This window comes from Stutzerimonas stutzeri, from assembly GCF_000590475.1.
In the GTDB taxonomy this organism is placed as follows: Bacteria; Pseudomonadota; Gammaproteobacteria; order Pseudomonadales; family Pseudomonadaceae; genus Stutzerimonas; species Stutzerimonas stutzeri_D.
In genome coordinates this window covers 2,525,193-2,582,369 of record NZ_CP007441.1, presented here as the reverse complement: position 1 = coordinate 2,582,369, position 57,177 = coordinate 2,525,193, and the positions used below count along the sequence as shown (strand labels likewise).

Below are 57,177 nucleotides of genomic sequence, written 5' to 3'. Positions count from 1 at the left end.
TCGCCTGCTCGACCGGGCCGCCTGGCGAGGCCTGGATGATGATGAAGTTGATCAGCAGGATGCCGAATAGGGTAGGTATGATCAGCAGCACCCGCCGGAAAACGTATGCGAGCATACCTATCGCTCCGCCGCACGGGTGGCGTTAGCGCCATCTGTGTTGGCGACTGGCTCCTCGTCAACCGCTTTCGGGACGGGGGTTTCCACGTTGGGCGTGTTCCACCAGGTCATCAGGCCGATATCGTAGCTGGGCGTGATTTCGGGGTGGGCCAGATGGTTCCAGTAGGCGACGCGCCAGGTCTTGATGTGCCAGTTCGGAATGACGTAATGCCCCCAAAGCAGTACGCGATCCAGCGCACGGGTACGGGTGATCAGCTCGTCACGCGAATCGGCGGCGATCAGCTTTTCCACCAGCGTATCGATGGCGGGATTCTTCAAGCCGATGAAGTTTCGACTTCCAGGGTTGTCCGCACTCGTCGAGTGCCAGTATTCACGCTGCTCGTTACCTGGAGAGCTGGACTGGCCGAAACCGCTGACGATCATGTCGTAGTCGCGTGAACGCAGCCTGTTAATGTACTGCGAGACATCAACGCGGCGAATTTCCAGATCGATACCCAGGCCGGCCAGGTTACGCTTGTAGGGTAGCAATACTCTCTCAAAGTCTGCTTGTACCAGCAGGAATTCCAGTTTGACCGGCTTGCCGTCGGCATCCATCATGCGGTCGTTTTCGATTTTCCAGCCCGCGGCAGTGAGCAGCTCGTAGGCTCGACGCTGTTGTTCGCGGATCAGGCCATCGGCTTTGGTCTGAGGCAACTTGAAGGGCTTTTCGAACACTTCGTCGGGTACCTGGCCGCGCAGGGGTTCGAGAATGCTCAGTTCTTTTTCGCTCGGCAATCCCGAAGAAGCGAGCTCCGAATTGTCGAAATAGCTGGTGGTGCGGGTATAGGCGCCGTTGAACAGCTGGCGGTTGGTCCATTCGAAGTCGAAGAGCAGTGCGAGGGCTTCCCGAACTCTGACGTCCTGCAAATTTTTCCTGCGGGTATTGAAAATGAAACCTTGCATGCCTTGTGGGTTGCGATTGGCGATCTCCTCCTTGATGATTCGCCCGTTTTTGACCGCATCTATATCGTAAGCGGTGGCCCAATTCTTCGCGCTGGTTTCCAGCCAGTAATCGAAGTGCCCGGCTTTAAAGGCTTGCAGGGCCACCGTGTTATCTCGGTAGTAGTCGAAGTGCACGTGGTCGAAGTTATAGAAGCCCCGGTTGACTGCCAGATTCCTGCCCCAGTAATCCTCGACGCGGGCATAGCGCACCGAGCGACCGGCCTCCACACGTTCTATGCGATAGGGACCACTGCCCAACGGCGGCTCCATGCTGCCGGTGGTGAAGTCTCTTTGCGCCCACCAGTGCTTCGGCAGAACCGGGAGCTGCCCCAGTATCAGCGGCAGCTCACGATTACCGGCGTGCTTGAAATCGAACCGGACGCGACGAGGGCCCTCGACTACGGCTTTTTCGACATCGGCGTAATAGCCTCGATAATGCGGCGCGCCCTTATTGACCAACGTCTCGAAAGTGAACACCACATCCTCCGCCGTAACCGGCTCGCCGTCGTGAAAGCGCGCTTCCGGGCGCAGGTAAAAACGTACCCACTCATTGTTCGGACCCTTCTCGATTTTTTCTGCCAGCAGGCCGTATACCGTGAAAGGCTCATCCAGACTATTGGTTGTCAGGGTGTCATAGATGAGGCCGATGTCGTCAGCGGCTACGCCTTTGTTAATGAAGGGGTTGAGCGAATCGAAACTGCCGAAGCCCGCCTGGCGCAAGGTGCCGCCCTTGGGTGCGTCCGGGTTGGTGTAGTCGAAATGGGAAAAATCCGCAGGGTATTTGGGCTTCTCGTCGTACAGCGTCAGCGCGTGCCGGGGAGCCGCCTCGGCTGTGTTCGCCAGACAAAGGAGAGCCAGGACGCCTGCATGCAGGATCGACAGTCGTGCGTTTTTTGTCATTGAGCCTTCTCCAGGTCCTTCAACCACCACGCACGCAGCCCGAGGGTGTAAGGCGGTGTGGTGACATGCGCGAACCGATTGCGGTATGCCAGGCGGTGGTAACTGATGTACCAGTTGGGGATGGTGTAGTGGTTCCAGAGCAGGACGCGGTCGACAGCGCGCGCTGCGGCAATCTGCTCTTCACGGGTCTTGGCTGCAAGCAGTTTCTCGAGCAGCCTGTCGATGATCGGGTTGGCGACACCGGCGTAGTTGCGGCCGCCCTTGACGTTTATTTGGCTGGAATGGAAATACAACCACTGTTCGAGCCCAGGACTGAGGCTCTGGGCCAGCGTTGTCAGGATCATGTCGTAGTCGTACTGATCCAGGCGCTGTTTGTACTGTGCACCATCAACGGTTCGCAAGCGGGCCTGGATACCGATGCGCGCCAGATTCTCCACGTAGGGCTGGAGAATACGTTCGAGCCCCGGATTGACGAGCAGGATCTCGAATCGAAAAACGCGGCCTGCCTTGTTGCGAAGACCGTCAGGGGTCAGTTTCCAGCCGGCTTGACCAAGCAACGCCAGTGCTTTGCGCAAGGTGTCGCGTGGGATGCCGCGCCCGTCCGTTTTCGGTAGTTCGAACGGTTCGGTGAACAGCTGCGCCGGTAGCTGGTCCCGGAACGGCGATAGCAGCAACCATTCGCCTCCTTCCGGTGTACCGGTCGCCGAGAATTCACTGTTCGGATAGTAGCTTTCGCTGCGTTGATAAGCGCCGTAGAACAGGGCGCGGTTGGTCCATTCGAAATCGAACAGCATGCCCAGAGCCTGACGGATCTTGACGTCGGCAAACGCCGGTCGGCGCCCGTTCATAAACAGGGCCTGGGTCTGGGTAGGGATCTGGTGCGGGATCTCCGCGCGGATCACATCACCGCGCAGAACCGCCGGAAACTGATAGCCGTTGGCCCAGTTTTTCGCTTGATGCTCGATGTAGAAATCGAATTCGCCGACCTTGAAGGCTTCGAATGCGACCGTGGTGTCCCGATAAAACTCCACATCGATCCGATCGAAATTGTATTTTCCGCGGTTGGCTGGAATATCCGCGCCCCACCAGTTCTTCACTCGCTCGAAGCTCAGGCGACGTCCAGGTTGGACCTCGCTGACGCGGTAAGGCCCGCTGCCGAGTGGGGGCTCGAACGTCGTGGCGCGAAAATCTCGGTCTTTCCAATAATGTTGCGGCAGTACCGGCAGCTCGCCGAGACGCATGATCAGTAGCGGCTGACCCGGTTTATCGAATACGAAGCGAATTCGATGACGATTGAGGATATCGACGCGCTTTATCCCCTGCAGATCGGTACGGTATCGGGGGTGGCCATCCTTGACCAGCAAACGATAGGAAAAAGCCACGTCGTAAGCAGTAATAGGGTGGCCATCATGGAAACGGGCCGAGTCGCGCAGATTGAACACTACCCAGCTATGGTTATCGCTGTACTCGATAGTCTCCGCGATAAGCCCATATGCCGAGGCCGGTTCGTCGCCGGACGGATCGTAAACGCCGGTGCCCACCATCAACGGTTCGTTCAGCTCGCTGATGCCGTACTGGAAGAAGCCCGGAGTCGCGCTTGGGCTGGTTCCTTTGAAGGTATAAGGGTTGAGCGTGTCGAATGTACCGGACGCCATCAGCTGCAAGCGTCCACCCTTCGGCGCATCGGGGTTCACCCAGTCGAAATGGGTGAAGCCTTCCGCATACTTGAGGGTCCCGAACTGCGCGTAACCGTGGCTCTCGCTGATGGTCGCGAACGATGGAAAGCTCACTCCCAGGCAGCTCAATAACAATAGGATGGGTCGCATCAAATGGTGAATCCGATCCATGGCGCTTTCGGTCTTTTCGGCGGAGTACAGTAACAGCTTGTATCCGCTGGAAAAAGGGCGACTATCTGGGCAAACTGCCTTTCCCTTCTAGCCGCCCGATCACAGGGTGAGGTCGCAGATTTTGAGTGAAACGAGCTATGGTCTGCAGTCATGGATAGACCGCTTGAACCAATCTGAGCTGCCCGCGTTGGCGGCGGTCGTACAGGATTTGCAGCGCCTTACGGAGCACGAGCATGCGTCTGTGCAACAGCTTGCGGATGTGCTGTTGCGCGACGCCGCGCTGACCTCCAAGGTACTTCGCGTTGGCAATAGCAGTTACTACAACCCGTCGCAGGAAACTATCAAGACCATCTCGCGTGCCATCGTCATGATCGGCTTCGACAATGTTCGCTTGATCAGTCTTTCGGTCAGCCTGATTGATGGTCTGCTTGATCGTGCGCCGCGCCAGCAATTGCAGGAACTGCTTGCACGTTCGTTTCATGCTGCTGTGCAAGCGCGCAACATCGCCGGTTACGTTTTGACGAGGCATGAGGAGGAAGTTTTCATTGCAGCGCTGCTCCATGAGGTCGGTGAACTTGCCTTCTGGGGCTGCGGTGGCGAACAGGCCGACGAGCTCGGTGAGGCTCTCGCGGCTAGCGACGCGGACCATGATCAGGCTGTCGAGCGGGTGCTTGGTACCAGTTTTCGCCAATTGAACCTGGGCCTGATCAAGAGCTGGAATATCGGCGAGCTTGCCAGCTTCGCTCACGGTTCGGCGAATCTACGTGACCCCGCGGTGCACGCGGTCAGTCTGGGCGTTCGCATTGGTTCGGCGGCCTTGAACGGTTGGGGTTGTCCAGAGATGGAAGGCCTGGTCAAGGAGCTTGCCGAGTTCAGTGGTATATCCGAAGCGGACGCGATGCAGCAGGTCCTCGCCAGTGCTGATGAAGCGGTGAACGTGGCGGCGACGTTCGGGGCCAGTCGACTGTGTAAGCTGATTCCTTCAACCGACCCAGAGCAAGTGCAGCGGCAACAGGCGCAGCGCACGGCGAGCCACCTGCAGCCGAATCTGCTGTTGATGCAACAGGCCATGCAGGATCTTGGAATGATGGCCGCAAGTCGAGGTGACGTCGGCCTGATTCTCGATGCGTTGCTTAAGGGACTGCACGAGGGAGCAGGGCTAGAGCGCGTGATGCTGACTGTCCTGGCCGATCACCAAACTGCATTTCGCGCCAGGTGCGTCGCGGGGGAGCAAACTCAATCTTGGCTTGAAGCTTTCGTCTTGCCTGTCGATCCGTCGGGGCAGTCGCATATCTTCAGCTACGTGCTTCGCCAACGACAGCCACTATGGATGGGCGTACCTGCAAGCTATAACCTTGAGGAGCTGGTGACCTTGCCGCTTCGCCAGCAGCTGGGTAAAGGGATGTTTTTCATTGCGCCGCTGATGGCAGGCACGCGCGAAATCGGCGTGCTCTACGCGGATAACCGGTTAACCGGCCGAGCGCTGAAGCACGAACAGTTCGTTGCCTTCCAGCGATTCACCCAGCTGGCTGGACGCTGCCTCGATGCGCTGGGCAGACGCGGCTGACGAGGTGCGGCCTGCCCAGCGACTTAATGTGGGATATACAGTGTGAGGGTCTGGCCTGGTTTGAGCATTACGCTGTCCCTGGGATTCCAAGTCTTCAGATTATTGATCTGAACATTGAAACGCTTGGCGATTTCGTAGAGCGAATCGCCTTTCTTGACCTTGTAATAGGTTGGCGCGGGTTTAGCTCGTTTGTCGTCGCCGGCTGCCTGAAGAAACAGCGCTTGGCCTACCTTGATGTTACTGCCTGACAGGTTGTTCCAGCGCTGCAGATCATGAACCGAGACTTTCTGTGTCTTGGCGATATCCCAGAGGTTGTCGCCCTTGCGGACCCGATAATTGCGCGGTGCTGGTTGGCTTCGCGCTACGGCATGGAGGAGCTCGCGAGACTGCCCCGGCCCGGCCGATTGCGGAATGCTCAGGATTTGGCCGATCTGCAGGCGATCGCCCCGAAGACGATTGATATCACGGATGATATTGACTGATAGGTTATGCCTGTTGGCGATTGCGCCAAGCGTGTCGCCCGGGCGAACCTGGTATTGCTGCCAGTCGACCAGATCCTGCGGTTTCATCAGGGCCAGGTTGGCCGCGAACATCTCTGCCTTGGCGCTTGGAACCAGGAGATGCTGTGGGCCGTCCAGCGTAATGCGACGGGTGAAGGCGGGGTTCAGCTGATAGATTTCGTCTTCCTCGAGGTCTGCCATTTTGGCGACCCTGGCGAGATCCATGCGTTGTTTCAGCGCGACCACTTCGAAATAAGGTTCGTTGGCGATCGGGGTCAGGTTGAGGCCGTATGCTTCAGGACTTTGCACCATCTGCGAAAGCGCTAGCAGCTTGGGCACGTAATCTCGCGTTTCGCGGGGCAGAGGCAAATTCCAGTAATCAGTTGGCAAGCCGAGCTTCTGGTTACGCTCGATTGCACGGCTGACCGTTCCTTCGCCGGCGTTATAGGCTGCCAGCGCCAGTAGCCAGTCATCGTTGAACAAGCCATGCAGGTACGTCAGGTAGCGCAGTGCTGCGGTGGTGGAAGCGGTGATGTCGCGCCGGCCGTCGTACCAGCTGGTTTGTTGCAGATTAAAGTGCCGACCGGTCGAGGGGATAAATTGCCATAGGCCTACCGCCCGGGCTGGCGAATAGGCAAAGGGGTTGTAGGCACTCTCAATTATGGGCAGCAGCGCCAGCTCGAGCGGCATATCGCGCTCTTCCAATTGCTCGACGATGTAGTGAATGTACGGGCTGCCTCGCTCGCTGGCCGTCTCGATAGATTCCGGACGGCTTGAGAAAAGCAGGCGCTGTTGTTCGATGCGAGGGTTGCTGTCCAGATGATCCTGCAACTTGAAGCCGTGCCGCATGCGATCCCAGATGTCCGAATGAGTCGGAGCGGCAGGTTTTACGTCTGTGAGCCACAGGGTGTCCTGGACCTGAGGCCCAGTCTGCGTTTGAACGTCGTGTTCTGGCGACGTACGCGAAACGGTACTTTGGCAGCCGGTGATAGCGAGACAAATAGCCAGCGCCAGTGCCCGGCCGGAGGCTGCCAAGGCGTCCGGATGAGGGCTGTTTGATGAGTCAGACGGCATTGGCTGAAGGTTTCCCTGGCGCAAAATTCGAGGGAGTGTAGGAATGCCGTTCCGGTGGGTCAACCCGGCGCCACGCTTTTTGAAGACTGATCGACTTTTCGTCAGAAGCTGTCTTTCCAGGCGCGCAGTGCCGCGAAAACGCTCTCTGGCGTGGGCAATTGGCGGCCCGCATGCCGACTTGCTGTCGCCGCGACGGTGGTCTCCGCGCTGCGCAGGAACGGGTTGGTCTCCTGCTCGATGCGCAGATCAGAGGGGAGGGTGATACGTTTTGCCTCGCGCAAACGAATAACCTTTTCGAGGCGCCCGGCAATCTCCAGATTGTCCGGCTCGACCGCTTGGGCAAACCGCAGATTGCTTAGCGTGTACTCATGGGCGCAGTACACTTTGGTGGACGCAGGCAAGGTCATCAGCCGTTGCAGAGAGCTGAACATCTGGGCTGCGGTGCCCTCGAAAAGGCGGCCGCAGCCTGCGGCGAACAAGGTGTCTCCACTCAGTAGCCAGGGTTCCCGCGCGTCGGCGTGGAAGTAGGCGATGTGGCCGCTGGTATGCCCGGGCACCTCGATCACCTCTAGTTCGTGATCAAGGATACGGATGCGCTGCCCTTCAACCAGGGCGTTGTCCATGGCAGGAATATTTTCTGCAGCCGGACCATGGACCTTCGCCGCGTGCGTTGTCTTGAGTTGTTGTACGCCGCCAACGTGATCGTGGTGGTGGTGGGTGATCAGAATGTCGGTCAGGCGCCAATCGGGACGGGCGTCCAGCCAGCTTTGCACGGGACCGGCTTCGCCCGGGTCCACCGCCGCGCAGAGGCGGCTTTGGGGATCCTGCAGCATCCATATGTAGTTGTCCGTGAAGGCGGGCAGAGCTTCTATCTTCAACATATGTATGGTCGCCAAGTCATTAGCAAAAGCGCATCCTAACAGCCGTATTGGAAAATTGAACCGGCCGGTAGCTCCGATCGGAACGACCCAGCCGATGAACGGAGGCTAGCCATGAGTGAGTCTTGTACCAAGTCGGATGAACATTGGCTGTCGCTGATGAACGAGGCCAGTGCCTGGTTCGATAGTCCACCGGGTCGACAGCTGCTGGAGCAGGAACAGCGTGTGATCAGTCAGGAGTTGTCACGCTGTTTCGGCAGCTACCTGGTGCACTACGGGCCCTTCGCCAATACTCCGATTGAACCGCAGAAAATCAAGCGCAGCGTCCGGCTGGGTCCGCCGCTCGAAGGCGTCGAGATCGTTTGTGAAGAGCAAAACTGGCCGATCGGTGAGCATGCCGCTGATGTCGTAGTGGTTCAGCACGGCCTTGATTTCAGTTTGTCGCCGCACGCGTTGCTGCGCGAGGCGGCGCGTAGCGTCAGACCGGGCGGGCACTTATTGATCGTCGGCGTCAATCCGTGGAGCGCCTGGGGCGCGACGCGCCTGCTATCGCGAAAGGCCTTTCGCCATGCACGCTGCATTCGGCCCACACGCGTCGGGGACTGGTTGAACCTGCTTGGATTCGCGCTGGAGAAACGTCGGTTCGGGTGCTATTGTCCGCCGCTTTCTTCGGGTCAGTGGCAGACGAGATTATCTGGGCTGGAAGTCGTTGGCCAACGACTGCAGATGCCGACCGGCGGTTTTTACCTATTGGTGGCGCGAAAGTTGATGGTGGGTCTGCGACCTTTGCGACAGAGCCGTCGGGAGCGTATGGGCCAGCTGCTGCCAATGCCGGTGGCGAAAGTCAGCCGCCGCGATGCCGAACAGTAAAGGGCAAATAATCCTTCATGAGTGATGAAACGGTCGAGATATACACGGATGGCGCCTGCAAGGGTAATCCGGGTCCCGGTGGCTGGGGCGCGCTACTTGTATACAAGGGCGTTGAGCGTGAGCTGTGGGGCGGCGAAGCGGAAACCACCAATAACCGAATGGAGCTGATGGCGGCGATCCGTGCACTGGAAGAGCTGAAAAGACCTTGCCAGGTCAAGTTGGTGACCGACTCCCAATATGTCATGCAAGGCATCAATGACTGGATGCCCAACTGGAAGAAGCGTGGCTGGAAGACCGCTGCCAAGCAGCCGGTAAAGAACGCCGATCTGTGGCGTCTGTTGGATGAACAGGTCAGCCGCCACCAGGTGAGCTGGCAATGGGTGCGTGGGCACACTGGCCACCCGGGAAACGAACGCGCCGATGTCCTGGCCAATCGTGGCGTGGTACAGGCCAAACGACAAACCGCTTAAGTGAGTTGAAACATGCGTAGCGTAGTGCTGGACACCGAAACCACTGGCATGCCGGTGACCGATGGGCACCGGATCATCGAGATTGGCTGTGTTGAGGTCATCGGCCGACGCCTTACGGGTCGCCATTATCACGTGTACCTTCAGCCGGACCGTGAAGTGGACGAGGGCGCCATCGCCGTTCACGGCATCACCAATGAGTTTCTCACTGACAAGCCCCGGTTCAAGGATGTAGCCGATGAGTTCTTTGAGTTCATCAAGGGCGCGCAGCTGATCATTCATAACGCCGCGTTCGACGTCGGCTTCATCAACAATGAGTTCGCCCTGCTTGGACAACAGGACCGTGCGGAACTGAGCGATCACTGCGGCATACTCGATACATTGCTGATGGCTCGCGAGCGTCATCCGGGGCAGCGCAACAGCCTCGATGCGCTGTGCAAGCGCTACGGCGTCGACAACTCTGGTCGTGACTTGCACGGCGCACTGCTCGATGCCGAGATCCTTGCCGACGTTTACCTGACCATGACCGGCGGGCAGACCAACCTGTCCCTGGCAGGTGAGGGCGCCGACTCTGAAAACGGCGGTCGGCGACAGGCGACGCCAATCCGCCGGCTGCCGGGCGATCGCCCCAGTACGTTGGTTATCCGCGCCAACTCCGGCGAAGTCGCCGCGCATGCAGCACGCATGCAGGCCATCGAAAAGGCCGCGGGCGCGACGCCGCTCTGGGTGCAACTGGAACAGCCTGCCGAAATCGAGACTGAAGCCCTGCCGGCCTGAGTCTAGATCGTTGGAGACGCGCGCTTCGTCATTGCGACACAGTGTCGTCACATTACACGCTTGGTGCTTGGGGGCGGACCTTCTACGCTGGAGGGAGAACGCCCTTAGGAAGCACCCATGTATAAAGACCTCAAGTTTCCCATCCTCATCGTTCATCGCGACATCAAAGCCGATACCGTCGCCGGCGAGCGGGTCCGCGAGATAGCCGTCGAGCTCGAACGCGACGGCTTTCATATTCTCCCTACCGGAAGTTCCGCCGAAGGCCGCATCGTCGCATCCACACACCACGGTTTGGCTTGTATCCTGGTGGCTGCCGAGGGCGCCGGGGAAAATCAGCGGTTGCTGCAGGATGTAGTGGGCCTGATTCGCGTCGCGCGGCGGCGCGCTCCACAATTGCCGATCTTTGCGCTTGGTGAGCAGATCACCATCGAAAATGCTCCGGCCGAAGCGATGGCGGACCTGAACGAGTTGCGCGGGTTGCTCTACCTGTTCGAAGACACCGTTCCGTTCCTGGCTCGGCAGGTCGCCCGGGCTGCCCGGAGCTATCTGGACGGCCTGCTACCGCCGTTTTTCCGCGCGCTGGTTCAGCATACCGGTGACTCCAACTACTCGTGGCACACACCGGGTCATGGCGGTGGCGTTGCGTTTCGCAAGAGCCCGGTCGGCCAGGCTTTCCATCAATTCTTCGGCGAGAACACCCTGCGTTCCGATCTGTCGGTCTCGGTGCCGGAGCTCGGCTCGCTGCTTGACCACACCGGGCCGCTGGCGGCGGCCGAGGCTCGTGCGGCACGCAACTTCGGTGCGGACCATACGTTCTTCGTGATCAATGGCACTTCGACGGCGAACAAGATCGTCTGGCACTCGATGGTGGCGCGGGATGACCTGGTCCTGGTGGACCGCAACTGCCACAAATCGATACTGCACTCGATCATCATGACCGGGGCGATTCCGCTCTACCTGACACCGTCGCGCAACGAACTCGGTATCATCGGTCCGATTCCTCTCGAAGAATTCTCCCCGGAATCGATTCAGGCCAAGGTCGATGCGAATCCGCTGGCTCGCGGACGACCACCGCGGGTCAAACTGGCTGTGGTCACCAATTCAACCTACGACGGTCTCTGCTACAACGCCAACCTGATCAAGCGCACCTTGGGCAACAGTGTCGATGTCTTGCACTTCGACGAGGCCTGGTATGCCTACGCAGCCTTTCACGAGTTTTACGATGGCCGCTATGGCATGGATACGCGCGAGCAAGGGCCTCTGGTGTTCACCACGCATTCGACGCACAAGGTGTTGGCGGCCTTCAGCCAGGCCTCGATGATCCATGTGCTCGACAGTCAACAGCGGCAGTTGGATCGGGATCGCTTCAACGAAGCCTTCATGATGCATATCTCGACGTCTCCGCAATACGGCATTCTCGCCTCGCTCGATGTAGCCTCGGCGATGATGGAAGGCCCCGCCGGGCGCTCTCTGATACAGGAAACCTTCGACGAGGCGCTGAGTTTCCGCCGGGCGCTGGCCAATCTCCGCCAGCATCTGGCGCCGGACGATTGGTGGTTCAGTATCTGGCAACCCTCCGCGGCGGATGGAGCGGACGAGCTGGTTACAGCTGACTGGCTACTGGAGCCGGAAGCTGACTGGCATGGTTTCGGTGATGTGGCGGATGACTACGTATTGCTTGACCCGATCAAGGTTACGCTGGTCACACCTGGCCTCACCGCTGGCGGTAAGCTGAGTGATCGGGGCATCCCCGCTGCGGTTGTCAGCAAGTTTCTCTGGGAGCGGGGGCTGGTTGTCGAGAAGACCGGTCTTTATTCGATCCTGGTGCTGTTCTCCATGGGGATCACCAAGGGCAAATGGAGCACGTTGCTGACTGAATTGTTGGAGTTCAAAAGGCACTACGACCATAACGTGCCCTTGTGCGATGCCTTGCCGACCGTCGCACAGGTCGGTGGCAGCCATTACGCCGGGATGGGGCTACGCGATCTGTGTGATTCCCTGCACGAGTGCTACCGCGACAACGCCACCGCAAAAGCCATGCGGCGAATGTATACGGCGCTACCGGCGCTGGCGATAAAACCGGCCGATGCCTACGACAAGCTGGTCCGAGGAGAGGTCGAAGCGGTACCCATCGAAGCGCTCGAAGGCCGTATCGCCGCGGTGATGCTGGTGCCGTACCCGCCAGGTATTCCCCTGATCATGCCGGGCGAGCGGTTTACTGCCGAGACGCGCTCAATACTCGACTACCTTGCTTTCGCCCAACGCTTCGCCGCGCGTTTCCCCGGTTTCGACGCCGATGTGCATGGGCTGCAGCATGAAGAGCATCCTGGCGGAACGCGGTATACGGTCGATTGCATCCTCGAGGAATAGGCGAATACTCGGCATTGAGCCGCGATAGCGGGATGTCAAAGCCGATGATGTGCAAGGGCGTGGGCTGCTTCACAACGTCCCTCATCGACTTTCACCCCGCTGTTGTTATAGTTGTTCGGCTGAGAACGGTCCCTGCGTAGGGCCTGTCCAACCTGTTTAAGGCACATAAGTGCCTCGGCTGTCGAGGATGATAGCGTGACCGAGTACCAAGCCTTCCGTGTGGAGTTGAAGGACAAGATCGCTCATGTGGCGATCAATCGACCTGACAAGGTCAATGCCATGAACGCTGCGTTCTGGAGCGAGATCGTCGATATTTTTAACTGGATCGACGATACGGACGATGTCCGGGTGGTGGTGCTGTCAGGCGAGGGTAAACATTTTTCGGCCGGTATCGATCTGCAGCTATTGGCGCAAGCCGCAACCCAGATGGGGGCCGACGTCGGACGCAACGCTGAGCGCCTGCGCCGTCAGATCCTCACGCTGCAAGCGTCGTTCAATGCTGTGGACAGTTGCCGCAAGCCGGTTATCGCGGCCATCCAAGGATATTGCATCGGTGGCGCGATCGATCTGATCACTGCCTGCGACATGCGTTACAGCACGCTCGACGCGCAGTTTTCCATCAAGGAGATCGACATGGGCATGGCGGCTGATGTCGGAACGCTGCAACGGTTACCGCGAATCATCGGTGATGGGATGATGCGCGAGCTTGCCTATACCGGACGCACCGTTGACGGCCAGGAAGCGCAGACCATGGGTTTGGTGAATCGAGCCTATGCCGATCAGCCGGCGCTGATGGCCGCGGTGTTCGCCCTCGCAGGCGATATCGCTGCGAAGTCGCCGGTGGCGATTCGTGGCACCAAGGAGATGATCCGCTATATGCGTGATCACCGTGTAGATGACGGTCTCGAATACATCGCCACGTGGAATGCTGCAATGCTTCAGTCGGCAGACCTCAAGGTGGCAATGGCTGCCCATATGAGCAAACAGAAACCGGATTTCGCTGACTGATGCATCATCTAAACGTTGCGCGGGAGGCGCGCTAGGCATGGTTACCGGAGCTACTTCACTCAGCCTGGTCCGCGATGAGTTATTCGCAACCATGGAGGAAGCCGAGCAGGGCCTCGAGCATTTCATCATCGATCGAAACAACGGCAGTCTGCTGCAGCAGGCCGTCGAGAACCTCAAGCAGGTTCGCGGAACCCTCAAGCTCATCGAGTTGACCGGGGCCGAGCTGCTCGCGCAGGAAATACTCCAGCTCGCCACCGATATTCCGGTTGGCGCAGGCGAGGAGCGGGATACCCAGCTGGCAGCGCTGAGTAATGCCCTGTACGTGCTCGGGCGCTATCTTGAGAGCGTTGATGCCAGCCGTCAGGAAATGCCGGAACTGCTCCTGCCACCGATCAACGCGCTGCGGCTCGTCAGTGCGCAGTCGCCGTTAGCCGAGAGTTTCTTCTTCAGTGCCCGACTCGATCATGCGCGACCACCGGTGGTGGCGGCAGTGCGAGAGCCTGCCGCGCGGATGACCGAAGCGCGCCGCTTAAGACAGATGTACCAGGTCGGTCTGCTGGGTTTCATTCGCGAAGATAACGCTCCCGCGAGCCTCAAGCTCATGGCGCGAGCCCTCAGTCGATTGGATCTGCTGTTCGCCAATACGTCTGCTGGTCGCCTGTGTTGGCTGGGGGGGGCGGCGTTGGAGGCCCAGCTGGATGGCCAGCTGCTACCGCGTCAATCACGCAAGCAACTGTTTTCCAGGCTCGACCGGGAGCTTCGGCAAATCAACAGCACCGCGGCGTACGAGCCTCCGCGTGTCCTGCTCAAGGAATTGCTATATCTGGTTGCGCTGGCGGAGAGCAGCGGGCCCATGGCCACTCAGGTTCGGGAGACATTCTCGCTTGGCCCGCTGCCCTTTACCGATCATCTGCTCGAGGACGAGTCCCAGCGCCTCGCCGGGCCCGGCCAGGCAGTGATGCGCTCGCTGTCATCGGCCATTCGTGAAGAACTGGCGAGTCTCAAGGATCTGCTGGACCTCATCGAAAGGCAGACGGCGCCGAGCGAATCGTACGCAAATCTGCACAGCCTGTTGGGCAAGCTGGCGAAAACCCTGGGCATGGTAGGCCTGTCTTCTGCCTCGAGCACCTTGCACGCACAGCTTGCCACGGTCTCTGGTTGGAGCACCGAACAGGCGCCGGATTCCCAAGCGTTGCTGAAGCTAGCCGACGCAGTGCTCTATGTCGAGAGCATGGTGGCAAGCCTGGAGCGCGGGGAGCGCCGTGAATCGCGGCCTCAGATTGCACAACCGGGCCAGGAAGCTGAAGCCTTTGCCAATCATCAACTCACGGAGGCCTGCATTGTTGTGATCGGCGAAGCGACCGCGGGCCTGGCGTTGGCCAAGCGCGCTATCACAGCCTATCTGGAGTCCAATGGGGAAAAGCTGCATCTGGCCAACGTCCCGTTCAGCTTGATGGCGGTTCGAGGCGGGTTGCGTTTCCTTGAACAGGATCGGGCTGCCGAGCTGATCGGCGCATGCGCCGACTTCATTCAGAAGCAGATGCTCGAAGGCGTGCAGATGCCTCCAGAGCAGATGCTCGAAACCCTTGCCGATGCCTTGACCAGCCTCGAGTACTACCTCGACGGTGGCGCGATACTGCGGCGCGACGACTCTCGCGCCAGTGTCTTGGATATTGCGTCCGAGAGCGTCCGCGCGTTGGGCCTTCCGGTGGCTGCCTGATGGACCTGCGCTGGCAGCCTGCACTGCTCGATCCCTCAAGCGAAGGCGGATGGGCCGTTGTGCATTGCCAGCAGGGTTTCCTTTTTGATGCCAACGGCGTGCTGTTTCCGAGAGGCTGGCTCAAGCGGCTCGAATTACCTGTGCTCAGTGAACAGGGCCTGGGTTACTTCGAGGGCGATTCGGTGTTTCTGTTGGAGTTGGCTCACCCTGCCGAAGTGCCTGGTGCTGCCTGGCAGGGCCTGCGTCAGTTCATGATGCAGGACGATGATGTAGACAGGTTCCGTATGCTCGGCTTCGCTGCGCAGATTGGTACCTGGGCCAGTCATCATCGCTTCTGCGGTAGCTGTGGCAACCCGATGCGTCAACATCCGACAGAGCGGGCGATGCAGTGCGAGAGCTGCGGCATTCATCATTACCCGCGCATATCTCCGAGCATGATCGTTCTGGTGACGCGTGGCGACGAGTTGCTGCTGGCACGTTCACCACGCTTCGCGCCGGGTGTATACAGCACGCTGGCAGGCTTCGTTGAGCCCGGCGAATCGGTCGAGCAGTGCGTCCGGCGCGAAGTGCACGAGGAGGTCGGCGTTTTGATTCAGGAGCCTCGCTACATCTGCAGCCAGGGCTGGCCGTTTCCGCACTCGTTGATGCTTGGCTTCCACGCGGAATATGCATCGGGCGAGATTGTCATGCAGCCTGAAGAGATCGAAGACGCCGGCTGGTTCTCCATCCACGATCTGCCAGCACTGCCGGCAGCAAAATCCATTGCGCGTTACTTGATCGAGCTGTACCTGGCTCGACGTTCAGGCCGCCCCGAACCAGTGCTGCCAAGCTAATCTCAGGCTCAATGCAAGCACGACCGAGATAAAGATCGGTCGAATGAACTTCGATCCACCCTGGATCGCTGTGCGTGCCCCCAGATAGGCACCAACCATCAATGCGAGCCCCATGCCGATCCCCAATGCCCAGGCAACCTGGCCACTAATCACGAACACGGCAAGCGCAACACCATTGCTGACGAAATTCATGCTGCGCGCCACACCGCTGGCCTTGAGCAGGTCGAGCGGGTAGATCAGCATGTTGCTGACGGTCCAGAAGGCCCCCGTACCGGGGCCGGCCACGCCGTCGTAAAAACCCAATGTCAGCCCTTGCGGCCATTGTCGGCGCCTGCCGATCAACGCTGCATCTTCTCGAGGCGTGATCGGCACGCGACCGAACAGCAGGTACAACCCACAGGCGAAGACCACCAAGGGCAGCATCTGATTAAGCCAGCGGGCGGGGATCAGATGCGCCAATCCCGCGCCCAATGCCGCGCCTATGGCAGTAGCCATGAGCGCGAATCGCCATTGTCTGGGGTCGAAGAGCTTGCGGCGGTAAAAGGTGAAGCTTGCCGTGGCCGAGCCGAAGGTCGCACACAATTTGTTGGTACCCAGAACCAGATGTGGCGGCAAGCCGGCTGTGAGCAATGCGGGTAGGGTCAATAGGCCACCACCCCCAGCGATCGCATCGATGAATCCTGCAAAGAAGGCAACGGCCATCAGAGCGGCCAGTACCAGCGGGTCCGTGGCAAATTCAAGCATTGGCATGCAGTGTCACTCGTGAGCAAATCGGTGAAGACAGGCGGGGCATGATGCCGCTTGCGCTGCTGCAAGCCAATCGCGAGCTGGTTAGACGCGGCTTCGGTCGTTTCGGCCATGACGCAACGACAACAGAATGTCGACTCGTAGTCAGCGTTTCTATCTGCTGCTGGCTGCCCTCCGTAGCGCTGTCGATAATGTTCCGTCAAATTTTCCGGGAATGTGGCGATGCAATATCTGGGGCTTGCAGTGGTTGTCGCGTTGCTTGCGCTGATCACTGCGCTGATAGCGGTGCGTATGCTGGTCCGTCGCCACTGGTTGTTGGGTGGCTGCAAGGCACTGTCGGGATGTTGATCCTCGCACTGGGTGGTTTGATTGGCTTGATCGCCTGGGACGTCACCACTTATAAGGCACTGGAGCAGGACGCACCCCTAGTGTCGTTATCGTTTCAGGCCGACGGTCAACAGCGCTATCAGGTGAAGGTGGAAGAGGGCCAGCAGATCCGCTTTGTCACGCTGGAAGGTGATCTTTGGCAACTCGATCTGCGTGCGCTTCACTGGAAAGGTTTGGCAACGTTGATCGGTTTGAAACCCGGCTATCGGCTGGAGAAGCTTTCCGGTCGTTACCTTGCTGTCGAGCAGCAGGACCAGGCTCGCCATCCGCATGTTGAGCTCGGAAAAAGCCGGTTCGGCGTCGACTTCTGGGCGTGGTTGCAACGCTGCCAGTGTGCACCGCTGTTTCTCGAGGCGCAGCCCCGACGGGTGAGCTATCTGCCAATCGCCGACGGCGCTACCTATGCGGTTGAGATGGCACCCACGGGTCTGCTGGCGAAACCGGCGAATGCGGCAGCTGAACAGGCTATGAAGGATTGGTGACAGCAAGACTTCATTGTCTAGTCCTGAAATAGGTTTACACCTGTTTCACCTAAACGTCCGGTGCATCGCATCGGGCGTTTGATATTTCAAAGATTGGTGCGGACGCTCGCGGTTGTATATTGCTACCGACTCGCTCACCATCTTCTTCGCCTGGGTTAAATCCTGTGGTCTCTTGAGCAAAAGCTCGGTCTTCAATATCCCGTTGACCCGCTCTGCCAGGGCGTTTTGATAACAGTCATAGCCGTCCGTCATCGAGCACCTGATGCCGTGTTTAACATGCAGCGCCTGGTACGTTCCCGAGCAATATTGGCTACCTCTATCCGAGTGGTGGATCAGCGGCTGCGCGGTTTGACGTTGACTCACCGCTCGACGCAACGCCTGAGCTACCGACTCGGTGTGCAGGTTTTCATGAACGTGATAGCCCACAATCTTGCGTGAAAAAGCATCCGTCACAAGGCTTAGATAGGCCACGCCTTCTTGGGTGGGCAAATAGGTAATGTCAGCCACCCAGACTTGCTCCGGGCCGCTTGGGACTACCTGCTCAGGACCCGGCTTGAGCAGGTTCGGATGCCGCCGGAAGCGGTGATGGCTGTCAGTCGTTTTGTGATACGCCCGCTTGCGGGACACCAATAAACGTCTCTCACGCAGGATTGAAAACAGACGGTCTCGGCCCACTCGCAGCTGATGCCATGGCTGGCAATGCAGCAAATAATGCAGCTTGCGCGTCCCATGCGGGGTTGCCGCAGACGCTTTTGCATCACGAAATCACTAACTTGCTGATCCAGAGCCAGACGCGCAACCTCGGCGCGATTGCGCTTGTAGTAAGCCTGTCGGCTTATCCCCATGAACCGGCAAGCCCTGCTGATGCTCAGGGTTTGGACGCGCTTTTGCGAGAGGACTTGCCGGGACGCTTTTTTATGACAGATAGACCATAGTCAGTTTGCAAGACATCCACGACAGCTTCGAAAAACTGCGCTTTCTGATTGGACAGCTTGAGTTGCTCTTAAAGTTCTTTGATGCGTTGCTCTGGCGTTAGCGGGCGGTTTTGCTCGGGCATGGTCCCCATCCTCGGCGAGCCGATGTATGCGCCTGGATTCCAGTTTTGCCGACCGTGCTTGCGTAACCACGTCAGAACGGTCGTCTTGCCTTGAATCCCGTAACGCTCCTGAGCCTCTCTATAGGTCAGCTCGTCTTTTTCGACCTGATCGACGACCGATAATTTAAAAGTCATCGTGTAGTCTCGCTGGCTACGCCTTTCTGCTGATTCCATCGCATCCTCCTGGAAAACAGGTCAGAAGGTGTAAACCCTATTCAGGACGGGACACATCCAACAAGAAAGGGAACCTGAAGGTTCCCTTTCTTACTTTCAGGCCTATCAGGCGAGGTAGCCGCCGTCCACGTTGAGCGACAGGCCTGTGGTGTAACTTGATGCGTCGCTGGCCAGATACAGCACGGCGCCGGCCATCTCACTCGGATCGGCGACGCGATGCAGTGGAATATGGCGCAGCGCTTCTTCGCGGATCGAGTCGTTCTTGACTAACGCCGAGGCGAACTTGGTGTCGGTCAGGCCCGGCAGCAGCGCATTACAGCGAATGCCTTGCGGTGCACACTCTTTGGCGAACGCCTTGGTCATATTGATCACCGCAGCTTTGGTGACCGAATAGATGCCCTGGAAGTTGCCTGGCGTTACGCCGTTAATGGAAGCGACATTGATGATGCTGCCGCCGCCATTTGCACGCATCAGTCTGCCAGCCTCGACGGACATGAAGAAGTATCCGCGGATATTCACGTCGACGGTTTTCTGGAAAGCCGAAACATCGGTGTCGAGGATGTGGCAAAACTGTGGATTGGTTGCTGCGTTGTTCACCAGAATGTCCAGACGACCGAATTGCTCGCGAATCTGAGCGAATACGGTCTGGATCTGCTCCAACTCACCGATGTGGCAGGCAACCGGCGTCGCTTTGCCACCCGCTGCGATGATCGCATCCGCGACAGCCTGGCAACCTTCGATTTTGCGGCTGGAGACAATGACGTGGGCGCCTTGCTGGGCTAGCAATTTAGCGATGGCCTCGCCGATGCCACGGCTGGCTCCAGAAACGAAAGCGATCTTGCCATCCAGATCGAAAAGGGTGGTTTTGCTCATGAATGTTCCTCTTGGTGAGCTGTGTTACAGCTTCGATTTATGGATGACTTGCAGGCTTATCTGTTCGAGCAGCATGTTCATCTGCACGAATTTGGCGAACCGCTGGTCCTGCGTCTGGCCATGGAAGTAGCGGTAATAGATTTGCTGCACGATAGCCGCCAGACGGAACAGGCCGTAGGTGTAGTAATAATCGAAATTGTCGATACGGATGCCGGCACGCTCTGCGTAGTAATCGACGAACTGCTGGCGCGTTAGCATGCCCGCGGCGTTGCTGGGTTGTTTGCGGATCACCTGCATGGGCGGCGGGTCCGTCGCCTCGATCCAGTAGGCAAGCGTATTGCCCAGATCCATCAGCGGGTCCCCAATGGTGGTCATTTCCCAATCGAGGACTCCGATGATTTCCATCGGGTTCTCAGGATTGAGAATGACATTGTCGAAGCGGTAGTCGTTGTGCACGATGCCAGGCTTGTGGTGGTCAGCCGGCATCTTGTCTCGCAACCAGGCTTTAACTGGCTCCCAGCCAGGAGCATCCGGTGTGGTGGCGCGCTCGTAGCGGTCGATCCAGCCGGTAATCTGGCGTTGCACGTAACCTTCAGGCTTGCCCAAATCGCCTAGGCCGCAAGCGCTATAGTCCACATTGTGCAGCTCGACGAACTTGTCGATGAAGCTCTTGCACAGCGCGGCTGTCTGTTCTGGCGTAAATCCGAGCTCAGCCGGCATGTCTTCACGCAGGATGATGCCCTTGACGCGCTCCATGACATAAAACTCGGCACCGATAAGCGCCTCGTCAGTGCAATGGACGTACGCTTTCGGGCAGTACGGAAAGCCGACGTTTAGCTGATTGAGGATTCGGTATTCGCGGCCCATGTCGTGCGCGGACTTGGCCCTGTGACCAAAAGGTGGGCGGCGTAGTACGAATTCCTGCTGCGGGTACTCCAGCAGGTAGGTCAGGTTGGACGCACCGCCAGGAAATTGCGAAATATGTGGGGAGCCTTCAAGTCCCGGAATATGGGCTTTGAGATATCGATCGATGACTTCGGCAGGCAGTTCTTCGCCTTCACGGATGCGGCTGGTCTGATCTGTAAGCGCCATGCTTGTCCCTTTTTTATTAGCGATGTCTTGATGAGCAGGTTCGTGGCGACTGTGCTCTGCAATGCCATCTGACCATCCGACCGCCTTAATCTAATGCGCTCCTAAGGCATCACCAAGCAAAGACGGTCGTTATTGGCCGGGGTGTTGCTGCGTAATCAAGGTGCTTTATGCTCGAACGTCATTAAAAAAGCGCACAAAAAAGCCGAAATCGTTCGACTTCGGCTTTTTGTGTCGCATCTCGGCAAAATCAGGCCGGGAACAGCTCACTCAGTTTCAGCGCAAGCATCATGTCGCCCTCAGCGCGCAGCTTGCCTGCCATGAAGGCCTGCATGCCGTCAGTTTCGCCGCTGATGACGCCCTGCATGGTTTCGCTGTCCATGATCAGCGTAACGTTGGCATCGGCGGACTCGCCCTTATGGAAATCACAGGTTCCATCCTTCACGACCAGATAGTAATTTTCCGCGTCGGTGATGTTGAATTGGAAAACCAGATCCAGACCGGCGGCAGCGCTGGGGTTGAACTTGGCCTTCATGCCCTGGATGGTGTCGTCGACGTTGCTCATCGGATTGTCCTTTTATCGTGGAAAAATATGCAGCCTCGGGCTGCCGTCGGGGGCGGAGCTTATCGATAGGTGACGAGCTCCGGATTCTTCAGTAATTCCAGGTGGGCATAGCTATTGAACGAAGCCAGCGCCACGTCGTTATCGCGGAATTTAAGGCGGCTAAAGGAGGTATTGACGATCTGCCAGTTCAATTCGAATGCTTTGATAGGCGGGACGCCGATAATCAATTGAAGCAGTGCGGTGATGGTCCCGCCAGACGTGAAAACGGCGATGTGGTCCTTTTTATTTGCCTGATCGAGCAAGCGGTGCAAACCTTCCTGGACGCGGTCAATAAAGCTTTGCCAAGTTTCCAGACCTTCTTTCTCATGCTCGCCAGAGACCCATCGACGAATCACGTAACTGAACAGGCGCTGGAATTCGGCTCGGTGATTGGTGGCATTGCTGAATATCTGCATCGCGTCAGGCTCAACGGCCAACAGATCGGCCATGTGCGCACGAATTACCTCATCGGCGCGAAACTCATTGAATGCGGGATCAATATCGATGGGGCACTCCTCTGGATGATGAGTGCCCATCCGCGCCAGGGTCGCCCGTGCGGTATCTCGCTGCCGGCTCAACTCTCCGCTCACGCAGCGGTCGAAACGAACACCCTGTTGCTCCAGGTAATCCCCCAAGGCTGCTGACTGTTGAAAGCCAAGCGGCGACAGGACATCGTAGTTTTCTGCGCCGAATGACGCCTGACCATGTCTGATCAGGTAGATACTGCCCATGTTCAGCTCCGGGACCCTGTTTTTCGCGAGGGTAGGGGGATCGACCTAGAGTGTCAACGATAAATCATACGTTTGTTTGAATTGGCTTTCGCTGGCTCAGGTGAGTGTGCAATCGGTATGCTTGGCCGCTTATGCCATGCCGAGTTTCCGCTGGCGAACGTAGATATTCTGAGGAGGATCTGTGGAATTTCTTGCTGACTATGCAAGCTTTCTGATTAAGACCGTAACGCTGGTGGCGGCTGTGCTGGTGATCCTAGTTGCGCTCGCCACTCTGCGGCGCGGAAGGGGCAAGCAGGCGGGGGGGCATCTGGAAGTCCACAAACTCAACGATTTCTACAAATCGATGCGTGAGCGTCTCGAGCAATCGCTGATCGATAAGGATCAACTCAAGCTGCAGCGCAAGCGTGAAGCCAAGGCTGCCAAGCTGGCGAAGAAAAAACCAGAAAGCCGTCCGCGGGTCTTCGTGCTCGATTTCGATGGTGATATCAAGGCGTCTGCGGTCGAAAACCTTCGGCATGAAATCACTGCGCTGCTGACCTTGGCCACGCCACAGGATGAGGTCGTTCTGCGCCTTGAAAGCGGTGGCGGCATGGTTCACGGATACGGACTCGCTGCCTCGCAATTGGTGCGCATTCGTGATGCCGGTGTGCCGTTGACGGTGTGTGTCGACAAGGTCGCTGCGAGCGGCGGATACATGATGGCGTGTATCGGCCAGAAGATCCTCAGCGCACCTTTTGCGATTCTCGGCTCTATCGGGGTCGTTGCGCAGCTGCCCAATGTCCATCGATTGCTGAAGAAGCATGACGTCGATGTCGAGATGCTGACCGCAGGTGAGTACAAGCGTACCCTGACGATCCTTGGTGAAAATACCGACAAGGGGCGGGAGAAGTTCCAGGAAGATCTGGAGACCACCCACGAATTGTTCAAGAACTTCGTCGCTCGCTATCGCCAGCAGCTGCCGATCGATGATGTAGCCACCGGTGAGGTCTGGCTGGGCATCGCGGCACTTGGCAAGCAGCTCGTTGATGAATTGAAGACAAGCGATGAATACCTAGCAGCCCGAGCCGGCGAGGCAGATCTGTTCCAGTTGCATTACGCGGAGAAAAAAAGCCTTCCGGAGCGATTCGGCATGGCAGCGAGTGCCACCGTGGAGCACGGCTTGCTGAAGGGCTGGACACGCCTTAACGAACAGCGATTCTGGCAATAAGGAGCAACTAATGCGTAGCTTCAAGGCGCTGCAAGCCAGCGAATATGCCGATGGCCGTTTCGAAACACGTGTTGTCGAGAGGGGAATCGATGAACTCCCTGCGGGTGAGGTACTGATTCGTGTCAGCTATTCATCGCTGAACTACAAGGATGCCTTGTCGGCCGGCGGCAACCGCGGTGTTACGCGAAACTTTCCGCACACACCAGGCATCGATGCGGCCGGCACTGTTGCCGAGTCGAGCGCCTCGGAGTTTTCTGAAGGCGATGAAGTCATCGTTACTGGGTATGACCTTGGAATGAACACGGCGGGCGGTTTTGGCCAGTTCATTCGTGTGCCGGCGGCATGGGTGATCAAGCGTCCAGCCGGGCTTTCCTTGCGCGAAGCCATGGTGCTCGGAACGGCGGGATTGACCGCCGCACTTTGCGTAGACAGGCTTGAACAGGCTGGCCTTGAGCCGGCAGCCGATGCGCCAGTTCTGGTGACCGGTGCTACCGGTGGCGTTGGCAGCATTGCGGTCGCTTTGCTGTCCCGTCTTGGTTACAGCGTCGCTGCGGTGACCGGTAAGGCCGATCAAGCCGCTTTCCTCACCCGGCTTGGTGCCGACCAGATCATTGAGCGTAGGGTGCTTGAGGAGGGCGCGGACAAGCCTCTTCTCAAGGAGCGGTGGGCTGGCGCAGTTGATACTGTTGGCGGCGATATTCTATTTAACGTCGTCAAATCGCTGCGGCGTGGTGCCAGCGTCTCGTGCTGTGGGCTGACTGCCGGGACGAATTTTCAGGGCAATGTCATGCCGTTCATTCTTCGCGGGGTGAATCTGCTTGGAATCGACTCGGTAGAAATCCCTCTGGTGGTCAAGGCATCGATGTGGGACAGATTGTCCGTGCAATGGAAATTGGCGAATCTGAATGACCTGGTTCAGGAGATTTCGTTGGAGGATCTGCCTGAAGCGATCGAGCGAATCCTGGCGGGCCGGCAGGTCGGTCGAATGCTGGTGCGGCTTGAATGAGGGGTGGGGCCTTTGCTTGGGCGGCTTCGGTTAATCGGCTATCGATCGCATAGCTAATCCCGATTTTGTTGCGTTGATCGAGTGAGAGAAGCTAGCGCCACTCCAACGCAACAGGAACGGGTCATGAGAGCACTAGCAGAGAAAATCATCGAAGCATTCGCCAAGAAGGAGCCGGCTGAAGCCCAGATCGAGCATCCCAATTTCTGGATGTATCAATAAAAAAACCGCCGAAAGGCGGTTTTTTTTGCATCAAGGAGCCCTGCGTTCAGCCCTGCCGGCGGCGAAACAATGGTAACGGCTCATCGACGGCGGACTGATAGGTAACGGAGAAGTCTTTCAGTCCCTCCAATGCCTCATAGGGGTCGCGGTCGGCGCGTACGGCGAAAGCATCGAAACCGCAACGGCGCATATAAAACAGTTGGTCGCGTAGCACGTCGCCGATCGCCCGGATCTCGCCTTTGTAGCCGTAGCGCTCGCGCAAAAGGCGTGCGCTGGAATAGTGGCGCCCATCGGTAAAGGCAGGAAAGTTCAGCGCGATGACCTGAAAGTGTTCCAGGTCATCGGAAATTTCTTCTACGGCTTCGTCGGCGTCCAGCCAGACACCGAGACCGCCGTCGCGAGCTTTCAGTGCATGAGCATGATCGAGCCACAGCTGGAACGGCACGATCAAATCGTCACAATTGGACAAACCGTCAAGGCCCACATCCTTGGGCAGCAAGTGCCAGGTTTCATCGATGACCTGGCCGTCCTTAATGATTCGCTGCATAGACGCGCTCCTTGAAGGGGTCGATGCCGATACGGCGGAAGGTGTCGAGAAACTGTTCATCTTCTGTGCGTTGCTCCACATAGACGCCGATGACCTTTTCGATCACGTCGGGCATAACGTCCTGAGCGAAGGAGGGGCCCAGTATCTGGCCTAGGCTTGCGTTACGGCCGGAACTGCCACCGAGGGAAACCTGGTAGAACTCGGCGCCTTTCTTGTCCACGCCGAGAATGCCGATGTGACCCACGTGGTGGTGCCCGCATGCGTTCATGCAGCCTGAGATATTCAGGTCGATATCGCCGATGTCGAACAGATAGTCCATATCATCGAAGCGGCGCTGGATGGCCTCGGCGATCGGTATCGATTTGGCATTGGCCAGTGAGCAGAAATCTCCGCCAGGGCAGCAGATGATATCGGTCAACAGGCCGATATTCGGGGTGGCGACACCAAGCTCGCGAAGCTCGTTCCACAGCTTGAACAACCGCAATTGTTCGACGTCGGCGAGGATCATGTTCTGCTCGTGAGAGTTGCGTACTTCACCGAAGCTGTAGCGATCGGCCAGATCGGCGATGGTATCGAGCTGCTTGTCAGTTACGTCGCCTGGGGCCACGCCGGTGCTCTTGAGCGATAGCGTGACGGCTGCGTAGCCGGACTTCTTATGCGCCACCACATTGCGCTGGCGCCAGCGGGCGAAACCGGGATGTTCGGTATCGAGCTGAGCGAGGGCAGCGCTCTGGTCCTCCAGGGACCTATAGGCCGGATCGACGAAGAATTTACTGACGCGCTCGACTTCGGCTTCGGTCAGCGTGCTAGGGCCGTCTTTCAGATGGGACCATTCGGCCTCGACGCGCTCGGCAAAAACTTCCGGCGTGAGCGCCTTGACCAGAATCTTGATGCGGGCCTTGAACTTGTTGTCGCGACGGCCATAGCGGTTATACACACGCAGGATGGCGTCGAGGTAGGTCAGCAGATGCTGCCAGGGCAAGAATTCATTGATGAAGCTACCCACGATCGGCGTGCGCCCCAAGCCGCCCCCGACCGATACGCGGAAGCCAAGCTCGCCAGCCTCGTTGTTCACCGCTTCGAGGCCGATATCGTGCACTTCGATGGCGGCACGGTCGCTCGCGGCACCGTTCACGGCGATCTTGAACTTGCGCGGCAGGAAAGCGAACTCCGGATGGAAGGTCGACCATTGGCGAATGATCTCGCACCAAGGCCGCGGGTCGATCAGCTCGTCTTTAGCCACGCCGGCAAACTGGTCGGTAGTGGTGTTGCGGATGCAGTTGCCGCTGGTCTGGATCGCATGCATTTGCACCGTCGCCAACTCGCCGAGAATCTCCGGTACATCCTCGAGCTCCGGCCAGTTGAACTGCACGTTGGTCCGGGTGCTGATGTGGGCATAGCCCTTGTCGTACTTGCGGGCGATGTCAGCCAGCTTGCGCACCTGGGTAGAAGACAGCAACCCATAGGGCACCGCGATACGCAACATGGGCGCATAGCGTTGAATGTACAGGCCGTTCTGCAGGCGCAGGGGGCGGAATTCCTCGCCACCGAGTTCGCCCGCCAGAAAGCGACGGGTCTGATCGCGAAACTGGCGGACGCGATCCTCGATGATGTGTTGGTCGTACTGGTCGTAAACGTACATGGGATGTCCTGTTCTCAGGGCTGTCTACAGCTTGTCGCGCGCACGGCCGCGCACCCATTCAGGGAGGGCGGCACGATACCAGCTAGCGGTTATGCGCAAAAGTGATGTTTGGGAATATGTTTAGAACGAAGCACCGCTTTATTGGCATTTAAAGCGGGTAACTTGAGTGAGTCGCCGGTGTGGTCTTAACTGCAAGCAATGCGAACATCGATAACAAGGGGAGCAGCCGTGTCCGAGCATTCCAATCATCGCGGTAATGACAGCACGGTGGATGCCACCGCCATCTTCGTCCTGATAGTTTTAGTCGTCGCAACGGCGGTATTCTGGGTCAGCCATCAGTAGCCGAGGGGGCTGTTTACAGCCCCACGAAATACAGCACCAGCTTGACCACGCCGAGTATCACCAATACAAACACCAGCGTGAAACCTACGCCCAATAGAATGAAGTGACTGGGCTTACCCTGACTGAAATCGCGCGCGCGATTTTTCCCGCTCTGCACGCCCAGTGCACCGGCCAGGACGCTTTGCAGCATCTGCAATAGGGTAAGGGGTTTCCGCTCTTGCTCGTCGCTCATAGACACCTCGCAGCCATTGCCTGCAGAGGAGTCTAGTCATCATTCGGCGATGCGAGGGATGTCGTCGTCAATCGCGCGATATCGACCTTGCGTCTCGGAAATCTCCAGGTCTGAGCGAAGCGGGACGGTTGCGCGGTCAATGCCCCTTGAACCAGTCCCACAAGCCGAGCGAATAATTGGGCAGCAAATTGATACCAAGCGCGGACTTGAGCAAATACAACACGACCAAACCCAGTAGCACCGAAAAGAACAGGAACAAGGTGATCGCACCGGCCTTTGCCGCCAGCGACAGGTTGCGCTGTCCGCGAGACAGGTTGCGCTTGTTGCGCCCGCCAACCAGGACGAAATAGTACTGGTTGCTCCATAGCCTGAAAGTGCCACGTAGGTCGACCTTGTGCCGTGCCCATGAGCGTGTGGCAAAAGCGCTGCGAAGCCCCGCCAGTTGCTGATCGGTGAAGCTCTCTCGAAGCTCCTCGGGTAACCGTTGTTTCAGCCCGATGATGAATGGGTCATGTTCGAGGGTTGCGGCATCGTCAGTGGCGGGAAAGCGGTCGAGGTTGTCGTCGAAGCTGGGATCGGAAAGAGGCATAGCGTCAGGTCGCCGTCGCTGCAGTGAATAGATAGCCACTCATGCAACTAACTGGCCGGAACGGGGCATGCCCGGCTGATTGTTTCCAATCCGTGCTTCAACTCGTTGAACGCAGGCCGTTGCGCAGGAGCATCGAGCATGCAGCGTCGCTGCAGTGCGCAAAGCGCTCGGAAGCTTGGATCCTCAGCGGTAGCGTCACAGCGGTCCAGCAGTTCTTCAAGCAGACAACCGAATGCCCGCGCCTCGAGGCGCTGCAGCGCCTGGCCTTGTGCGCTTTGCGGCTCATAAAAGGACGCCGCGCCAAAGTCGCTCAACAGGATCCTGGCGAGGGGATCGACCAGCAGGTTATGGCCGTATAGATCGCCATGAAGTATGCCTCGTTGGTGAAGATGGCTGACCACCGAGGCTACGTCTGTTGCGATGTCCAGCACTTGCCCGACGGAAAAGCGTCGTCCAGGCTCGTAACAGTCGCGAGTGCAGCTGGCGAACGACGGGGGGCCGGCCAGCGGCTGATATGAGGAGTCGATAAGCTCCATCAACAGGCCGGGTAATGCCCCGGCGCTTTCGGCCAATGGTCCGGCGACCGGGATCAGGTTGGGATGTTTGCCTGCGGCGATGCAGGCGGCCATTTCGCTGTGGGGCAACCCATCGCTGGTCAGTGTTCCCTTGAATAACTTGGCGGCCATGCTTCGCGCCGAGTGGCCTGTATGTAGCCACTCGGCGCGATGGATAACGCCCGAAGCACCCTGACCGAGCACTTCACCCAGGGTGATCTGGCCGCGATCGATCGGTGGCAGTGGATGCTGCGCCAAGGCGTCTGCCTCAAGCGCATCGCTGAACGGATTACCGGCAAAGGCCAGCCAGGTCAGCCGAGGCATCGCCAATAGCCAGCCGGGCAGGGCAGGCAGGCGGTTTGCGGCAATTCGCAGCAGCTCCAGGCGGTTGCAGCGCGACAGTGATTGGGGCAGCGTTCGTAGCTGATTTCCGGCCAGCATCAACTTCTGCAACCGTATGCAGCGGCCGATTTCCTCAGGTACGGATTCGAGCTGGTTGTCGGTGAGAATCAACCAGCGCAGCGCTGGCGGCAGCGCTTCGGCTGGCAGGTGACGGATACGGTTGGCCTTGAACCCGACCATCTCCAGCCTGGAGCACATGCCGAGCGCCACAGGTACTTCGGTGAAGGCATTGTCCGAGCAGAACAGGATACGCAGCTTGTGCAGTCGCCACAGATCTGTCGGTAAGCTGCTGAGCCGGTTGCCCGAGAGGTTGAGGATTTCCAGACTATCGGCCAGATCGAAGATCTCCCGAGGAAAGGTGTCCAGCTGCTCCGACAGGTCCAGGCGCATAACACCGATCAAGTCGCCGCTTTTGAGTTGTGCCAGTGTGTGCATGCGATTCTCGGGCGAGCCTGCATCAGGCCGCGATGGTGGCCAATCATCTAAGGGAGGAAGTTGTGCTCGAACAAGCCAGTCCGCTACGACACTTAGGCAGCTTGGAGGTTCAGCCGAGCCGCTCTGGCGCAGATCTTTCCGTTGGTTTCTGCCGCGCCCGGACGATCCGCTCGGCGCGAGCGCGTAGCTGTCCGCAGCCACCATCAATGTCCTGGCCCGCCGAGTTGCGCACCTTGGTCAGAACCCCGTTTTGATGAAGGTAACGCATGATCTGGTGAATACGATCGGCGGCGGGGCGCTGGAACTCATCATCGTCGAGGCTGTTGTAAGGGATGACGTTCATGATGGCGAACTTGCCCCTGAGCAGACGAATAATGCCGTCCATTTCGTCCTGGCTATCGTTGATGCCTTTGAGCAACGTCCATTGATATTGGATCGGATAGTCGACCAGACGCGCATAGGCTTCGCCCAACTCGACCAGCTCGGCGGGGTCGAGCACCGGTGCGCGCGGCAGCAGTTCGCGCCGCAAGGCGGCGTCGGTCGTGTGCAGCGAAAGTGCTAGCGCGGGCCTGATTTTCTGGCGCGGTAGACGCTCGAACACGCGTGGATCGCCGACCGTGGAGAACACCAGGTTCTTGTGACCTATGCCTCCGTCGGTGCCCAGCAGATCGATGGCGTCGAGCACATTGTCCAGGTTGTGCGCGGGCTCGCCCATGCCCATGAACACCACCTTCTTTACCGAACGAAAGCGTCTGGCAAGAGCAACCTGGGCGACGATCTCGGCGCTGCCGAGTTGGCGCAGTAGGCCGCTTTTGCCCGTCATGCAGAACACGCAACCGACCGCGCAACCGACCTGGCTCGACACGCAGAGCCCATCGCGAGGTAAGAGCACGCTCTCGACCATCTGCCCGTCCGCCAGCTCCACCAACAAGCGAGCGGAGCCATCGGCTCCCGGGTGTTCGGAACGAAGCCGTACCAGCCCGTCTAGGGAGTCGCTGACCGCAGGCAGCCCGTTGCGCACTGATAGAGGCAGAAAGTCCTCGGTTTTCTGGTGGCGGGTTCCGGCATCCAGCGCTTGTCCCTTGAGCCACGCGCGCGTAACCCTACCGATATGGACGGGCTTGGCGCCGATCTCGCTGAGCTGCTGATGAATGTCTTGAATACGCATAGGGCGCGCATTCTAGCCAAAGGCCGAGGCCCGGTCTGTAGCGAGTGAAGATTGCCAGGCTCCGACCCGGCGACTCTCACTCCTTGAAGCGACGACTGCCCAGGGCGAGCCCGAACAACAGCAGCGCGAGCAGGCCAAAAGCGAGCGTCAGCGAACCATAGTGAGCGATCACGCCGATCATGGCCGGGCCGGCAAGCACGCCAGCAAAGCCAATAGTGGTCGCCGCGGTGATGGCCTGATGCACCGGCATGTCGTGCTGTCGGCTCAAGGAAGAAATCAATACCGGTGAGACGTTAGCGCAGCCCAGGCCACACAAGCCGTAACCGAGGAGGGCGAATCCCCAATGCTCGGTCAGGATGCTCAGGCCGATGCCAAACCCCGCCAACAGGCCGCCAAGACCGATTATCCGCGCAGTCCCCAAGCTGCTTACCACAGGCGCTCCGGCGAAACGGCCGACGGTTACCATCAAGGCGAAGCTTGCGTAACCCAGGCCTCCCTTGGCGGTTTCCAATGCCTTATGCTCGGTGAGGTAGAGCGCGCTCCAGTCCAGCACTGCACCCTCGGCCAGGTACACAACGAAACACAGGGCGCCCACCAGCAGCACCGTGCCGGTAGGTCGGATGAGAGCGACCCCGCCGCCCGGCGCCCTGTCCCGTAGAAATCCGGATGCCACGGTAAGGTTGGCAAAAGCGATTGCAGTAATCATCAACAGCGTGCCAGTCGCCGGTGCGAGGCCCAGGGTCAACGCGCCGGTGAGTGCTAGCGCACCGCAGATCGATCCCAGGCTGAACATGCCGTGAAAGTTAGACATGTAACGCTTGCCGGTGCCGCGTTCGATCAGCACACCCTGAATATTGAGCACTACATCGATTACCCCAAGGCTGCCACCGAAACAGAACAACGCCAAGGCGAGGACCCAGATCGATTCGGTCAGCGCCATTGCGGCCAGCGCAAAAAGCAATAGCACCAGGCTGGACAGCACCACTGGGCGGATGCCATACCGGGTCACCAACAATCCGGACAAAGGCATCCAGGTCAACGAGCCGATACCGATGCACAGCAGCAGCGTGCCGAACAGGGCATCGCTCATCTCGATGTGCTCGCGCACATAGGGCACCAGCGGCGCCCACACGGACAGACCGAATCCGGCCATGAAGAAACCGACCCGAGTCGCGCGACGTGCGACGGGCGATGTGGCATCCATTGAGAGGGGCGCCGCAGACATATGCGGGTGTCCTTGATCGAGAGTTAAGCTGGGCGCCAGGGCGCGGAACGAGATTATGCTGGCGCATTGTAAAAATTACGCGCAGAAGCTGCCCGCCCGTTCCTACATGGTGTTGCCGGTTTGAATTAGCTAGCGTGCGGTGTAGCCACCTTCGATAAGATGAACGCTGCCCGGGATAAAAGCGGCCCGGTCAGAAAGCAGGTACGCGACAAGATCTGCAACTTCCGCTCGCGTTGCGGTGCGTCCCAACGGGTGGGCCATTGCCATCGTGCGCAATAGTTCGTCGCCAGCCTCGCGAATACGCGGAGTCTCGACATGACTAGGGCAACAGCGCAGACGCGCATGCCTTACGCGGCAGTTTCAAGAGCGACCGATTTCGTCAGGCCTATGATTCCGTGCTTGCAGCTATATAGGCGGACAGTCCGGCAATCCCGACGACTCCATTGGCCAAAGACATGTTGACGATCGCGCCGCCGCCGCCGCCGCCGCCGCCCCGCCGCCGCCGCCGCCGCCGCCGGCGACAATGGCAGCTACCTGAAACTTGAGCCCACAGTACACACCGCTCAGCTCGGTTTCTATGACGTCATGCCACGTGTCGATATCCAGCTCCGAGGCGGATGTTCCATACGGACCTGTAATGCCCGCATTGTTCACGGCGAAGTGCACCCCTCCAAGTTGCTATCGCCAGGGTTCGTTCACCAGTAGGGTCCAGTCGTGCCGCCCCGTCACGCGCCGGCTCGAGATGCCGGTTAGCAAGAACCACGTTCGCACCGGCGGCAGAGAGTCGCTCGGCGATTGCTTCGCCGAGATCAGTGCCGGCGCCAGTAACGATGGCTGTCCGGTTGCTGAATTCGCTCGCGGCGCACCTGTCTTTTACTCTTGCCATAGGACGAAAGGGTATCGTTGCGGTCGATCGATAAGCCGAGTCACTAGCAAGATACGGCGCGAATCATCCCCGGATTACCAGCGGACCTCATCTCGGCGCATCCAACCCTGCGGTGCTCATGTTAATGTTCGTTTTTGCCAGCAATGCGGTCCGGAGCGGTACATGAAGTTCATTCACCAGCGTGAACACCTCAACGAAGATGACTTCGTGATCATTGAATGTTCGCAGCCCTGCAATATCCGTCTGATGAACGACAAGAATTTCCGCAGCTTCAAGAATGGCGGCCGTCACGCGTATCACGGCGGCGCTTTCGACAAATTTCCAGCGAAGATCAAAGTCCCTAACACAGGCTTCTGGAATATCACCATTGACACGGTGACGCGTAAGGCTATCAGTGTCACTCGTAAGCCGACGCTTACACATTCGATCAAGATCGTTCGCAATTCCCCGTCCGAACTGAAGTAATCTGCCCATCCGGCCGCGCAGCCTCGGCTGCCGCCCGGTTTCTGGCTGATCCAAGGTCAATCGTCGATCAGACACTGCCTGCGGCGTTATCGCTTGCCTTTCGTTCTTCGTGTAATTAGCTTGATGTGGAGATTCTTTTTCTGGAGATACTTATGCGTAAGCCTGAAGGCGGCGATCATGTCGATGGCGTGCTCGCTCAATGGCAAAACGTCCGCCCCGAAGGCGACGCATCGCCGATGGCAATCTTTACGCGTGTGTATCGACTTTCCAAATTCCTTAACCGACGAATCGCCGCGGTATTTCGCAAGCACGGCCTGCATGATGGCGAGTTCGATCTGCTCGCGACGCTCTTTCGCAGCGGCCAACCGCAAGGGCTCACACCGAACGCGCTGCGGCACGCCGCCGTGCTCAGTTCAGGTGCCATGACCAACCGGCTTGATCGCCTCGAAGCGGCGGGAATGATCCAGCGTGTCGCCAACCCGGCCGATCGTCGCAGCCTGTTGATACGCCTCACCAATGAGGGGCGGACCGTATTGCTCGGCTGCCTGGATGAGTATCTGGCGACCCTGGAAGGCATCCAGGCGCCGCTCAATAAGGGGCAAAGACAGGTCTTGGCGAGCGGGCTGCGCGTACTACTGCGGACACTGGAGGAGCAGGGCGATGACTGAGGCGAAGCGTGGCACCACTCGTGCCCACCTGGGCATGCTGCTCTGGGCATTATTCGTTGGTCTGTCGTTTCCCGCGGTGGGGCTGATGAGCGAAGGCTTGCCGCCGTTGCTACTAACCGCCATCCGTTTCAGCATTGCCGCCCTGGCATTGTTGCCTCTGCTGTTGCGCCAGGACGAGCGTTGGCCAAGCCTGCCGGGGCTGCTCCTGTATGCGCTGATGGGCCTGAGCCTGGCCGGTTTCTTTGGCACAATGTTTTGGGCCGCGCACCGTGTCAGTGCCCTGTCGATGGCAACCTTGTTCGTCAGTGTGCCGCTGCTGGCTTATTGCATCGGCCGCGGCTTAGGTGTCGAACAGCCTGCGGGTCGGCTGCTGGCGATCCTGGCACTGGGTGCATTCGGAGCCTTGGGTCTGGCGGTGGCCGAAAACAATGGAGACCTCGCCGAATTGAAGTTCGGTCTTGGCGAGTTGGCGTTCTTCTTCGGCTGTATTGCCTCGGCGTTGTACCCGGTGCTGAGCAAATGGGGGCTACAGCGCGGCATATTGGCCCAGCAGGCCGGCTTGCGGACGTTCTGGAGCCTGCTGATGGGTGCCGTTCTGATCGCAATGTTCGGATTCATTTGGGAGCAGCCGACGGCGCTGTTGCGGATGGATCTGCGGGACGTAATGCTGGTTATCTACCTGGGCGTATTCTCCAGCGGCATGACCTTCTTCCTGCAGCAGCGGGCCACGGCCGTGCTGACGCCGGGTGCCGTCACTGCGTACAGCTACCTGGTGCCGTTCGTGTCGATGCTGTTGCTGTTCTTCACACAGCCACAGCGTATCGGTTGGCATTGGCTGCCGGGCAGTCTGCTGGTGTTGCTGGCCATCGCGTTGCTGCTACGGCGTGGCGCACGCGAAGGCTGACTGGCAAGCGCGTGCCGCGACCATCGGGCAGCCGCTTACGTCAGCACCGCTGACGTTTCGAAGGACAAGGCTGGCGCCAAAGCGGCATACGAGCACTGAAGCAATAGGTGGCGGCTTGTCGGGCTTGGCATGCGCCTCAGATGTCTTCGCTAACGGTTACCGCTCCGAGACAGCGCAGGTGATGTTTGCCTTCGTCCAGTAACCATGCATTGTCCGCTTCGAGATAGGTCGCCTCCATGACCTGGTTGTAGCTAAAGCGCCATACCCGTCGTTCACGACCATCGAGTCCTTCGATGGTGACCACGGTGTCCTCGCTCTCGAATGCCAGCTCTGCTTCGGCGGCGGCGTCAGCTCGGTCGAGAAGGGCATCGTTAAGCTCGAACTGCCAGGCATGCAGGCCATCGATTTCCAGCATGTCTGCAATTTCAAGTTGATCGAGCAGGTAGATCATGTCGCTTGGCATGGTTTCGTCATCCGGAGGGGAGTGTGGCGAGCCGAGCGCTGCCCGGTCACGCAGGGGATCTATTTAAACCGGATAGGCGAGCGCGAGCCAGACGACCATCGTCGCTCGGGTGTTGATAGTGCTTATAAAAAGGCGACAGGTGGTCGTAAAGCGCCGCGATATTGCTGCCGTTAAACGAGCGCACGCTGAGCGTACCCAACCGCGCCCGGTCGAACCCCGAGCCCTCTAAGCTACCCATATCGCAAGCTGATGCCACACTGGCGCGTCCGTGCTGTTGTGATTTGTTTTAATGTCTTCGGAGTTGATGCTGGTCATGACGTCTTACGAGCAAGAGCGGCTGTTTGCTTTGAAGCAATTGAATCTTCTGGATACCGCGCCGAGTGAAAGCTTCGATCGAATCACTCGAATGGCCAGCCAACTGTTCAGCCTACCAATCGCTGCGGTTTCCCTGACCGATAGCGACCGCCAGTGGTTCAAGTCCCGCGTCGGTGTCGCGCACACCGAGATTCCAAGGTTCAAGGCCTGCTGCGGTGAGGTTGCTGACAGTTCGGGAATGCTGGTGATCACCGATCTGCTGGCTTCGCCGTATTACTGCGACAGTATTCTTGCGCAATCGGGTATCCGCTTTTATGCCGGCGCTCCACTGGTGACGCGTGACGGCTACACCCTCGGCGCTATGTGTGTGCTCGGCACCGAGCCCCGGGGGATTACCGAGCAGGAACAGTCCGTTCTGCGCGACATGGCGTCGATGGTCATGGCTCAGATCGAGATGCAGCACGCCTATGGCCGGGTGGATCCGCTGACCGGTCTGGCCAACCGCAGCCAGTTCCTGGAGGACCTGGAAGACCTTGGCCGTGACCGGCCGGGCACACACCTGTTCGCCTTCTATACCGACCTGGTGGATGTCGCGCAGATGATTTCGATACAGCGGGTCATGGGGCCTGCGTTTCTGGACAAGCTTGTCAGGTCAGCTGCCTCTCACCTACAGCGATCACTACCTGCGGGTGTCCGGCTTTACAGTGTGAGTCCCTGCCAATTCGTGCACGTTATTGAAGCAAGTGATGAGTACGAAGCGGTTCGTCTCGCATCTGCCTGGCGCGCCGAACTTGCCGCGCTCGCGCCAGATGATTCGGCATCGATGATGATGCGGCCCGCCATCGGCGTTGCGCCGTTCCGGCTGGGTGAGCGATTGGCCGAGGACGCATTGCGTATAGCTCACTGCGCGTGTCAGGACGCCCGGCAGGACGACACAGGGGTTGGGTTGTACTCAAGCGAGACGGACGCGCTTCATCAGCGGCGTTTCCTGCTGCTTGCAGACTTCCGTACGGCGTTGACACAGGCTGGGCAGTTGCGACTCGAGTACCAACCGCGAGTCGACATAAAAACCGGTGTATGCGTGGGAGCCGAGGCGCTGATCCGCTGGGAGCATCCTCTGCTGGGAAATATTTCACCCGTAGAGTTTATTCCGCTGATTGAACAGACGAGGTTGGCGAGGCCGCTTACCTCATGGGTCATTGCTACTGCCGTGGATCAGGCCGCACGCTGGCAAGCCAAGGGGCTGAAACTCTGTATTTCGATCAACGTAACGGCGCTGAACCTTGAGGAAACGGATTTTACAGATAGTCTGATCGCAGCGCTTGCAGAGCGAAATCTGTCAGCTTCAACTATCGAACTCGAACTTACCGAAAGCGCGTTGATCAGCAATAGCTCCGCCGCATCCAGCCAGCTGGCTGCCCTGCAGGCGGCGGGCATCAGCATTGCAATCGACGATTTCGGAACCGGCTACAGTAGCCTGTCCTACCTGCAGAAGATCTCCGCGCAGGTGGTCAAGATAGATCGCTCCTTCATCACCTCGCTTGGCCAGCGCATGCGCAGCCAGACCCTGGTCAAGTCGATGGTGAACATGGCTCATGACCTGGGTTATAGCGTCGTCGCCGAGGGTATTGAAGAGGTCGAAGTCTATGACCTACTGAGAACTATCGGCTGTGATGAGGCCCAAGGCTATCTGCTCTCGATGCCCTTGCGCGCGGAAGCCTTCGAGCATTGGCTTGCCGAGCACTAGCGTGCGGTTCTCGGTTGATGCGTCTGCGACTGGAGCATTGGGGCATGGCAGGCGGCCCGGGGAATCCGGCCGCCGTCGTTGACAGCACCGCGCCCTTCGACTGGCGCAGTGCTTTTCTCAGGCATCATAGCCCAGGTTTGGCATCAGCCAGCGCTCGGTTACGGCAAGATCCTGCCCTTTGCGCTTGCTGTAGCTCTCGGCCTGGTCCTTGTCGATCTTGCCAACTGCAAAGTATTGCGCCTGAGGATGGGCGAAATACCAGCCGCTGACAGCAGCCGTCGGGAACATGGCGTAATGCTCGGTCAGAGTGACCTGGCTGACTCCGTCGGCATCGAGTAGCTGAAACAGCGTGCCTTTTTCGGTGTGGTCGGGGCAGGCAGGATAGCCGGGGGCAGGGCGGATGCCCTTGTATTGCTCTTTGATCAGCTCTTCGTTATTCAGCTGTTCCTCCGGATCGTAGCCCCACCATTGCTTGCGCACCTGCTGATGCAACCATTCGGCACAGGCTTCGGCGAGGCGATCGGCGAGCGCCTTCACCATGATCGAGTTGTAGTCATCACCGGCGTCCTGATAGGCCTTGGCCACTTCCTCGGCACCGATGCCCGCGGTGGTGATGAACCCGCCCACGTAGTCGGTCATGCCGCTGTCCTTCGGTGCGACGAAGTCGGCGAGCGAGAAGTTCGGCTTGCCGTCAGTTTTCACTGTCTGCTGACGAAGATGATGTAGTGTCGCGAGGGCCTCGCCGCTGTCGCCATAGACCTGGATATCGTCTTCGTCGACCTGGTTGGCCGGCCAGAAGCCAAACACGGCGCGGGCCTTGATCAGCTTTTCGTCGACCAGCTTGGTGAGCATCGCCTGGGCGTCGTTGAACAGCGAGGTGGCCGCTTCGCCGACGATCTCGTCCTCAAGGATGCGCGGGTACTTGCCCGCCAGATCCCAGGAGATGAAGAACGGCGTCCAGTCGATGTAGTCAACCAGGGTGCGCAGATCGATGTCTTCCAGCACCTTACGACCGGTGAACGTAGGCTTGACCGGCGAGTATTCCGCCCAGTCAAACTTGGGTTTGACGGCGATGGCTTCGGGATAAGTCAGGCGTTCGGTGCGAGCGCTGCGGTTGGCGGTGCGCTCGCGGATCATCGCGTATTCGTCCCGAGTCTTCTGCACGAAGACCGGCTTCAGTTCCTTCGAGAGCAGGGTTGTAGCCACACCTACGGCACGCGAAGCGTCGGTCACATAGACAACGGCATCGTTCTTGTAATGCGGATCGATCTTGACCGCCGTGTGCGCTTTGGAGGTGGTCGCACCGCCGATCATCAGCGGCAGGTGGAAATCCTGGCGCTGCATTTCTCGCGCGACGTGGACCATTTCGTCCAGCGACGGGGTGATCAGGCCGGACAGGCCGATGATGTCGCACTTCTCGGCGATGGCGGTTTGCAGGATCTTCTCTGCCGGCACCATGACGCCCATGTCGACCACGTCGTAGCCGTTACAGCCGAGCACCACGCCGACGATGTTCTTGCCGATGTCGTGGACGTCGCCCTTGACCGTGGCCATCAGGATCTTGCCCTTGGCTTCGGGCTTGTCGCCTTTCTCGGCTTCGATGAAGGGGATCAAGTGCGCCACGGCCTGTTTCATGACACGGGCTGACTTGACCACCTGCGGCAAGAACATCTTGCCGGAACCGAACAGATCGCCGACGACGTTCATGCCGCTCATCAATGGGCCTTCGATCACATCGATGGGGCGCGCGCATTGCTGGCGGAACTCTTCAGTGTCCTGAACGATGTGAGTCGTGATGCCTTTGACCAACGCGTGCTCCAGCCGCTTCTCGACGGTGTAACCGCGCCATTCCTCGGTCTCTGCTTCCTTGACGCTACCGTCGCCCTTGAACTCGTCGGCAATCGCCAGCAGCGCCTCGGTGCCGTTGGGCGTACGGTTGAGCACCACGTCCTCGACGGCATCGCGCAGCTTCTTCGGGATCTCGTCGTAGATTTCCAGCTGTCCGGCGTTGACGATACCCATCGTCAGACCGTTCTGGATCCCGTAGTAGAGGAAGACCGAGTGAATCGCTTCGCGCACCGGATTGTTGCCGCGGAACGAGAACGATACGTTCGACACGCCGCCCGAGGTCAGGGCGTAGGGAAGGTGGTCGCGGATATAGGCACAGGCTTCGATGAAGTCCACGGCGTAGTTGTTGTGCTCTTCGATGCCGGTGGCGACTGCAAAGATGTTCGGGTCGAAGATGATGTCTTCCGGCGGGAAGCCCACTTCGTCCACGAGGATGTCGTAGGAGCGTTGGCAGATCTCACGCTTGCGGGCTGCCGTATCGGCCTGGCCGGCTTCGTCGAAGGCCATCACCACCACCGCGGCGCCGTAGCGCTTGCACAGGCGGGCATGATGCTTGAACGCCTCGACGCCTTCCTTCATGGAGATGGAGTTGACGATGCCCTTGCCCTGGATGCACTTGAGGCCGGCTTCGATCACTTCCCACTTGGAGGAGTCGATCATGATCGGCACGCGGGAGATGTCCGGTTCGCCAGCGATCAGATTGAGGAAGGTCACCATGGCCTTCTTCGAATCCAGCATGCCCTCGTCCATGTTGATGTCGATCACCTGGGCGCCGGCTTCCACCTGCTGCAGGGCGACTTCCAGAGCCTCGGTGTAGTTGTCTTCTCGGATCAGGCGGGCGAAACGGGCGGAACCGGTGATGTTGGTCCGTTCGCCGACATTGACGAACAGTGAGCTGCGATCAATGGTGAAGGGCTCGAGGCCCGACAGGCGACAGGCCTTGGGTATGTCCGGTATCGCGCGCGGTGCGTATTTGGCTACAGCCTTGGCAATGGCTTCGATGTGAGCAGGCGTAGTGCCGCAGCAACCGCCAACGATATTGAGAAAGCCACTGGCAGCAAATTCCTCCACGACCGACGCCATTTCCGCAGGGCTCTCATCGTATTCACCAAAGGCGTTCGGCAAGCCGGCGTTGGGGTGAGCCGACACGTGGGTTTCAGCCTTGTTCGACAGCTCTTCCAGGTACGGACGCAGCTCTTTCGCACCCAAGGCACAGTTAAGTCCGACGGAGATTGGCTTGGCGTGGCGTACCGAGTTCCAGAAGGCCTCGGTGGTTTGCCCGGAAAGCGTCCGGCCCGACGCATCGGTGATGGTGCCGGAAATCATGATCGGCAGCTCGAAGCCGATTTCATCGAAGACTTCCTGAACGGCGAAAATCGCGGCTTTGGCGTTGAGCGTATCGAAGATGGTCTCGATCAGAATCAGGTCCGAGCCGCCTTCGATGAGGCCGCGGGTGGCTTCGGTGTAATTCTCAACCAGCTCGTCGAAGGTGACGTTGCGGTAGCCGGGATTGTTCACGTCCGGTGATAGCGAGCAGGTACGGCTGGTCGGGCCGAGTACGCCGGCGACGAATCGCGGGCGGTCCGGCGTCTCGGCGGTCTTGGCATCGGCAGCCTCGCGGGCGAGGCGGGCGCCTTCGACGTTAAGCTCGTAGACGAGCTCTTCCATGCCGTAATCTGCCTGGGACACGCGTGTGGCGTTGAAGGTGTTGGTTTCGACGATATCCGCACCAGCATCGAAGTAGGCTTTTTCAATGGCGCTGATGGCGTCCGGCCGGGTAAGGATCAAGAGGTCGTTGTTGCCTTTGAGATCCTGCGGCCAGTCGGCGAAGCGCTCGCCGCGGTAGTCGGACTCCTCCAGCTTGTAGCTCTGGATCATGGTGCCCATGCCGCCGTCGAGAATCAGGATGCGCTCCTTGAGGGCCTGCTGGAGTGCCTGGAGACGGACGTTGCGGTCGAGCATGGGGACTACCTGGAACTGGTTGCGAGGACCGCGAATAATAGCAAAGCTGCATGCTTTTTGATCATTGACGCTTTTGTATGAGCAGTATTCATAGTCGCTAACTGGTTTAATTTCTCGGAAGCGGTACTCCTGATGTCCGTTAACGGGTGTCCCGCTTTTGTAATGCTTAGCTTGCCGGCTGAGGAAATGCCGACGGTTCGTCGGTGTATATGAAGGGGCGAAGGATCACGCAGCGTTCGAGCGAGTCGTCGAATGTTTAAGGGCATTCGGCGCGATCATTCAGGCTTTTGGCAGTACTCAATGATCTGGGTAGTTACCTGTCCGAAGCCGATCCAGTCGAGACGGGTGGCCTGGGCATGAACAGTTTCAGGACCTCTAGCCCGTAGATTTCTATTTCCTACTAAAACACTGGGACTTTATCCGCAGAGAGGGTTGGCGTACACTGCCCCTCATGTCTGAGAGGAGTTCCCATGAGCGCCATTACCATTACCGAAGCTGCACACGATTACTTGGCGGATCTGCTTGAAAAGCAGAACACCACAGGCATCGGCATCCGGGTCTTCATCACTCAGCCCGGCACGCCCTATGCGGAAACCTGCATCGCCTATTGCAAGCCTGGCGAAGAAAAGCCGGATGACGTTGCCGTCGCGCTGAAGCGTTTTACCGCTTGGATCGATAGTGTCAGCGAACCCTTTCTGGAAGACGCACTGGTGGATTACGCCACTGATCGCATGGGGGGACAGCTGACGATCAAAGCACCGAATGCCAAGGTGCCGATGGTCAATGAAGACAGCCCGCTGAACGAGCGCATCAATTACTATCTGCAGACCGAAATCAATCCGGGGCTCGCCAGTCACGGTGGCCAGGTCACGTTGATCGATGTGGTCGACGAGGGGGTTGCGGTGTTGCAGTTCGGTGGCGGTTGTCAGGGTTGTGGCCAGGCTGACGTTACGCTCAAGGAAGGCATCGAAAAGACGCTGCTGGAACGAATTCCTGAGCTCAAGGGTGTGCGCGACGTGACCGATCACACCAATCGGGATAACGCCTACTACTAGGCTGTAATTGCCCAAACGATGGCTGTTTCAGCCACTGTTTGGGCAAAGTGCCATTATAGTTTTCTGACATCACCCCAGCGACCGTTTGCTGAGATAAGCTGTCCAGGTTCCTGATGCCTGGCTAAGTGAGCGAGCGCTGCATGTCTGCCGTTTCCCTGTTGATTTGCGATGATTCGAACCTGGCGCGCAAGCAATTGCTGCGTGCGCTGCCGGCTGCCTGGCCGCTGGATATCCGTCAGGCGGGAGGCGGTGGCGAGGCCCTTGAGCGCATACGCGAGGGCGGTATCGATGTGCTGCTACTCGACCTGACCATGCCGGATGTGGACGGCTACCAGGTGCTTGCTGCGCTTCGTGATGAGCAACTTGACTGCAAGGTCATTGTGGTCTCGGCGGATGTGCAGGAAGAGGCTGTACGGCGGGTGCTGGAGCTGGGAGCGCTGGCGTTCATTCGCAAACCCGCAGACCCGACGCATTTGCGACAGACCCTGGCCAGTCTGGGGGTTGTGGGTAACGAGTTGCCAGCGCTGGGTGAGAGAACGGCAGGGCCCATCCCGTTTCGTGATGCCTTCCGCGAGGTGGTGAACGTTGCGATGGGGCGCGCGGCTGCGCTGCTTGCAAAGGTGCTTGGGGTTTTTGTCCAGCTACCGATTCCCAACGTGAACATCCTTGAGGTCGGTGAGTTGCACATGGCGCTTGCCGATGCGGCCCAAGGAGACAAACTGACCGCGGTTTGCCAGGGTTATATTGGCGGCGGAATCGCCGGTGAGGCATTGCTGATCTTTCATGACTCGGAAGTGGCCGATATGGCGCGCCTGATGCGCGCAGAGGACTACCTTGAACTGGAAATGCTGCTGGATCTATCCAGCCTGCTGATCAGTGCATGCCTCAGCGGCATCGCTGATCAAATTGACGTGGTGTTCTCCCAGGGGCATCCGCAGGTGCTGGGCCAGCACGCGTCGATCGACGAGCTCATCCGCCTCAATAGCCAGCGTTGGAAAAACACCCTTGCGGTGGAAATCAGCTACAGCCTGGAAGGTCATGATGTCCATTTCGATCTATTGTTGCTGTTCACCGAAGACTCGGTTGAGCTGCTGTCTCGCAAACTCGCCTACCTGATGGACTGAGCATGTCCGACTCGATGAATCTGAGCGAACTTCATTGGCTTCTGGCGATCGTCCAGAGCATCGACGTCGGTGTTGTGGTCCTGGATCGCGAATACCGCATCGATGTGTGGAATACCTTCATGGAAAACCGCTCCGGACGGTTGCCTGAAGAGGCGAGAGAAAAATCTTTTTTCGAGCTGTTTCCCGAAGTCGATGAGCAGTGGTTTCGGCGCAAGGTGGAGAACGTTGCCACGCTTGGCACACCATCGTTCACCATCTGGGAGCAACGCCCCTATTTGTTACGGTTCAAGAATTACCAGCCGATCACAGGGCTGGAAGACTTCATGTACCAAAACACCACGCTGATGCCGTTGAAGGGACTCAGCGGAAACATCGAACAGATTTGCCTGATCATCTACGACGTCACCGATGTGGCCATCAACCGCCGCCAGCTACAGGCGGCCAACCTGGAGCTGCAGCGGTTATCCAGCACGGATCGCCTGACGGGCTTGTTCAACCGCGGCCATTGGGAAGAAATGCTGCGTCAGGACTATGCCCGGCACCGGCGTTACGACCGTAATGCCGCACTGGTGATGTTCGATATAGATCACTTCAAGCGGATCAATGACACCTATGGCCACCAGGCGGGCGATGCGGTCATTCAGCAGGCCGCCGAGCTCATCCGGCAAAGCATGCGAGACGCCGACATTGCGGGGCGCTACGGCGGTGAGGAGTTCGTGGTGTTGCTGCCGGATACGGACAGCGAGGGGGCGGTGACCTTCGCGGAAAGGTTGCGGCAGTCTATCGAGGCGCATGAAGTCTTTCATGAAGGGCAAAGCATTCGTTTTAGCGTCAGTCTCGGTATCGCAGATCTCAGTCAGCCCACCAGTGGCTATGCGCAACTAATCGAGCGGGCTGACAGCGCGATGTATAGGTCGAAATCGGCGGGTCGCAATCAAGTGTCGCTTTTCCGCTGATCACGGTTCGAAGCCGTCAGGTGGGATTGCGCTCGGCCAAAAAGCTCAACAAGGTGGCCTCCTCGCTGCTCAGCCATTTGCGCTTTCTAGCCTTGGGCAATTGGGCGAGTTCCCCCGAAGTGAAGGCCTGTAGTACGTCGGGGTGGATGTAGCACTGGCGGCAAATGGCCGGGGTGTTGCCAAGCTGGCGGGACACCTGGGTAACCGTCTCGACCAAGTTGCGACGGGCGACCGTGTTTGGTTGCCACTCACGCTTGCGCAGGTATTCCAAGGCTAGGGCGCTACCGGCCCAGGTGCGGTAGTCCTTGGCGGTGAAGTCACCTCCGGTCATGTCCTGGATAAACTGATTCACGTCACTCGAGCTCACCGGGCGGCGTAAGCCTTCTTCGTCCAGGTACTGAAAAAGATGCTGCCCGGGCAGCTCCATGCAGCGGCGCATGATCCGCGCCAGGCGCTGATTTTTCAGCGTGACCTGATGCTTTACACCGCTCTTGCCTCGAAACTGGAAGCGGATCGCGGCGCCGTGCACATCCACATGACGCGTACGCAATGTAGTCAGGCCATAGGAGCGGTTTTCCCGTGCATAGCGCGAGTTGCCAACACGAATCAATGTCGATTCGAGCAGTTGCACGACCAGCGCCATGACCTTCTCTCGCGGCAGTCCGCGCAGGGCCAGATGTTCCTCCAGGCGGGCTCGCAACTTAGGTAATGCTGCACCGAATGCCAGAAGACGTTCATATTTGGTGGTGTCCCGGACTTCCCGCCAGCGGGGGTGATAGCGGTATTGCTTGCGACCGCGGGCATCGCGTCCGGTAGCCTGTAGATGTCCCTGCGGATCGGTGCAGATCCAGACATCGGTATAAGCTGGAGGAATGGCCAACTTGTTGATCCGGGAGATCTCTGCCGCGTCGCGAATGCGCTCCCCGGTCGGCAGGAAGTAGGCATATTTGCCCCTCAATATTCGCCGACTGAGTCCAGGGCTGTGATCGTCAACGTAATGAAGATCGGCCGGAAGCGGAGGACACAGAGCCGTGCCTGTATCGGATCGCTCGTCCGTCGGTATCGGACGAGTACCTGCTGCCAATGGCGGAGCAGTTCCACCGCCCTGATCAATCAGCATGCGAAACACCTCGAGGTACGCACAGCCTGATGGCGCAGACCGATCCGGTCTGCGCGCTCCCGTTTCAGAATGAACCCGCGTCTCGTGATGGCGAGTAAGAGGTTTACGGTCAGTCTTCGCTTTCCGGGCTGTTGCGCATCAGTAACCGTATCGCGGCTACCAGTTCGTCGATCGCTTCCCGATAGATGGCAGGGTCCGCCTTGGTTTCAGCGCTGTCAGCGAGCCTGCGTGCAGCTTCCAGATGGTCATTTATCGAAGAGTAGTCGCCTATCATGTGAACGCTCCTGGATCGCGGAATAGAAGGCAGCCGTGGCAAGGGGCAGCGCGGCGCCCGTCTCTATTAGTGACCGATGCAAGGGGAGGGGGTTCGCGCCGCAGGTCAGCGCACGCGTGGGTTGCTCAACGCAATGCTCCAATACTGGTGGTGACAACGAGGACAAGTGGCCTCCTGCTGCGTTTCGATAATCTGCGGATATCCGCAACGCATGCAGGCGTACATCCCACTGGAGGGCACCTGCCGATAAATCGACCGAAATTGTTTGGGCAGCACGGACAGGCCGGGGCGCACCGACTCGGCTTCGTGGAAATAGAGGCTGACTTCTCCATCGGTCTCGAGAATGCCCAGTCGCACCTGGCCCAGGTGTTCAACACCTTGCTGACGTAATTCCATGAAGAACTCATCGGACGAGATGTTCAATTGGTTCAGGCTGTGCAATTCGTACAGGCCATTCTCGATGATAGTGACCGGTTCGCCTTCCATCCATTTGGACAACCGCTCGCTGCGCGTCATGATCAAGACGGTGAGCCGGTAGAGCAGTAGCAGGGTCGCGAACACGGCCGCAATGGGTAGCAGCGGCACGTCCTCATAGAAGGAGACGTCGCCTGCTGCAGACCCCAGTGTGAGAATCACCACCAGCTCGAATAGCGATAGCTGCCGAATACCCCGGCGTCCGCTGATTTTCAGAAACAGAAACACCGCAACGAAAGCAAAAAACGCCCGCAGCACTACTTCTGCGATGAACAGCAATGGAAGATCGTCCAGCAGCATGCGCTGCCAATCGAAGGGTGTCATTTATGGCCTCGGGTCAATGGTGTCGCTACCAGGTGACGCCTGGTTGTGCAGGCATGGACCATGCGCTCAGGGGCACGCCATCTTTGCTGAGTTGTAGCCGCGCTTCTTCCAGCAGGCCGGCGAGATGAACGGGATCTGCATATTGGGAACGAGCGATATGGGGAATCGACAACAGTTCATCGCTAGCCGCGTTGGTCACTCGTAACGAAAAGCTGGCGTCGTCATTATTTGCCTTCGTAGTTGCATGGCAGGGCAGAAAAGCCATCTCACTGATACGCATGGCTTCGTCGAGTGCGATACGTTGAGTGGTCATGGTTATGCTCCGGTGTGATTGCTCATTCCGCGGGGGCGACATCGAACACAAGGTCTATACCGTCACCGCTGCCATCCCCTACGACCGAACCTTCTACCGGCCTGTGCGTCACCTTGCGGTCCTTGTAAAATTCGCTCAGCCGCCGCTGTGCAACCTCGCAGACATGGACGATCAGGCCAGTGAATTGAGCGTCCCGGGGGATTACGAATTTCAAGGTAATGCAATGGCCTTCGGCCCCCGCTGGCAGGTTTGCCAGGCCGCTGCTGTGCCACTGGTCATTGACGTAGGCTTCTGCACCCTTCATAGCTTGCTCCTCTCGATTCACTTATTGCTGGGACCGTGAAACAGACGAATGGATCAGTCGGTAAGCGGAGCCGGTGAGTGCGGGGCGTGTAAATGCAATGAAAAAGGCCCGGTGCTTACGCCGCCGGGCCTTGGTGCATTCGAAACGGATGCGTTACTCGGGCATCTGCCAGGGAGCGAGATGAACACCCTGGCGGCTCAAGTCAGCGCGTGCCTGTTCCAACGATTCGCCGAGCTTGACCGGGTCGGAATAGACGCTGCTGGAAAACTTGCAATGACCAACAGTGCGAGATTCGCTGCCATCCACGACAGTTATGCTGAGTTCGCCATTGCCTTCCAGCAACGTCCAGGCGACGCACTGGAACGGCTTGAACGCGCGATCAGTGATGAGAAGGGCGTCGTTGAAACGAAGGGGGCTGTTCATGGGCATGTCTCTCTTTTTGTGATAACCAAAATCGGATTGAGCCTGCCGCCAGGCTGCCGGCGTTGGCCTTACATATCCATTGATGTACACAGAGGACTGATAAGTCACATCGAGAGTTCGGGATTGCGAAGAATTTTTGCAATTAGCCGAAAGTATAGGATTAGTTAAGCCCGGGTTTACGGATTAATCGTTGGCCGAACGCCTTGTTTTTCAAGGGCTATAGAGCGTTCAAATGCCTATCACCGAAAATTTTTATTCATTGAGCGAGGCGCGTCGCCTGTGGCGAAAAGCCACAATTGCCAAACGAAATAAAACGGTCGGTTCCCGTGGGGGCCGACCGTTGTATCCAAAGCCGGACGACAATTCAGGCTTGTCGGCTCAGACCTTGAATTGCTTGAGCAGGCGATTCAATTGTTCGGCCAACTCGTCGAGCTGTTTGCTCGCTGCGCTCGAATGCTCAGCGGCCTGGCTGCTTTCCTGTGCCAGCTCGGCTGCTTGAGTGACGTTCTGGTTGATGTCTTCGACGACATGGGTCTGCTGCAGGGTAGCGCTGGCAATCGAGGCATTCAGGCCCGACAGGTTGCGCAGCGCCTGGGCTATTTGACCGAGGCTTTCACCGGCCTGGCTGGCCTGCTCGACAGTGGCCTGAGAGGCCCGACTGCTTTCCATGATGACTGTAACTGCTGCGCCCGAATTCTTCTGCAGCCGCTCGATCATCGTGTGGATCTCTGCCGTCGAGGTTTGGGTGCGCTGTGCCAGCAAACGAACCTCATCAGCCACAACGGCAAAGCCGCGGCCCTGTTCTCCGGCGCGAGCGGCTTCGATCGCGGCGTTCAGAGCGAGCAAGTTGGTTTGGTCGGCGATCGATCCGATAACTTCCAGCACCGAACCGATCTGTGTGGTTTCGTCGGCCAAGGACTGGATCACCCCGACCGCTTTATCAATGGTGGTCGACAGCTGGTCTATCTGCTGCAGGCTTGCTTCGATATTGCGTTGGCCCAAGCCGGCCTGCCTTTCCGCGTCGCAGACTTCGTTCGATGCCTGCTCGGCATTTTTTGCCACTTCCTGCACCGCGTAAGTTACCTCGTTCACCGCGGTTGCGACCAATTCCATTTGCTGGGACTGCCGCTGGCTTTGGTTGTATGTCCGACCGGCTAGCCCTCCCAGATCGCTGGACGAGTTCGCCAGCGAACCGGAGGTTTCGAACAGCTGAGCGATGACCGTACGGAGCTTCTGGATAAACATGTTGAAGTCGCGGCTCAGCGTTGTCAGCTCGTCATTTCCCGAGACGTCGAGGTTGCGCGTAAGGTCGGCTTCGCCGCTCGCTATGTTGGCCATGGCCTGCATGGAGTGGCGCAGCGGGCGGGTGATACTGCGGATGAGAATGGAGACCAGCAGCGCCATCAGCGAAGCGATGACCAGCCCAATGATGGAGAAACGAACAAGGTAATGGAGGAACTCTGCTTCTACGTCGTCCACGTAGATGCCGGAGCCGATGATCCAGCCCCATGGCTTGAACAGTTCGATGTAGGAAATTTTCGGTACGGGATCTTCCTCGCCTGGTTTCGCCCACTGATAGTCGACGATGCCTGCTCCCTGTAGGCGAGCGACTTTGACCATCTCGTTGAACAGCTCTTTGCCGTTCGGGTCCTTCACGTTGGAAAGATTCTTGCCTTCGAGCTCAGGTTTCATCGGGTGCATGAGCATGACCGGGCCCATGTCATTGATCCAGAAGTAGTCGTTATGTCCGTAGCGGAGCAGGCGAATCTGTTCCATTGCCGCTTTCTGCGCTTCGGACGTGTTTAGCGTGCCGCTTGCCTCAAGCTGTTGGTAATAACCGAGAATACCCGTCGCCGTTTCGACGATGTTCTGGGTCATGACCTGCTTGCCTTTGTACAGGTCGATCCGCACTTGGTGGATCATCAGCAGACCGAGAACGAACAACATCGCAACCGCTAACGTCGGGATCAGCCACAGGCGTTTACTGATAGGGAAATTTCGCAGCAGATTCATCGGCTTGTAAGCTCCTGTTGAGGCTTTTCTGATTATTATTCGTTGTAGCGGCTTCGGGTTGGAGCACCGCGCCAGCGTCTACCTTGGTCAGTTGTGCTGCGGCGGTGGGTGGCTTTGCTACACCGTTGAATAGCTTGTCGGCATCCGCGGAAAAAAGATAAGGATGGCCGCTTCGACTGATTGAATTTACTTGCCACCAGCGAGTCAGAACAGCGCCTAAGTGGCTATCTGACATATACCTTCGTTGCATATTCAAATGCGGTGGTCTGCGCCGCTATTGGGGATTGGATGGATTTCTGGGTCGTCTTTCAGGCGTTGCTTCTCGGTGTGGTCGAAGGCATCACGGAGTTTCTGCCGATCTCCAGTACCGGACACCAGATCATCGTTGCCGACCTGATCGGGTTTGGCGGCGAGCGGGCACTGGCCTTCAACATCATCATTCAGTTAGGCGCGATTCTGGCAGTGGTCTGGGAGTACCGGCGCAGGATCATCGATGTCGTGGTCGGGCTTCCCAAGGAGCGGAAGGCGCAGAAGTTCACCGCGAACCTGCTGGTGGCGTTTCTGCCAGCCGTTGTGCTGGGAGTGACCTTTGCTGATCTGATACATGAGTACCTGTTCAACCCCATCACCGTAGCGACTGCTCTGGTAATCGGTGGCGTGGTCATGCTCTGGGCTGAAAAACGTTCGCATCGCATCCAGGCGGAAACGGTCGACGACATGCACTGGACTCACGCATTGAAGGTCGGGTGCGCACAGTGTCTGGCACTCATTCCAGGAACGTCACGTTCCGGTGCCACCATCATCGGCGGGTTGTTATTTGGCCTGTCTCGCAAGGCGGCGACCGAGTTTTCTTTTTTTCTGGCGATGCCGACCATGGTGGGTGCCGCGGTTTACTCGGGCTATAAGTACCGCGATCTGTTTCAGTCAGGCGACGTTCCGGTATTTGCGGTCGGCTTTGTCACTTCGTTCATCTTCGCGATGTTGGCGGTGCGAGCGTTGTTGAAATTCATCGGCAACCATAGCTACGCAGCATTCGCCTGGTACCGGATCATCTTCGGCATCGCCATTCTGGCGACCTGGCAGTTCAGCTTGATCGACTGGAGCACTGCCACTGGCTGATAACGCTAAGGCTGATGGTCTGAGAGGGCATTCGGACAAACGCCGCGATCCCCGATTAGAATGCTGGATTTCCACCGAGCCTCTACAGCATGGAAATACGCGGCCAGCTGAAAACCTGGAACGACCAAAAGGGATTCGGTTTCATCCGGCCTGATAAGGGCGGTGACGAGGTCTTCGCCCATATCTCGGCTGTGCGCGGCGCGCGGCGACCGGTGCAGGGCGATCAGGTGTGGTATGTAGTCGATCGCGACCGGGGAGGGCGCTTGCGTGCCGAGCATATCCGTCTGGATACGCTTTCCCTCGACGAGCCGACCATTCGCCAAAAATCCTCAGCAAGGCACACACCCGTTGCACAGCGTAACGAGCCGCTTCGTCAGCGTTTCTTGAAGATCCCGGTCCTGATACTGCTCTGCCTGCTGCCTGCGCTGGGCATCATGCGGTTGGCTCGGCAGGAGGTGCAATGGCCGCTAGTCATCTATGCGCTGGCGAGTCTGCTGGCCTTCGGTTTGTATTGGCACGACAAGCGCAGCGCCATACGCCGCGACTGGCGTACGCCGGAGGCGCGGCTGCATCTGGTCGCGCTGCTCGGTGGCTGGCCGGGCGCGTTGCTGGCGCAGCAACTGCTCCGGCACAAGACTCGCAAGCTTTCATTCCAGCTAGTGTTCTGGTTGATTGTCATGGCGCACCAGACGGTGTGGCTGGATTATCTTTATTTAGATCGCTTGCATGGGTTGTTGCTCGGGTGGAGCCGCTGAGTCTTTTCGCTGCTTTAACGCGTCAGTCCTGGCCAAAGGCTTCGATCATATGATCTATCCAGGCTCGAACGGCAGGCAGCATTCCGCGTCGATGCAGATAAGCCAGCTGCAGATGGCCGCCTGGCAGCGTCCAGCCTGGCAGGACGCGAATCAGGTGGCCGCTTGCCAACTCCTCTTCACAGTAGCCACGTGGGAGCATGGTCAGGCCGAGCCCTGATAGAGCGGCAGTCTTTCGGATTCCGAAATCGTCGACGGCAAGCCGTGGTTCCAACGCGAGCTCGCATATCTCGCCATCATCGCTGACAAGCCGGTAGCGCACCTTGCGGTCGGGTTCCGCTGCTCCAAGCGCAGGCAGCTTCAGCAGATCTTCGGGGCTGTTGATGGGCTGGCCACGAAGCAACGCGGGCGAGGCGACGAGATAGGCGACAGCCGGTTGCAAGCGCCGAACGATGAGCGAAGGGTCTTCGTCATCAGCGGTACGAACCCGCAGCGCGACATCGATGCCCTCGTTGACCAAATCCACACGCCGGTTGCTCACAACGGTTTCAAGCGTCACAAGCGGATACGCCGCAAGAAAATCCACCACCGCATCAGCGAACCCGGCCACCGCGATGGGACAGGACACGCGCACCCGTCCCCTGGGTTCGCTGGTCAGGCTCGCCACGACCTCGTCGGCCTGCTCTGCTTCCAGCAGCATCGCTTGACAGTGGCGATAGTAGCGCTCGCCGACTTCAGTGACCGACAATTTTCGAGTTGTACGCTGAAGCAATCGCGCACCGAGTCGCTCTTCAAGTTCGGCGATGCGGCGCGACAGCCGTGATTTGGGAATGCCGAGCTGGCGACCGGCCGCAGCGAATCCACCGCCTTCGACCACCTTGGCGAAATAGAAAAGGTCATTGAGGTCTTGCATGGCCTGTCGTCCTATTTTCAGGACAATCTATCGTAAATTACGCCACTAATCGCTTATTCGGTTTGCCTGTAGGCTTTGTCCATCGAAACGAACCTGAGATGGAGACCCTACATGAACATACTGCACCTGGATTCGAGCATTCTCGGCGACGCTTCGGCTTCGCGCCAACTATCCCGTGCCGTCGTAACGGCTGTGCTGGCCAACGAGCCGGAGAGCAACCTGCGCTATCGCGACCTTGCTGCAGACGAGCTGGACCATTTATCTGGCGCTAGCCTGGCGGCGGTCGGCACCCCTGAAGAGCTGCGCGATGCTGCGCAGCGTCAGGCAGCGGCTCTGGCTGAGGCAACGTTGAATGAGTTTCTCGAGGCGGATTTGCTGGTCATTGGCGCGCCCATGTACAACTTCAGCGTACCCAGCCAACTCAAGGCATGGATCGATCGCATCGCCGTGGCAGGCAAAACATTTCGCTATGGCCCGAACGGTGCCGAAGGTTTGGCTGGCGGAAAACGCGTGATTCTCGTTTCAACCGCTGGAGGTGTTCATGGGAATCAACCCAGCGGTGCCGCGCACGAAGGCTATATGAAACTCGTGCTAGGGTTTCTCGGCATTACCGATATCGAGATCGTTCGGGCCCATGGCCTCGCCATGGGCGACGATGTACGGGAAGCAGCGATGACCGCGGCACAGCAGACCATTGAGGAACTGTACGAAACTGCATGACGCGCCTGGCCCATGCAAAAACGCCCCGTTCAGCGAGCTGACGGGGCGTTTCTGTTCCTGCGTCATCAGATCACGCCAAGGCTACGCAGGTAATCGTCATAGGTGCCGCTGAAATCGGTCACACCCGTATCCGAGAGCTCGATGATGCGCGTCGCCAGAGAGCCGACGAACTCGCGGTCATGGCTGACGAAAATCAACGTGCCCGGATAGTTTTCCAGCGCCAGGTTCAGCGCCTCGATGGAATCCATGTCCAGGTGGTTGGTCGGTTCGTCCATCACCAAAACGTTGGGCTTTTTCAGGATCAGCTTGCCGAACAGCATGCGACCCTGCTCGCCTCCGGAAATGACCCGAACCGACTTGAGGATTTCATCGTTGGAGAACAGCATGCGGCCCAGCGTGCCGCGTACGATCTGTTCGCCACCTTGCGTCCATTGCCCCATCCAGTCGAACAGCGACACGTCGTCTTCGAAGTCATCGGCATGGTCCTGAGCGTAGTAGCCGACATCGGCGCTTTCGGTCCACTTCACCGAGCCAGCATCCGGTTGCAGTTCGCCAACCAGCGTGCGCAGCAGAGTAGTCTTGCCGATTCCGTTCGGCCCGATGATCGCGACCCGCTCACCGGCCTCGACGGTAAAACTGAAGTTCTTGAACAGCGTCTTGCCATCAAAGCCCTTGGCCATGTGCTCCACGGTCACGGCTTGGCGGTGCAGTTTTTTGGTCTGCTCGAAACGGATGAACGGGCTGACGCGGCTGGACGGCTTGACCTCGGCCAACTGGATCTTATCGATCTGCTTGGCACGCGAAGTCGCCTGCTTGGCTTTCGAGGCGTTGGCGGAGAAACGGCTGACGAAGGTCTGCAACTCGGCGATCTGAGCCTTCTTCTTGGCGTTGTCGGCCAGCAGTTGCTCGCGCGACTGGGTCGCCGCGGTCATGTATTCGTCGTAGTTGCCCGGGAACAGTCGCAGCTCGCCGTAGTCCAGGTCAGCCATGTGCGTGCACACGCTGTTCAGGAAGTGCCGGTCGTGGGAAATGATGATCATGGTGCTGTTGCGCGCCGTGAGGACGTTTTCCAGCCAGCGGATAGTGTTGATATCCAAGTGGTTGGTCGGCTCGTCGAGCAGCAGGACCTCCGGGTCGGAGAACAGCGCCTGTGCCAGCAAGACGCGCAGTTTCCAGCCCGGCGCCACCTCGCTCATCGGCCCGAAGTGCTGTTCCAGCGGGATCCCAAGGCCCAGAAGCAATTCGCCAGCCCGGGATTCGGCGGTGTAGCCGTCCATCTCGGCGAATTCGGTTTCCAGCTCGGCGACGGCCATGCCGTCTTCTTCGCTCATCTCCGGCAGGGAGTAGATGCGCTCACGCTCGGCCTTGACCTTCCATAGCTCCTCGTGACCCATGATCACAGCGTCGATGACATTGAAATCTTCGTAGGCGAACTGATCCTGGCGCAGCTTGCCCAGGCGCACGTTGGGCTCGAGCATGACCTGACCAGTAGATGGCTCCAGATCGCCACCGAGAATTTTCATAAAGGTCGACTTGCCGCAGCCATTGGCGCCGATGAGGCCATAGCGATTGCCGTTGCCGAACTTGACGGAAACGTTTTCGAACAGCGGCTTGGCGCCGAACTGCATGGTGATGTTAGCTGTAGAAATCAAGAAGCTCTATCTCGCGGGTTTCAGAGTGTTAGGTTTTCGGCTTGTGCATGCTTTCGACAATCGTGATTGCTCGTCTCTTCGCAACGCCCCTTAACGTTTATCCAGCGGGCGTACGTTAGCAGCAGCATTCGTGCGCAAAGGCCGAGCTGTTGGGATCAAAGTGGGGGTTCGTGCCAGACAGTGCGGCTATTGTCGCATAGCTGCGTCGGCAGTTGTATGAGGCCCACAAAAGCAAACGCCCCGAACCAGTCGGGGCGCTCACTCATCTACCGCTGCGTCGTCAGACTTTTACATAGTCTGCGAGGCTAGCGTTGTCACTGGAGCATCAAACAGCAACTACGTCGATCTTGGCCTTAGCCGCAGACTCGCGGAACTCGGCGATCTGATCGAAGCTCAGGTAGCGATAAACGTCTGCGGCCATGGTGTCGATCTGAGCGGCGTAGACCATGTACTCCTCGACGGTCGGCAGACGGCCAAGAATCGAAGCGACCGCTGCCAGCTCGGCAGAAGCCAAGTACACATTGGTCGCATCGCCCAAGCGGTTGGGGAAGTTACGGGTCGAGGTGGAGACCACCGTCGAGCCGGTTTCGACCCGAGCCTGGTTACCCATGCAGAGCGAGCAGCCTGGCATTTCCAGGCGCGCACCGGCGCGACCGTAGATGCCGTAGTAGCCTTCCTCGGTCAGCTGATGCTGGTCCATCTTGGTCGGCGGCGACAGCCACAGACGGGTCGGCAGGGAGCCTTCGACCTTGTCCAGCAGCTTGCCGGCGGCGCGGAAGTGACCGATGTTGGTCATGCACGAACCGATGAATACTTCGTCGATCTTCTCGCCCTGTACGCTCGAAAGCAGACGGGCATCGTCCGGGTCATTCGGCGCGCAGAGAACCGGCTCGGTGACTTCGGACAGATCAATTTCGATGATCTCGGCGTACTCAGCGTCGGCATCGGCAGCCAGCAGTTCCGGCTTGGCCAGCCAGGCTTCCATGGCCTGAGCGCGACGCTCCAGCGTACGAGCATCGCCGTAACCTTCGCTGATCATCCAGCGCAGCAGGGTGATGTTCGACTGCAGGTACTCGGCGATCGCCGCTTCCGGCAGCTTGATTGTGCAACCGGCAGCGGAGCGCTCAGCAGAGGCGTCGGACAGCTCGAAAGCCTGCTCGACGGTCAGCTCGTTCAGGCCTTCGATTTCGAGAATGCGGCCGGAGAAGATGTTCTTCTTGCCTTTCTTCTCGACGGTCAGCAGGCCTTTCTGGATGGCGTAGTAGGGGATCGCATGGACCAGATCGCGCAGGGTGATGCCGGGCTGCATCTTGCCCTTGAAGCGAACCAGTACTGATTCCGGCATATCCAGCGGCATGACGCCCGTGGCTGCGGCGAAGGCGACCAGACCCGAACCGGCCGGGAAGGAAATGCCCATCGGGAAACGGGTGTGCGAATCACCACCGGTACCTACGGTATCCGGCAGCAGCATGCGGTTCAGCCAGCTGTGGATGATGCCGTCGCCCGGACGCAGGGAAACACCACCGCGGGTCATGATGAAGTCCGGCAGGGTGTGGTGTGTGGTGACGTCGATCGGCTTCGGGTACGCCGCGGTGTGGCAGAACGACTGCATGACCAGGTCAGCGGAAAAGCCCAGGCAAGCCAGGTCTTTCAGCTCGTCGCGAGTCATCGGGCCGGTGGTGTCCTGGGAGCCGACGGTGGTCATCTTCGGCTCGCAGTAGGTGCCCGGGCGAACGCCTTTGCCCTCTGGCAGGCCACAGGCGCGACCGACCATCTTCTGCGCCAGAGTAAAGCCCTTGTTGCTCTCGGCGGGGGCTTCCGGCTTCTTGAACAGATCGGTCGGGCCCATGCCCAGCTCGGCGCGCGCCTTTTCGGTCAGGCCGCGGCCGATAATCAGCGGAATACGGCCGCCAGCACGAACTTCATCGAGCAGGACGTCGGTTTTCAGCTCGAACGTGGTAACCAGCTCGTCGCTGCCGTGGCGACGGACTTCGCCTTTGTACGGATAGACGTCGATCACGTCGCCCATCGCCAGATCGGAGCAGTCGAACTCGATCGGCAGAGCGCCAGCATCTTCCATGGTGTTGTAGAAAATCGGCGCGATCTTGGTGCCGAAGCAGAAGCCGCCGGCGCGCTTGTTCGGTACGTTCGGGATGTCGTCACCGAAGAACCACAGGACCGAGTTGGTCGCGGACTTACGCGAGGAACCGGTACCGACCACGTCGCCCACATAGGCAATCGGGAAACCTTTGGTCGTCAGTTCCTCCATCTGCTTGAGCGGGCCAACCGAGCCAGGAACGTCAGGGTTGATGCCGTCGCGAGCCATTTTCAGCATGGCCAGCGCGTGCAGTGGAATGTCAGGGCGCGACCAGGCGTCCGGGGCTGGCGACAGGTCATCAGTGTTGGTTTCGCCAGTGACCTTGAAAACGGTCAGAGTGACTTTCTCGGCTACCGGGGCGCGGTTCTTGAACCACTCGCCTTCGGCCCACGATTGCATGACGGCTTTGGCGTTGGCATTGCCGGCCTTGGCTTTTTCCGCCACATCATGGAACGCATCGAACATCAGCAGGGTGTGCTTCAGCTGCTTTGCGGTGGTGTCGGACAGCTCGGCATCGTCCAGCAGGTCAACCAGCGTAACGATGTTGTAGCCGCCCTGCATGGTGCCCAGCAGTTCGACAGCGTGCTGCTTGCTGATCAGCGGCGATGTGGCTTCGCCCTTGGCG

At 58.6% G+C, this 57,177-nt stretch carries 52 protein-coding genes and 2 pseudogenes (2 of these 54 running past the window's edge); 21 read left to right on the top strand and 33 right to left on the bottom strand.

Translation table 11 applies throughout. The features are described from left to right. The 3 genes in view from CH92_RS11865 to CH92_RS11855 are tightly spaced (at most 2 nt apart) and all read right to left on the bottom strand, a layout consistent with a single transcriptional unit that may run on beyond the window. On the bottom strand, window positions 1-115 hold the 5' end (the start) of the coding sequence (locus CH92_RS11865) for a microcin C ABC transporter permease YejB (RefSeq protein ID WP_025241990.1). The gene continues 959 nt to the left of window position 1, outside the view; only the first 115 of its 1,074 coding nucleotides appear in the window; it begins with the start codon at window positions 113-115; its stop codon lies beyond the left edge, outside the window. Between the two features lie 2 nt (window positions 116-117). Beyond that, window positions 118-1,998 (bottom strand): extracellular solute-binding protein, encoded by a 1,881-nt coding sequence (locus CH92_RS11860; RefSeq protein ID WP_025241989.1) that lies wholly within the window; start codon window positions 1,996-1,998, stop codon window positions 118-120. Beyond that, a complete protein-coding gene (locus CH92_RS11855) occupies window positions 1,995-3,824 on the bottom strand; it encodes an extracellular solute-binding protein (protein WP_025241988.1) in 1,830 nt (609 codons plus the stop codon). Before CH92_RS11855 ends, CH92_RS11860 begins: the two co-directional genes overlap by 4 nt. A 142-nt stretch (window positions 3,825-3,966) precedes the next feature. Between CH92_RS11855 and CH92_RS11850 the strand changes: the two genes are divergently transcribed. Continuing rightward, window positions 3,967-5,412 (top strand): HDOD domain-containing protein, encoded by a 1,446-nt coding sequence (locus CH92_RS11850; protein ID WP_025241987.1) that lies wholly within the window; start codon window positions 3,967-3,969, stop codon window positions 5,410-5,412. A 23-nt stretch (window positions 5,413-5,435) separates the two neighbouring features. Here the strand turns inward: CH92_RS11850 and CH92_RS11845 are convergent, their stop codons facing one another. Together CH92_RS11845 and gloB are read right to left on the bottom strand one after the other, a co-directional pair. Continuing rightward, window positions 5,436-6,986 carry a LysM peptidoglycan-binding domain-containing protein gene (locus tag CH92_RS11845; protein ID WP_080689996.1) on the bottom strand — a complete coding sequence of 517 codons (1,551 nt, stop codon included), beginning with the start codon at window positions 6,984-6,986 and terminating at the stop codon, window positions 5,436-5,438. A gap of 101 nt (window positions 6,987-7,087) precedes the next feature. After that, window positions 7,088-7,867 (bottom strand): hydroxyacylglutathione hydrolase, encoded by a 780-nt coding sequence (gene gloB / locus CH92_RS11840; RefSeq protein ID WP_025241985.1) that lies wholly within the window; start codon window positions 7,865-7,867, stop codon window positions 7,088-7,090. Between the two features lie 111 nt (window positions 7,868-7,978). On the opposite strand from gloB, the gene CH92_RS11835 reads away from it, so the two are divergent. The 7 genes from CH92_RS11835 (at window position 7,979) to nudC (ending at window position 15,909) form a co-directional block, all read left to right on the top strand. Further along, entirely contained in the window at window positions 7,979-8,734 is a 756-nt protein-coding gene (locus CH92_RS11835; RefSeq protein WP_025241984.1) for a class I SAM-dependent methyltransferase, read from the top strand. Between the two features lie 17 nt (window positions 8,735-8,751). Then, window positions 8,752-9,204: a ribonuclease HI gene (gene rnhA, locus CH92_RS11830; protein WP_025241983.1), complete on the top strand. Its 453-nt coding sequence runs from the start codon at window positions 8,752-8,754 to the stop codon at window positions 9,202-9,204. Between the two features lie 12 nt (window positions 9,205-9,216). After that, the gene (gene dnaQ, locus CH92_RS11825) at window positions 9,217-9,978 is read left to right on the top strand and encodes a DNA polymerase III subunit epsilon (RefSeq protein ID WP_025241982.1); all 762 of its coding nucleotides are present in this window, start codon (window positions 9,217-9,219) and stop codon (window positions 9,976-9,978) included. A gap of 117 nt (window positions 9,979-10,095) precedes the next feature. Next, window positions 10,096-12,348 (top strand): Orn/Lys/Arg decarboxylase N-terminal domain-containing protein, encoded by a 2,253-nt coding sequence (locus CH92_RS11820; protein ID WP_025241981.1) that lies wholly within the window; start codon window positions 10,096-10,098, stop codon window positions 12,346-12,348. Between the two features lie 195 nt (window positions 12,349-12,543). Beyond that, window positions 12,544-13,356, top strand: coding sequence for a crotonase/enoyl-CoA hydratase family protein (locus tag CH92_RS11815; protein WP_025241980.1), 813 nt, complete (start codon window positions 12,544-12,546; stop codon window positions 13,354-13,356). A gap of 37 nt (window positions 13,357-13,393) precedes the next feature. Beyond that, entirely contained in the window at window positions 13,394-15,076 is a 1,683-nt protein-coding gene (locus tag CH92_RS11810; protein WP_025241979.1) for a hypothetical protein, read from the top strand. Further along, window positions 15,076-15,909, top strand: coding sequence for an NAD(+) diphosphatase (gene nudC, locus CH92_RS11805; RefSeq protein WP_025241978.1), 834 nt, complete (start codon window positions 15,076-15,078; stop codon window positions 15,907-15,909). Before CH92_RS11810 ends, nudC begins: the two co-directional genes overlap by 1 nt. On the opposite strand, the gene CH92_RS11800 is transcribed toward nudC, so the two are convergent. Beyond that, on the bottom strand, window positions 15,877-16,659 hold the full coding sequence (locus CH92_RS11800) for a TSUP family transporter (protein WP_025241977.1): 783 nt from the start codon (window positions 16,657-16,659) through the stop codon (window positions 15,877-15,879). The two genes, nudC and CH92_RS11800, sit on opposite strands and share 33 nt — an antisense overlap. Window positions 16,660-16,878: 219 nt before the next feature. Here CH92_RS11800 and CH92_RS11795 point away from each other — a divergent pair. Continuing rightward, window positions 16,879-17,525: pseudogene (locus CH92_RS11795) on the top strand (hypothetical protein). A gap of 45 nt (window positions 17,526-17,570) precedes the next feature. On the opposite strand, the pseudogene CH92_RS11790 reads toward CH92_RS11795, so the two are convergent. The 5 genes and pseudogenes from CH92_RS11790 to CH92_RS11765 form a co-directional block, all read right to left on the bottom strand. After that, window positions 17,571-18,795 (bottom strand): annotated as a pseudogene (locus tag CH92_RS11790) (IS3 family transposase). A gap of 105 nt (window positions 18,796-18,900) precedes the next feature. Further along, the gene (locus CH92_RS11780) at window positions 18,901-19,668 is read right to left on the bottom strand and encodes an SDR family oxidoreductase (protein WP_025241976.1); all 768 of its coding nucleotides are present in this window, start codon (window positions 19,666-19,668) and stop codon (window positions 18,901-18,903) included. 24 nt (window positions 19,669-19,692) lie between these two features. Then, window positions 19,693-20,760: a phosphotransferase family protein gene (locus CH92_RS11775; RefSeq protein ID WP_025241975.1), complete on the bottom strand. Its 1,068-nt coding sequence runs from the start codon at window positions 20,758-20,760 to the stop codon at window positions 19,693-19,695. Window positions 20,761-21,007: 247 nt separating this feature from the next. Next, complete coding sequence (locus tag CH92_RS11770; RefSeq protein WP_025241974.1) at window positions 21,008-21,322, bottom strand: SCP2 sterol-binding domain-containing protein; 315 nt, start codon at window positions 21,320-21,322, stop codon at window positions 21,008-21,010. A gap of 59 nt (window positions 21,323-21,381) precedes the next feature. Then, window positions 21,382-22,092: a histidine phosphatase family protein gene (locus CH92_RS11765; RefSeq protein ID WP_025241973.1), complete on the bottom strand. Its 711-nt coding sequence runs from the start codon at window positions 22,090-22,092 to the stop codon at window positions 21,382-21,384. Between the two features lie 181 nt (window positions 22,093-22,273). On the opposite strand from CH92_RS11765, the gene sohB reads away from it, so the two are divergent. Together sohB and CH92_RS11755 are read left to right on the top strand one after the other, a co-directional pair. Beyond that, complete coding sequence (gene sohB, locus CH92_RS11760) at window positions 22,274-23,299, top strand: protease SohB (RefSeq protein WP_025241972.1); 1,026 nt, start codon at window positions 22,274-22,276, stop codon at window positions 23,297-23,299. A gap of 10 nt (window positions 23,300-23,309) precedes the next feature. Next, window positions 23,310-24,305 (top strand): YhdH/YhfP family quinone oxidoreductase, encoded by a 996-nt coding sequence (locus tag CH92_RS11755; protein WP_025241971.1) that lies wholly within the window; start codon window positions 23,310-23,312, stop codon window positions 24,303-24,305. Window positions 24,306-24,570: 265 nt separating this feature from the next. Here the strand turns inward: CH92_RS11755 and CH92_RS11750 are convergent, their stop codons facing one another. The 9 genes from CH92_RS11750 to CH92_RS22490 form a co-directional block, all read right to left on the bottom strand. After that, window positions 24,571-25,071: a DUF934 domain-containing protein gene (locus CH92_RS11750; RefSeq protein WP_025241970.1), complete on the bottom strand. Its 501-nt coding sequence runs from the start codon at window positions 25,069-25,071 to the stop codon at window positions 24,571-24,573. Further along, the gene (locus tag CH92_RS11745; RefSeq protein ID WP_025241969.1) at window positions 25,055-26,713 is read right to left on the bottom strand and encodes a nitrite/sulfite reductase; all 1,659 of its coding nucleotides are present in this window, start codon (window positions 26,711-26,713) and stop codon (window positions 25,055-25,057) included. The genes CH92_RS11750 and CH92_RS11745 overlap by 17 nt, the downstream gene beginning before the upstream one ends. Window positions 26,714-27,068: 355 nt before the next feature. After that, a complete protein-coding gene (locus CH92_RS11740; RefSeq protein WP_025241968.1) occupies window positions 27,069-27,287 on the bottom strand; it encodes a DUF2970 domain-containing protein in 219 nt (72 codons plus the stop codon). Between the two features lie 136 nt (window positions 27,288-27,423). Beyond that, window positions 27,424-27,876 carry a hypothetical protein gene (locus CH92_RS11735; protein WP_025241967.1) on the bottom strand — a complete coding sequence of 151 codons (453 nt, stop codon included), beginning with the start codon at window positions 27,874-27,876 and terminating at the stop codon, window positions 27,424-27,426. 47 nt (window positions 27,877-27,923) lie between these two features. After that, on the bottom strand, window positions 27,924-29,267 hold the full coding sequence (locus CH92_RS11730; RefSeq protein WP_025241966.1) for a leucine-rich repeat-containing protein kinase family protein: 1,344 nt from the start codon (window positions 29,265-29,267) through the stop codon (window positions 27,924-27,926). A gap of 109 nt (window positions 29,268-29,376) precedes the next feature. Continuing rightward, window positions 29,377-30,435: an RNA methyltransferase gene (locus CH92_RS11725; RefSeq protein WP_025241965.1), complete on the bottom strand. Its 1,059-nt coding sequence runs from the start codon at window positions 30,433-30,435 to the stop codon at window positions 29,377-29,379. A gap of 76 nt (window positions 30,436-30,511) precedes the next feature. Beyond that, window positions 30,512-31,660, bottom strand: coding sequence for an MFS transporter (locus CH92_RS11720; RefSeq protein WP_025241964.1), 1,149 nt, complete (start codon window positions 31,658-31,660; stop codon window positions 30,512-30,514). A 129-nt stretch (window positions 31,661-31,789) separates the two neighbouring features. After that, entirely contained in the window at window positions 31,790-31,927 is a 138-nt protein-coding gene (locus tag CH92_RS22495) for an SDR family oxidoreductase (protein ID WP_423832371.1), read from the bottom strand. Between the two features lie 316 nt (window positions 31,928-32,243). After that, complete coding sequence (locus tag CH92_RS22490; protein ID WP_200869623.1) at window positions 32,244-32,546, bottom strand: SDR family NAD(P)-dependent oxidoreductase; 303 nt, start codon at window positions 32,544-32,546, stop codon at window positions 32,244-32,246. Between the two features lie 162 nt (window positions 32,547-32,708). On the opposite strand from CH92_RS22490, the gene CH92_RS11715 reads away from it, so the two are divergent. From CH92_RS11715 to CH92_RS11705, 3 genes are all read left to right on the top strand, one after another. Further along, window positions 32,709-33,011, top strand: coding sequence for a DUF1883 domain-containing protein (locus CH92_RS11715; protein ID WP_019339196.1), 303 nt, complete (start codon window positions 32,709-32,711; stop codon window positions 33,009-33,011). A 152-nt stretch (window positions 33,012-33,163) separates the two neighbouring features. Continuing rightward, a complete protein-coding gene (locus tag CH92_RS11710; RefSeq protein ID WP_025241963.1) occupies window positions 33,164-33,679 on the top strand; it encodes a MarR family winged helix-turn-helix transcriptional regulator in 516 nt (171 codons plus the stop codon). After that, window positions 33,672-34,583 (top strand): DMT family transporter, encoded by a 912-nt coding sequence (locus CH92_RS11705; protein WP_025241962.1) that lies wholly within the window; start codon window positions 33,672-33,674, stop codon window positions 34,581-34,583. The genes CH92_RS11710 and CH92_RS11705 overlap by 8 nt, the downstream gene beginning before the upstream one ends. Window positions 34,584-34,719: 136 nt before the next feature. Here CH92_RS11705 and CH92_RS11700 read toward each other — a convergent pair whose 3' ends face one another. After that, window positions 34,720-35,046 (bottom strand): DUF5629 family protein, encoded by a 327-nt coding sequence (locus tag CH92_RS11700; protein ID WP_025241961.1) that lies wholly within the window; start codon window positions 35,044-35,046, stop codon window positions 34,720-34,722. A 313-nt stretch (window positions 35,047-35,359) separates the two neighbouring features. On the opposite strand from CH92_RS11700, the gene CH92_RS11695 reads away from it, so the two are divergent. Beyond that, window positions 35,360-37,108 carry a sensor domain-containing phosphodiesterase gene (locus CH92_RS11695; RefSeq protein ID WP_080690036.1) on the top strand — a complete coding sequence of 583 codons (1,749 nt, stop codon included), beginning with the start codon at window positions 35,360-35,362 and terminating at the stop codon, window positions 37,106-37,108. Between the two features lie 117 nt (window positions 37,109-37,225). On the opposite strand, the gene metH is transcribed toward CH92_RS11695, so the two are convergent. Then, entirely contained in the window at window positions 37,226-40,918 is a 3,693-nt protein-coding gene (gene metH / locus CH92_RS11690) for a methionine synthase (RefSeq protein ID WP_025241960.1), read from the bottom strand. Window positions 40,919-41,388: 470 nt separating this feature from the next. Here metH and nfuA point away from each other — a divergent pair, with 470 nt between their 5' ends. From nfuA to CH92_RS11675, 3 genes are all read left to right on the top strand, one after another. Further along, window positions 41,389-41,973, top strand: coding sequence for a Fe-S biogenesis protein NfuA (nfuA, locus tag CH92_RS11685; protein ID WP_025241959.1), 585 nt, complete (start codon window positions 41,389-41,391; stop codon window positions 41,971-41,973). A gap of 140 nt (window positions 41,974-42,113) precedes the next feature. Next, window positions 42,114-43,097 (top strand): response regulator, encoded by a 984-nt coding sequence (locus CH92_RS11680; RefSeq protein WP_025241958.1) that lies wholly within the window; start codon window positions 42,114-42,116, stop codon window positions 43,095-43,097. Between the two features lie 2 nt (window positions 43,098-43,099). Further along, the gene (locus tag CH92_RS11675; RefSeq protein WP_025241957.1) at window positions 43,100-44,053 is read left to right on the top strand and encodes a sensor domain-containing diguanylate cyclase; all 954 of its coding nucleotides are present in this window, start codon (window positions 43,100-43,102) and stop codon (window positions 44,051-44,053) included. A gap of 16 nt (window positions 44,054-44,069) precedes the next feature. Here the strand turns inward: CH92_RS11675 and CH92_RS11670 are convergent, their stop codons facing one another. The 8 genes from CH92_RS11670 to CH92_RS21855 all read right to left on the bottom strand — a co-directional run bounded on the left by CH92_RS11670 (window position 44,070) and on the right by CH92_RS21855 (window position 49,533). Further along, a complete protein-coding gene (locus CH92_RS11670; RefSeq protein ID WP_025241956.1) occupies window positions 44,070-45,173 on the bottom strand; it encodes a DNA topoisomerase IB in 1,104 nt (367 codons plus the stop codon). Window positions 45,174-45,282: 109 nt separating this feature from the next. Beyond that, complete coding sequence (locus tag CH92_RS22120; RefSeq protein WP_167332186.1) at window positions 45,283-45,447, bottom strand: hypothetical protein; 165 nt, start codon at window positions 45,445-45,447, stop codon at window positions 45,283-45,285. Window positions 45,448-45,552: 105 nt separating this feature from the next. Continuing rightward, window positions 45,553-46,245 (bottom strand): DUF421 domain-containing protein, encoded by a 693-nt coding sequence (locus CH92_RS11665; RefSeq protein ID WP_025241955.1) that lies wholly within the window; start codon window positions 46,243-46,245, stop codon window positions 45,553-45,555. Window positions 46,246-46,270: 25 nt separating this feature from the next. After that, window positions 46,271-46,558: a hypothetical protein gene (locus CH92_RS11660; RefSeq protein WP_025241954.1), complete on the bottom strand. Its 288-nt coding sequence runs from the start codon at window positions 46,556-46,558 to the stop codon at window positions 46,271-46,273. Window positions 46,559-46,580: 22 nt separating this feature from the next. Then, window positions 46,581-46,862 (bottom strand): hypothetical protein, encoded by a 282-nt coding sequence (locus CH92_RS11655; protein ID WP_025241953.1) that lies wholly within the window; start codon window positions 46,860-46,862, stop codon window positions 46,581-46,583. 153 nt (window positions 46,863-47,015) lie between these two features. Continuing rightward, window positions 47,016-47,285 (bottom strand): hypothetical protein, encoded by a 270-nt coding sequence (locus tag CH92_RS11650; protein ID WP_025241952.1) that lies wholly within the window; start codon window positions 47,283-47,285, stop codon window positions 47,016-47,018. Window positions 47,286-47,663: 378 nt separating this feature from the next. Continuing rightward, the gene (locus CH92_RS11645; protein WP_025241951.1) at window positions 47,664-49,298 is read right to left on the bottom strand and encodes a methyl-accepting chemotaxis protein; all 1,635 of its coding nucleotides are present in this window, start codon (window positions 49,296-49,298) and stop codon (window positions 47,664-47,666) included. After that, a complete protein-coding gene (locus CH92_RS21855; protein ID WP_144380987.1) occupies window positions 49,267-49,533 on the bottom strand; it encodes a hypothetical protein in 267 nt (88 codons plus the stop codon). The genes CH92_RS11645 and CH92_RS21855 overlap by 32 nt, the downstream gene beginning before the upstream one ends. 53 nt (window positions 49,534-49,586) lie before the next feature. Between CH92_RS21855 and CH92_RS11640 the strand changes: the two genes are divergently transcribed. Beyond that, window positions 49,587-50,417 (top strand): undecaprenyl-diphosphate phosphatase, encoded by an 831-nt coding sequence (locus CH92_RS11640; RefSeq protein ID WP_025241950.1) that lies wholly within the window; start codon window positions 49,587-49,589, stop codon window positions 50,415-50,417. Between the two features lie 89 nt (window positions 50,418-50,506). Then, a complete protein-coding gene (locus CH92_RS11635; RefSeq protein WP_025241949.1) occupies window positions 50,507-51,172 on the top strand; it encodes a DUF1294 domain-containing protein in 666 nt (221 codons plus the stop codon). Between the two features lie 22 nt (window positions 51,173-51,194). Here the strand turns inward: CH92_RS11635 and CH92_RS11630 are convergent, their stop codons facing one another. Next, window positions 51,195-52,082, bottom strand: coding sequence for a LysR substrate-binding domain-containing protein (locus tag CH92_RS11630; RefSeq protein WP_038622977.1), 888 nt, complete (start codon window positions 52,080-52,082; stop codon window positions 51,195-51,197). A gap of 111 nt (window positions 52,083-52,193) precedes the next feature. Here CH92_RS11630 and CH92_RS11625 point away from each other — a divergent pair, with 111 nt between their 5' ends. Then, window positions 52,194-52,802 carry an FMN-dependent NADH-azoreductase gene (locus CH92_RS11625; protein ID WP_025241948.1) on the top strand — a complete coding sequence of 203 codons (609 nt, stop codon included), beginning with the start codon at window positions 52,194-52,196 and terminating at the stop codon, window positions 52,800-52,802. A 65-nt stretch (window positions 52,803-52,867) separates the two neighbouring features. On the opposite strand, the gene CH92_RS11620 is transcribed toward CH92_RS11625, so the two are convergent. Both CH92_RS11620 and acnB read right to left on the bottom strand, forming a co-directional pair. Next, window positions 52,868-54,454: an ABC-F family ATPase gene (locus CH92_RS11620; RefSeq protein WP_025241947.1), complete on the bottom strand. Its 1,587-nt coding sequence runs from the start codon at window positions 54,452-54,454 to the stop codon at window positions 52,868-52,870. A gap of 325 nt (window positions 54,455-54,779) precedes the next feature. Then, a protein-coding gene (gene acnB / locus CH92_RS11615; RefSeq protein WP_025241946.1) for a bifunctional aconitate hydratase 2/2-methylisocitrate dehydratase crosses the window boundary here: on the bottom strand, window positions 54,780-57,177 show its 3' portion. 212 nt of this gene lie beyond the right edge of the window; only the last 2,398 of its 2,610 coding nucleotides appear in the window; its start codon lies off the right edge, out of view; the stop codon is at window positions 54,780-54,782.

Coding starts and splice junctions, on each gene's coding strand:
- CH92_RS11860 (WP_025241989.1), bottom strand. CDS start 1,998: ATGACAAAAAACGCACGACTGTCGATCCTGCATGCAGGCGTCCTGGCT.
- CH92_RS11855 (WP_025241988.1), bottom strand. CDS start 3,824: ATGCGACCCATCCTATTGTTATTGAGCTGCCTGGGAGTGAGCTTTCCA.
- CH92_RS11845 (WP_080689996.1), bottom strand. CDS start 6,986: ATGCCGTCTGACTCATCAAACAGCCCTCATCCGGACGCCTTGGCAGCC.
- gloB (WP_025241985.1), bottom strand. CDS start 7,867: ATGTTGAAGATAGAAGCTCTGCCCGCCTTCACGGACAACTACATATGG.
- CH92_RS11835 (WP_025241984.1), top strand. CDS start 7,979: ATGAGTGAGTCTTGTACCAAGTCGGATGAACATTGGCTGTCGCTGATG.
- rnhA (WP_025241983.1), top strand. CDS start 8,752: ATGAGTGATGAAACGGTCGAGATATACACGGATGGCGCCTGCAAGGGT.
- dnaQ (WP_025241982.1), top strand. CDS start 9,217: ATGCGTAGCGTAGTGCTGGACACCGAAACCACTGGCATGCCGGTGACC.
- CH92_RS11820 (WP_025241981.1), top strand. CDS start 10,096: ATGTATAAAGACCTCAAGTTTCCCATCCTCATCGTTCATCGCGACATC.
- CH92_RS11810 (WP_025241979.1), top strand. CDS start 13,394: ATGGTTACCGGAGCTACTTCACTCAGCCTGGTCCGCGATGAGTTATTC.
- nudC (WP_025241978.1), top strand. CDS start 15,076: ATGGACCTGCGCTGGCAGCCTGCACTGCTCGATCCCTCAAGCGAAGGC.
- CH92_RS11800 (WP_025241977.1), bottom strand. CDS start 16,659: ATGCCAATGCTTGAATTTGCCACGGACCCGCTGGTACTGGCCGCTCTG.
- CH92_RS11780 (WP_025241976.1), bottom strand. CDS start 19,668: ATGAGCAAAACCACCCTTTTCGATCTGGATGGCAAGATCGCTTTCGTT.
- CH92_RS11775 (WP_025241975.1), bottom strand. CDS start 20,760: ATGGCGCTTACAGATCAGACCAGCCGCATCCGTGAAGGCGAAGAACTG.
- CH92_RS11770 (WP_025241974.1), bottom strand. CDS start 21,322: ATGAGCAACGTCGACGACACCATCCAGGGCATGAAGGCCAAGTTCAAC.
- CH92_RS11765 (WP_025241973.1), bottom strand. CDS start 22,092: ATGGGCAGTATCTACCTGATCAGACATGGTCAGGCGTCATTCGGCGCA.
- CH92_RS11755 (WP_025241971.1), top strand. CDS start 23,310: ATGCGTAGCTTCAAGGCGCTGCAAGCCAGCGAATATGCCGATGGCCGT.
- CH92_RS11750 (WP_025241970.1), bottom strand. CDS start 25,071: ATGCAGCGAATCATTAAGGACGGCCAGGTCATCGATGAAACCTGGCAC.
- CH92_RS11745 (WP_025241969.1), bottom strand. CDS start 26,713: ATGTACGTTTACGACCAGTACGACCAACACATCATCGAGGATCGCGTC.
- CH92_RS11740 (WP_025241968.1), bottom strand. CDS start 27,287: ATGAGCGACGAGCAAGAGCGGAAACCCCTTACCCTATTGCAGATGCTG.
- CH92_RS11735 (WP_025241967.1), bottom strand. CDS start 27,876: ATGCCTCTTTCCGATCCCAGCTTCGACGACAACCTCGACCGCTTTCCC.
- CH92_RS11730 (WP_025241966.1), bottom strand. CDS start 29,267: ATGCACACACTGGCACAACTCAAAAGCGGCGACTTGATCGGTGTTATG.
- CH92_RS11725 (WP_025241965.1), bottom strand. CDS start 30,435: ATGCGTATTCAAGACATTCATCAGCAGCTCAGCGAGATCGGCGCCAAG.
- CH92_RS11720 (WP_025241964.1), bottom strand. CDS start 31,660: ATGTCTGCGGCGCCCCTCTCAATGGATGCCACATCGCCCGTCGCACGT.
- CH92_RS22495 (WP_423832371.1), bottom strand. CDS start 31,927: ATGGCAATGGCCCACCCGTTGGGACGCACCGCAACGCGAGCGGAAGTT.
- CH92_RS22490 (WP_200869623.1), bottom strand. CDS start 32,546: ATGGCAAGAGTAAAAGACAGGTGCGCCGCGAGCGAATTCAGCAACCGG.
- CH92_RS11715 (WP_019339196.1), top strand. CDS start 32,709: ATGAAGTTCATTCACCAGCGTGAACACCTCAACGAAGATGACTTCGTG.
- CH92_RS11710 (WP_025241963.1), top strand. CDS start 33,164: ATGCGTAAGCCTGAAGGCGGCGATCATGTCGATGGCGTGCTCGCTCAA.
- CH92_RS11705 (WP_025241962.1), top strand. CDS start 33,672: ATGACTGAGGCGAAGCGTGGCACCACTCGTGCCCACCTGGGCATGCTG.
- CH92_RS11700 (WP_025241961.1), bottom strand. CDS start 35,046: ATGCCAAGCGACATGATCTACCTGCTCGATCAACTTGAAATTGCAGAC.
- CH92_RS11695 (WP_080690036.1), top strand. CDS start 35,360: ATGACGTCTTACGAGCAAGAGCGGCTGTTTGCTTTGAAGCAATTGAAT.
- metH (WP_025241960.1), bottom strand. CDS start 40,918: ATGCTCGACCGCAACGTCCGTCTCCAGGCACTCCAGCAGGCCCTCAAG.
- nfuA (WP_025241959.1), top strand. CDS start 41,389: ATGAGCGCCATTACCATTACCGAAGCTGCACACGATTACTTGGCGGAT.
- CH92_RS11680 (WP_025241958.1), top strand. CDS start 42,114: ATGTCTGCCGTTTCCCTGTTGATTTGCGATGATTCGAACCTGGCGCGC.
- CH92_RS11675 (WP_025241957.1), top strand. CDS start 43,100: ATGTCCGACTCGATGAATCTGAGCGAACTTCATTGGCTTCTGGCGATC.
- CH92_RS11670 (WP_025241956.1), bottom strand. CDS start 45,173: ATGCTGATTGATCAGGGCGGTGGAACTGCTCCGCCATTGGCAGCAGGT.
- CH92_RS22120 (WP_167332186.1), bottom strand. CDS start 45,447: ATGATAGGCGACTACTCTTCGATAAATGACCATCTGGAAGCTGCACGC.
- CH92_RS11665 (WP_025241955.1), bottom strand. CDS start 46,245: ATGACACCCTTCGATTGGCAGCGCATGCTGCTGGACGATCTTCCATTG.
- CH92_RS11660 (WP_025241954.1), bottom strand. CDS start 46,558: ATGACCACTCAACGTATCGCACTCGACGAAGCCATGCGTATCAGTGAG.
- CH92_RS11655 (WP_025241953.1), bottom strand. CDS start 46,862: ATGAAGGGTGCAGAAGCCTACGTCAATGACCAGTGGCACAGCAGCGGC.
- CH92_RS11650 (WP_025241952.1), bottom strand. CDS start 47,285: ATGAACAGCCCCCTTCGTTTCAACGACGCCCTTCTCATCACTGATCGC.
- CH92_RS11645 (WP_025241951.1), bottom strand. CDS start 49,298: ATGAATCTGCTGCGAAATTTCCCTATCAGTAAACGCCTGTGGCTGATC.
- CH92_RS21855 (WP_144380987.1), bottom strand. CDS start 49,533: ATGTCAGATAGCCACTTAGGCGCTGTTCTGACTCGCTGGTGGCAAGTA.
- CH92_RS11640 (WP_025241950.1), top strand. CDS start 49,587: ATGGATTTCTGGGTCGTCTTTCAGGCGTTGCTTCTCGGTGTGGTCGAA.
- CH92_RS11635 (WP_025241949.1), top strand. CDS start 50,507: ATGGAAATACGCGGCCAGCTGAAAACCTGGAACGACCAAAAGGGATTC.
- CH92_RS11630 (WP_038622977.1), bottom strand. CDS start 52,082: ATGCAAGACCTCAATGACCTTTTCTATTTCGCCAAGGTGGTCGAAGGC.
- CH92_RS11625 (WP_025241948.1), top strand. CDS start 52,194: ATGAACATACTGCACCTGGATTCGAGCATTCTCGGCGACGCTTCGGCT.